This window comes from Hymenobacter taeanensis (genome assembly GCF_013137895.1).
GTDB classification, from domain to species: domain Bacteria; phylum Bacteroidota; class Bacteroidia; order Cytophagales; family Hymenobacteraceae; genus Hymenobacter; species Hymenobacter taeanensis.
The window spans coordinates 361,917-419,587 of record NZ_CP053538.1 but is presented as its reverse complement, the minus strand read 5'-3'; the positions used below and the strand labels follow the sequence as shown (position 1 = coordinate 419,587).

48 protein-coding genes and 1 tRNA gene (2 of these 49 cut by a window edge) are annotated in these 57,671 nt (G+C 55.8%); 18 read left to right on the top strand and 31 right to left on the bottom strand.

The genetic code is table 11. The features are described from left to right. Together HMJ29_RS01790 and HMJ29_RS01785 are read right to left on the bottom strand one after the other, a co-directional pair. Nucleotides 1–1,205, bottom strand: the 5' portion of a protein-coding gene (locus HMJ29_RS01790) for a bifunctional GNAT family N-acetyltransferase/carbon-nitrogen hydrolase family protein (RefSeq protein WP_244679348.1). 418 nt of this gene lie to the left of the window's left edge; only the first 1,205 of its 1,623 coding nucleotides appear in the window; its start codon is at nucleotides 1,203–1,205; the stop codon falls past the left edge of the window. A gap of 283 nt (nucleotides 1,206–1,488) precedes the next feature. Further along, nucleotides 1,489–2,601, bottom strand: a complete 1,113-nt coding sequence (locus HMJ29_RS01785) for a T9SS type A sorting domain-containing protein (RefSeq protein ID WP_171589875.1) — start codon at nucleotides 2,599–2,601, stop codon at nucleotides 1,489–1,491. Nucleotides 2,602–2,767: 166 nt separating this feature from the next. On the opposite strand from HMJ29_RS01785, the gene HMJ29_RS01780 reads away from it, so the two are divergent. Next, complete coding sequence (locus tag HMJ29_RS01780) at nucleotides 2,768–3,250, top strand: hypothetical protein (protein WP_171589874.1); 483 nt, start codon at nucleotides 2,768–2,770, stop codon at nucleotides 3,248–3,250. 111 nt (nucleotides 3,251–3,361) lie between these two features. Here the strand turns inward: HMJ29_RS01780 and HMJ29_RS01775 are convergent, their stop codons facing one another. The 10 genes from HMJ29_RS01775 to HMJ29_RS01730 form a co-directional block, all read right to left on the bottom strand. Further along, entirely contained in the window at nucleotides 3,362–4,018 is a 657-nt protein-coding gene (locus HMJ29_RS01775; RefSeq protein ID WP_171589873.1) for a CoA transferase subunit B, read from the bottom strand. Between the two features lie 24 nt (nucleotides 4,019–4,042). Next, nucleotides 4,043–5,353 carry a serine hydrolase domain-containing protein gene (locus tag HMJ29_RS01770; protein ID WP_171589872.1) on the bottom strand — a complete coding sequence of 437 codons (1,311 nt, stop codon included), beginning with the start codon at nucleotides 5,351–5,353 and terminating at the stop codon, nucleotides 4,043–4,045. 168 nt (nucleotides 5,354–5,521) lie between these two features. Further along, nucleotides 5,522–6,226 carry a CoA transferase subunit A gene (locus HMJ29_RS01765; RefSeq protein WP_171589871.1) on the bottom strand — a complete coding sequence of 235 codons (705 nt, stop codon included), beginning with the start codon at nucleotides 6,224–6,226 and terminating at the stop codon, nucleotides 5,522–5,524. Between the two features lie 29 nt (nucleotides 6,227–6,255). Continuing rightward, a complete protein-coding gene (locus HMJ29_RS01760) occupies nucleotides 6,256–7,494 on the bottom strand; it encodes a carboxypeptidase-like regulatory domain-containing protein (RefSeq protein WP_171589870.1) in 1,239 nt (412 codons plus the stop codon). Nucleotides 7,495–7,562: 68 nt separating this feature from the next. Beyond that, a complete protein-coding gene (locus HMJ29_RS01755; protein WP_171589869.1) occupies nucleotides 7,563–8,516 on the bottom strand; it encodes a bifunctional riboflavin kinase/FAD synthetase in 954 nt (317 codons plus the stop codon). A 146-nt stretch (nucleotides 8,517–8,662) separates the two neighbouring features. After that, the gene (gene truB, locus HMJ29_RS01750) at nucleotides 8,663–9,487 is read right to left on the bottom strand and encodes a tRNA pseudouridine(55) synthase TruB (RefSeq protein ID WP_410779993.1); all 825 of its coding nucleotides are present in this window, start codon (nucleotides 9,485–9,487) and stop codon (nucleotides 8,663–8,665) included. Nucleotides 9,488–9,492: 5 nt separating this feature from the next. Beyond that, nucleotides 9,493–10,281 (bottom strand): undecaprenyl-diphosphate phosphatase, encoded by a 789-nt coding sequence (locus HMJ29_RS01745; protein WP_171589868.1) that lies wholly within the window; start codon nucleotides 10,279–10,281, stop codon nucleotides 9,493–9,495. 202 nt (nucleotides 10,282–10,483) lie between these two features. Beyond that, nucleotides 10,484–10,792 (bottom strand): DUF3098 domain-containing protein, encoded by a 309-nt coding sequence (locus HMJ29_RS01740; protein WP_171589867.1) that lies wholly within the window; start codon nucleotides 10,790–10,792, stop codon nucleotides 10,484–10,486. Nucleotides 10,793–10,854: 62 nt separating this feature from the next. Next, complete coding sequence (locus HMJ29_RS01735; protein WP_171589866.1) at nucleotides 10,855–11,748, bottom strand: cell division protein FtsX; 894 nt, start codon at nucleotides 11,746–11,748, stop codon at nucleotides 10,855–10,857. Nucleotides 11,749–11,838: 90 nt separating this feature from the next. After that, on the bottom strand, nucleotides 11,839–16,413 hold the full coding sequence (locus tag HMJ29_RS01730) for a translocation/assembly module TamB domain-containing protein (protein WP_171589865.1): 4,575 nt from the start codon (nucleotides 16,411–16,413) through the stop codon (nucleotides 11,839–11,841). Between the two features lie 268 nt (nucleotides 16,414–16,681). On the opposite strand from HMJ29_RS01730, the gene tsaD reads away from it, so the two are divergent. The 4 genes from tsaD (at nucleotide 16,682) to HMJ29_RS01710 (ending at nucleotide 20,012) form a co-directional block, all read left to right on the top strand. Beyond that, nucleotides 16,682–17,692, top strand: coding sequence for a tRNA (adenosine(37)-N6)-threonylcarbamoyltransferase complex transferase subunit TsaD (gene tsaD / locus HMJ29_RS01725; RefSeq protein WP_171589864.1), 1,011 nt, complete (start codon nucleotides 16,682–16,684; stop codon nucleotides 17,690–17,692). A 231-nt stretch (nucleotides 17,693–17,923) separates the two neighbouring features. After that, a complete protein-coding gene (smpB, locus tag HMJ29_RS01720) occupies nucleotides 17,924–18,397 on the top strand; it encodes an SsrA-binding protein SmpB (RefSeq protein ID WP_135531848.1) in 474 nt (157 codons plus the stop codon). A gap of 164 nt (nucleotides 18,398–18,561) precedes the next feature. Then, a complete protein-coding gene (locus HMJ29_RS01715; RefSeq protein ID WP_244678705.1) occupies nucleotides 18,562–19,368 on the top strand; it encodes a C40 family peptidase in 807 nt (268 codons plus the stop codon). Between the two features lie 152 nt (nucleotides 19,369–19,520). Beyond that, complete coding sequence (locus tag HMJ29_RS01710) at nucleotides 19,521–20,012, top strand: HNH endonuclease (protein WP_171589863.1); 492 nt, start codon at nucleotides 19,521–19,523, stop codon at nucleotides 20,010–20,012. A gap of 117 nt (nucleotides 20,013–20,129) precedes the next feature. On the opposite strand, the gene HMJ29_RS01705 is transcribed toward HMJ29_RS01710, so the two are convergent. Further along, nucleotides 20,130–20,996: an alpha/beta fold hydrolase gene (locus tag HMJ29_RS01705; RefSeq protein ID WP_171589862.1), complete on the bottom strand. Its 867-nt coding sequence runs from the start codon at nucleotides 20,994–20,996 to the stop codon at nucleotides 20,130–20,132. Nucleotides 20,997–21,122: 126 nt separating this feature from the next. Between HMJ29_RS01705 and HMJ29_RS01700 the strand changes: the two genes are divergently transcribed. Both HMJ29_RS01700 and HMJ29_RS01695 read left to right on the top strand, forming a co-directional pair. Next, nucleotides 21,123–22,391, top strand: coding sequence for a DUF3298 and DUF4163 domain-containing protein (locus HMJ29_RS01700; protein ID WP_171589861.1), 1,269 nt, complete (start codon nucleotides 21,123–21,125; stop codon nucleotides 22,389–22,391). Nucleotides 22,392–22,667: 276 nt separating this feature from the next. After that, nucleotides 22,668–23,732 carry a fatty acid desaturase family protein gene (locus HMJ29_RS01695; protein ID WP_171589860.1) on the top strand — a complete coding sequence of 355 codons (1,065 nt, stop codon included), beginning with the start codon at nucleotides 22,668–22,670 and terminating at the stop codon, nucleotides 23,730–23,732. A 71-nt stretch (nucleotides 23,733–23,803) separates the two neighbouring features. Here HMJ29_RS01695 and HMJ29_RS01690 read toward each other — a convergent pair whose 3' ends face one another. Then, on the bottom strand, nucleotides 23,804–24,325 hold the full coding sequence (locus tag HMJ29_RS01690) for a hypothetical protein (RefSeq protein ID WP_171589859.1): 522 nt from the start codon (nucleotides 24,323–24,325) through the stop codon (nucleotides 23,804–23,806). Between the two features lie 225 nt (nucleotides 24,326–24,550). Further along, nucleotides 24,551–25,459: a hypothetical protein gene (locus tag HMJ29_RS01685; RefSeq protein ID WP_171589858.1), complete on the bottom strand. Its 909-nt coding sequence runs from the start codon at nucleotides 25,457–25,459 to the stop codon at nucleotides 24,551–24,553. 265 nt (nucleotides 25,460–25,724) lie between these two features. On the opposite strand from HMJ29_RS01685, the gene rpsA reads away from it, so the two are divergent. The 3 genes from rpsA (at nucleotide 25,725) to cphA (ending at nucleotide 31,199) form a co-directional block, all read left to right on the top strand. Then, nucleotides 25,725–27,818 (top strand): 30S ribosomal protein S1, encoded by a 2,094-nt coding sequence (gene rpsA, locus HMJ29_RS01680; RefSeq protein ID WP_244678704.1) that lies wholly within the window; start codon nucleotides 25,725–25,727, stop codon nucleotides 27,816–27,818. 345 nt (nucleotides 27,819–28,163) lie between these two features. Beyond that, nucleotides 28,164–28,234: transfer RNA gene (locus HMJ29_RS01675), tRNA-Cys, on the top strand. A 328-nt stretch (nucleotides 28,235–28,562) separates the two neighbouring features. Continuing rightward, a complete protein-coding gene (gene cphA / locus HMJ29_RS01670; protein ID WP_171589857.1) occupies nucleotides 28,563–31,199 on the top strand; it encodes a cyanophycin synthetase in 2,637 nt (878 codons plus the stop codon). Nucleotides 31,200–31,275: 76 nt separating this feature from the next. Here the strand turns inward: cphA and HMJ29_RS01665 are convergent, their stop codons facing one another. Further along, nucleotides 31,276–32,223, bottom strand: a complete 948-nt coding sequence (locus HMJ29_RS01665; protein ID WP_171589856.1) for a DUF8428 domain-containing protein — start codon at nucleotides 32,221–32,223, stop codon at nucleotides 31,276–31,278. 115 nt (nucleotides 32,224–32,338) lie between these two features. On the opposite strand from HMJ29_RS01665, the gene HMJ29_RS01660 reads away from it, so the two are divergent. Together HMJ29_RS01660 and kdsA are read left to right on the top strand one after the other, a co-directional pair. Further along, complete coding sequence (locus HMJ29_RS01660; protein WP_171589855.1) at nucleotides 32,339–32,941, top strand: class I SAM-dependent methyltransferase; 603 nt, start codon at nucleotides 32,339–32,341, stop codon at nucleotides 32,939–32,941. A gap of 72 nt (nucleotides 32,942–33,013) precedes the next feature. Beyond that, nucleotides 33,014–33,838 (top strand): 3-deoxy-8-phosphooctulonate synthase, encoded by an 825-nt coding sequence (gene kdsA / locus HMJ29_RS01655; protein ID WP_171589854.1) that lies wholly within the window; start codon nucleotides 33,014–33,016, stop codon nucleotides 33,836–33,838. 439 nt (nucleotides 33,839–34,277) lie between these two features. On the opposite strand, the gene HMJ29_RS01650 is transcribed toward kdsA, so the two are convergent. After that, on the bottom strand, nucleotides 34,278–35,108 hold the full coding sequence (locus HMJ29_RS01650; RefSeq protein ID WP_171589853.1) for an O-methyltransferase: 831 nt from the start codon (nucleotides 35,106–35,108) through the stop codon (nucleotides 34,278–34,280). 195 nt (nucleotides 35,109–35,303) lie between these two features. Further along, nucleotides 35,304–35,690: a Co2+/Mg2+ efflux facilitator ApaG/CorD gene (gene apaG / locus HMJ29_RS01645; protein ID WP_135432284.1), complete on the bottom strand. Its 387-nt coding sequence runs from the start codon at nucleotides 35,688–35,690 to the stop codon at nucleotides 35,304–35,306. A 112-nt stretch (nucleotides 35,691–35,802) separates the two neighbouring features. Here apaG and ung point away from each other — a divergent pair, with 112 nt between their 5' ends. Further along, on the top strand, nucleotides 35,803–36,468 hold the full coding sequence (ung, locus tag HMJ29_RS01640; RefSeq protein ID WP_171589852.1) for a uracil-DNA glycosylase: 666 nt from the start codon (nucleotides 35,803–35,805) through the stop codon (nucleotides 36,466–36,468). Between the two features lie 165 nt (nucleotides 36,469–36,633). Here the strand turns inward: ung and lepB are convergent, their stop codons facing one another. The 7 genes from lepB to HMJ29_RS01605 form a co-directional block, all read right to left on the bottom strand. Continuing rightward, nucleotides 36,634–37,854 (bottom strand): signal peptidase I, encoded by a 1,221-nt coding sequence (gene lepB / locus HMJ29_RS01635; protein WP_171589851.1) that lies wholly within the window; start codon nucleotides 37,852–37,854, stop codon nucleotides 36,634–36,636. Between the two features lie 192 nt (nucleotides 37,855–38,046). Next, a complete protein-coding gene (dapB, locus tag HMJ29_RS01630) occupies nucleotides 38,047–38,766 on the bottom strand; it encodes a 4-hydroxy-tetrahydrodipicolinate reductase (protein ID WP_171589850.1) in 720 nt (239 codons plus the stop codon). Nucleotides 38,767–38,780: 14 nt separating this feature from the next. Then, nucleotides 38,781–39,440 carry a DUF5683 domain-containing protein gene (locus tag HMJ29_RS01625; protein ID WP_171589849.1) on the bottom strand — a complete coding sequence of 220 codons (660 nt, stop codon included), beginning with the start codon at nucleotides 39,438–39,440 and terminating at the stop codon, nucleotides 38,781–38,783. Between the two features lie 12 nt (nucleotides 39,441–39,452). Next, nucleotides 39,453–40,067: a DUF5683 domain-containing protein gene (locus HMJ29_RS01620; RefSeq protein WP_171589848.1), complete on the bottom strand. Its 615-nt coding sequence runs from the start codon at nucleotides 40,065–40,067 to the stop codon at nucleotides 39,453–39,455. Nucleotides 40,068–40,079: 12 nt separating this feature from the next. Then, on the bottom strand, nucleotides 40,080–41,024 hold the full coding sequence (locus HMJ29_RS01615; protein WP_171589847.1) for a ParB/RepB/Spo0J family partition protein: 945 nt from the start codon (nucleotides 41,022–41,024) through the stop codon (nucleotides 40,080–40,082). A 201-nt stretch (nucleotides 41,025–41,225) separates the two neighbouring features. Next, nucleotides 41,226–42,041, bottom strand: coding sequence for a ParA family protein (locus tag HMJ29_RS01610; protein WP_135432298.1), 816 nt, complete (start codon nucleotides 42,039–42,041; stop codon nucleotides 41,226–41,228). A 104-nt stretch (nucleotides 42,042–42,145) separates the two neighbouring features. Further along, nucleotides 42,146–42,826, bottom strand: coding sequence for a metal-dependent hydrolase (locus HMJ29_RS01605; RefSeq protein WP_171589846.1), 681 nt, complete (start codon nucleotides 42,824–42,826; stop codon nucleotides 42,146–42,148). Between the two features lie 86 nt (nucleotides 42,827–42,912). Between HMJ29_RS01605 and HMJ29_RS01600 the strand changes: the two genes are divergently transcribed. Beyond that, entirely contained in the window at nucleotides 42,913–44,586 is a 1,674-nt protein-coding gene (locus HMJ29_RS01600; protein ID WP_171589845.1) for an ABC transporter substrate-binding protein, read from the top strand. 71 nt (nucleotides 44,587–44,657) lie between these two features. Here the strand turns inward: HMJ29_RS01600 and HMJ29_RS01595 are convergent, their stop codons facing one another. From HMJ29_RS01595 to pyrG, 3 genes are all read right to left on the bottom strand, one after another. Beyond that, complete coding sequence (locus tag HMJ29_RS01595; RefSeq protein WP_171589844.1) at nucleotides 44,658–45,185, bottom strand: DUF6438 domain-containing protein; 528 nt, start codon at nucleotides 45,183–45,185, stop codon at nucleotides 44,658–44,660. A 408-nt stretch (nucleotides 45,186–45,593) separates the two neighbouring features. After that, nucleotides 45,594–47,486, bottom strand: coding sequence for a membrane protein insertase YidC (yidC, locus tag HMJ29_RS01590; protein ID WP_171589843.1), 1,893 nt, complete (start codon nucleotides 47,484–47,486; stop codon nucleotides 45,594–45,596). A 309-nt stretch (nucleotides 47,487–47,795) separates the two neighbouring features. Beyond that, entirely contained in the window at nucleotides 47,796–49,439 is a 1,644-nt protein-coding gene (gene pyrG, locus HMJ29_RS01585; protein ID WP_171589842.1) for a CTP synthase, read from the bottom strand. Nucleotides 49,440–49,723: 284 nt separating this feature from the next. On the opposite strand from pyrG, the gene HMJ29_RS01580 reads away from it, so the two are divergent. Beyond that, a complete protein-coding gene (locus tag HMJ29_RS01580) occupies nucleotides 49,724–50,548 on the top strand; it encodes a hypothetical protein (RefSeq protein WP_171589841.1) in 825 nt (274 codons plus the stop codon). Nucleotides 50,549–50,616: 68 nt separating this feature from the next. On the opposite strand, the gene HMJ29_RS01575 is transcribed toward HMJ29_RS01580, so the two are convergent. Next, nucleotides 50,617–52,053 (bottom strand): Gfo/Idh/MocA family protein, encoded by a 1,437-nt coding sequence (locus tag HMJ29_RS01575; RefSeq protein ID WP_171593221.1) that lies wholly within the window; start codon nucleotides 52,051–52,053, stop codon nucleotides 50,617–50,619. A 218-nt stretch (nucleotides 52,054–52,271) separates the two neighbouring features. On the opposite strand from HMJ29_RS01575, the gene HMJ29_RS01570 reads away from it, so the two are divergent. Beyond that, a complete protein-coding gene (locus HMJ29_RS01570) occupies nucleotides 52,272–53,627 on the top strand; it encodes a D-alanyl-D-alanine carboxypeptidase/D-alanyl-D-alanine-endopeptidase (protein WP_171589840.1) in 1,356 nt (451 codons plus the stop codon). Between the two features lie 41 nt (nucleotides 53,628–53,668). Here the strand turns inward: HMJ29_RS01570 and serA are convergent, their stop codons facing one another. Next, nucleotides 53,669–55,570, bottom strand: a complete 1,902-nt coding sequence (gene serA, locus HMJ29_RS01565; protein WP_171589839.1) for a phosphoglycerate dehydrogenase — start codon at nucleotides 55,568–55,570, stop codon at nucleotides 53,669–53,671. Nucleotides 55,571–55,698: 128 nt separating this feature from the next. Between serA and HMJ29_RS01560 the strand changes: the two genes are divergently transcribed. Further along, complete coding sequence (locus HMJ29_RS01560; RefSeq protein WP_171589838.1) at nucleotides 55,699–56,355, top strand: hypothetical protein; 657 nt, start codon at nucleotides 55,699–55,701, stop codon at nucleotides 56,353–56,355. Nucleotides 56,356–56,655: 300 nt separating this feature from the next. After that, a complete protein-coding gene (locus HMJ29_RS01555) occupies nucleotides 56,656–57,366 on the top strand; it encodes a hypothetical protein (RefSeq protein ID WP_171589837.1) in 711 nt (236 codons plus the stop codon). A 12-nt stretch (nucleotides 57,367–57,378) separates the two neighbouring features. Here the strand turns inward: HMJ29_RS01555 and gloA2 are convergent, their stop codons facing one another. Beyond that, a protein-coding gene (gene gloA2 / locus HMJ29_RS01550) for an SMU1112c/YaeR family gloxylase I-like metalloprotein (protein ID WP_171589836.1) crosses the window boundary here: on the bottom strand, nucleotides 57,379–57,671 show its 3' portion. Its footprint extends 97 nt past the window's final position; the window shows 293 of its 390 coding nt (coding positions 98–390); its start codon lies beyond the right edge, outside the window; it ends in the stop codon at nucleotides 57,379–57,381.

Genomic DNA, 57,671 nt, shown 5'->3' with positions numbered 1-57,671 from the left:
CAGAAAGGCACAAACAGGATTTTCATGCCTTCATCTGACAGCATGCGCGAGAGCTCAGGGAACTCCACGTCGTAGCAAATGAGGATACCGATTTTACCGAAGTCCGTGTCAAAGCACCGCAGCTTGTCGCCGCCGCGCATGCCCCAGTAGCTGGCCTCGTCGGGGGTTACGTGCAGCTTGTACTGCTCGTCCACGGTACCGTCGCGCCGGCACAGGTACGATACGTTGTAGAGCTTGCCATCATCGTAGAGGGGCATAGAGCCGGCAATAACGTTGATGTTGTAGCTCACGGCCAGCTCCATCATTTTGGTTTTGATGGGCTCCGTGAAGGCCGACATCGAGCGGATAGCCACCGAAGGCGACTCCTCGTTGGTGAGGGCCATCATGGGCGCGTTGAAAAACTCCGGGAACATCACGCAGTCGGCCTTATAGCCCGATACAGTGTCCACGAAGAACTCCATTTGCTGAAAAAAGTCGTCGAGGTTTTGGGTGGCACGCATTTGCCACTGCACAATGCCAATGCGCACGTTCGACTTTTGGTTACCAATCAGCTTGTCGGTTTCCTCGTCGTAGTACACATTAATCCACTCCAGCAACGTGGCGTAAGCCTTCGACTCGGAGTCGTAGGGAAGGTAGCCCCGGATGAGCTTCCGCACGTAGAAATCGTTGGAAAGCTGGAAAGTGAGGATGGGGTCGGTCAGTTCCTTGGCTCGCACCATCTCCACGTATTTAGCCGGCGTCATTTCGTTGGCGTAGGCGGCGTAGCCCGGTATCCGGCCCCCGGCCACCATGGCGCGCAGGTTCAGGTTTTCGCAGAGCTCCTTGCGGGCGTCGTATAAACGACGGCCCAGGCGTAGGCTCCGGTACTCGGGGTCCACAAACACATCAACGCCGTAGAGTGTGTCGCCGTTGGAGTCGTGTGTGTCGAACTTCCCGTTGCCGGTAATTTTAGCGTAGGTGTGCTTGTCGCCATACTTGCTGTACTCTACAATAATAGCCAGGGCGGCAGCTACCACCTGGCCATTATCTTCGATGCAGATCTGGCCTTCAGGAAATTTTTTCAGCAGGGCATTGTACTCATCCTGGGCCCAGGCGCCCTCCATGTTAGAGTACACCTTGTCCATGATTTCCTTTACCGCCTTAAAGTCGTTGCGCCGCAGGGTGCGCAGTACCAGCTTATGGGCCGGAATGGCGGTAGGAGTCATCAGTTCAGGAGCCACTGGCATACCCGGTAAAGTTTGTTTTTTGGCGTGGCTGCCGCCAGCCTTGCCATTTGCAGAAGTGGCCATATAAACGGAGAGAAATGTCGTGGAAGTAGCGCAAAGATACCCTTGTGGTAAAAGAGCACGACGGTTGTATTACGGCGCTACAACAAGTTTAGTGGCAAAAAGGATCATTGATTCCTGGTTTGGCTCCTCAGCTGGCCACCGAGGATAACTGAACAGCAAGTGCTTTCGTCTGCTGCTAAAGGCCAAGCTACTTCGCTCATTACTGCCGCACGATGCGCCGCACGGCAACGCCCTCGGTGGTTTCTACGCGCAGCAGTAGCACGCCCCGATAGCCGTCAAACAACCCAGCTGGCAACGCAAGCGGCTGAGCAGAAGCGGTTGCTACGTGCCGGAAGAGCACCCGACCCGTTAGGTCGGTGGCTGTGATGGTGGCTAGGCCAGTGCTGCCGGGCAGCGTGAGGTGCAGCACCTCACCAGCAGCGGCCGGAACGGGGTAAACAGCAACCGCCGATTCGGGCAGGCGCTTGGTGGTTGCCAATGTGCCACTAGGGCGCCGATACACGTCGCGGTACTCCACAAGTACTACCGCTTCCTGGCCTGCTACCTCCTGCGTAATCACCTGCAGGAGCGGAATGCCCTGGTTGTTGCCCAACCATTTGTATTCCCGGGTAAGGGGCACTGGCACTACCGTGCCGGGCTGGCCCTGCACCGAAATACTATCGCGGGCCTGTAGGGTGCTCACCACCCGTAGCGTGGCATATGTGCCAAAGGGGGTGATGAGCGTGCCCCAGCCATCGGCGTTGTTCACGCGCTTCTGCTGCTGGCGCAAATAGGCGGTTTGGGGCACATTCGCAATTAACTCAGAGCTGCTGGAGTCGCGCTGCGCGTAGGCCAGGGGGAAGCGGTACACCACATCCTGTAGCTGCTGGCTCTGATACGTGACTGGCAGGGCCGTACCGGACAGCACCGCGCCGTAGCCCACCTGCCGGTAATCGGCCGCCGACTCGTTAAAGAATAAATAAATATCAGTGAGTGGCAGCCCCGCACCTGCCAGCACGCCCAGCGGCGGCTGCGTAGCAATAGTAGCCCGGTTAACGCCCCCGAGGGATCCAAAGGCGAAAGGTAACAGGCCCGGGGTGGTGCTCACGGCGGTGTACCGCTCTACGCGCTGGCTGGTGGGGCGCAAGGCGGTGTAGTTCCAGGTTTGGTTGGGCCCTTTTTGCGTAAGAAGCGGCCCGGTGAAGGTGGTCGTCTGGCTTACCCGAAGCGTATCGCCCACGTTGGGCATATCGTTGCGGGTAATGATAATCTGGGCGTGTGAGGCCGCTGCGGACAGGAGCAGAAAGGGCAGGAACCGGTAGAAATGAGCCATAGCAGGAGAATAGGCCAGAAGTAACTCGGGGAAGATACAGGATTAATTGCTCGGCTCTGGTAGGCACTATGGGTTTAGGGGCTACCGGGCCGCTGGGCTATTACTGCCCAGCAGCCCCGAAAGGGCTTCTTCATCTTTGGCTAGCAGATGCCTCGTATCTTGCAGTATGTCTGCTCCCATGCCCGAACGTCGTTTGCTCACGCTGGCTGCAATATTGCAAGCTTCGGAGGCGTACCCGCCTACGGCATGGCTGTGCGCGCCCCGGCCCGTGGCGCACTGGCAACCCGATAGCCCCGCCGCCGTGCTGCTGGTGGCGCAGCCGGGCCAGACCGTACCGGCGCCTCCTGGCCTGGCGCGCATGTTGTTCATGGATGAAGTGCAGCTGCTCATGAAGCGGCTGCTGGAGCAAGTGCCCGGCGCCCCCATTTGGCTGCGCATTCAAATCCTGAGTCGCTACAAGGAGCACGCGGAGTTCCCGGCCCTCACCGCCTACCCCGATACCCTGGCCGACTACCTAGCCGAAGCCGTGCACGACGGCGGCCTCAGCGCCATTGAGGCCCTGGAGCACCTGCGCCGCTACTTCGCCCACTTCACCCTGGAAGCCGCTCAGCGCATCATGACGCAGGCCTACATCCGCACCCAGAAATAGGCCTAGACCACTCATTCATAGAAAGCGAGACACACTAAAAACAAAGCACATCATCCTTCGCTGTGTGCTTAGGATGACGTGCTTTAAAAAAGATGGGTGGCCTAGGCCTGTTTACACGCCCTGCATTTCGGGTACTTCGTTGGGGATGACCAGCTTGCCGGCGGTGGCGGCTTTGATTTGCTCTACCGTAACGCCGGGGGCCCGCTCGCGGAGCACGAAACCGTCGGGCGTTACGTCCAGCACGGCCAGCTCCGTTACAATTTTCTTCACGCAGCGTAGGCCAGTAATGGGCAGCGTGCAGGAGGGTAGCAACTTGCTGGAACCATCTTTGGCTACGTGCTGCATAGCCACAATGATGTTTTTGGCCGAGGCTACCAGGTCCATGGCGCCGCCCATGCCTTTCACCATTTTGCCGGGGATTTTCCAGTTGGCAATGTCGCCGGTTTCCGAAACTTCCATGGCCCCCAGAATGGTCAGGTCTACGTGCTCCCCCCGGATCATGCCGAAGGAATCGGCGGAGCTGAAGATGCTGGAGCCGGGCAGGGTGGTTACCGTTTGCTTGCCGGCGTTGATGAGGTCAGGGTCTACTTCGGCTTCGGTGGGGAAGGGGCCCATGCCCAGCAGGCCGTTCTCCGACTGCAGCTCTACATTGATGCCCTCTGGGATATAGTTGGCCACCAGGGTCGGGATGCCAATACCCAGGTTAACGTAGGAGTTATTTTCTACTTCTTGCGCAATGCGCTTGGCGATGCCGTGTTTGTCGAGCATGATGGGTGGGGGAAAGGAGGGAGCTTATTTAATCTGGGCCGCTTTCGATTCAATAACCGTTTCGCGAACCAGATGCTTGAATTTGTCGGCTAGGTCGCCGTAACTGTTGGGGTATTTCTGGGTGTAGAGTAAAGCCACAATCTTCTCCTTGGGGTCAACCCAGTAGGTAGTCCCGAAGATGCCGCCCCACTCAAAGGAGCCTTCCGATAACCCCGACTGCGCCGCGCCCCTGGTCGTAACAATGCTGAAGCCCAGCCCAAACTTGTTCAGGCCCTGATTCACCTCGCCAATCTGGTTGGAGGTCATCAGGCGCACGGTTGCAGGCTTAAGCAGACGTTTACCGTTGTACTGCCCCTCGTTGAGCATCATCAGCAGAAAGGCAGCATAGTCGTCGAGGGTTGATGACAGCCCCGCGCCACCCGAGAAGTAGGTGCCGGCCAGCTTAGGGTACTCGAGGTTGATATTGCCCATTGCGGCGAAGGGGTTCAGGGCCTTCAGCGTATTCTTGCTGGCATCCTCAGTGTAGAGCACGGCCAGGCGGGGCTGCTTCTCCTTGGGCAGGAAGAAATAGGTGTCGCGCATAGCCAGGGGCTCAAACAGGCGGGCACGCAGGAACTGGTCGAGCGGCTGGCCCGAGAGCACCTCAATCAGGTAGCCCAGCACATCAATACTCAGGCCGTAGCTGAACTTCTCACCCGGCTGATGCATGAGGGGCAACTGGCCTAGCGCATCCATAGAAGTGCGCAGCTTGCCGCCCGGTGTACCAATGCCGCTCGGGATATGCGCTTTGGCATAAATAGCCCGTGCTTCCTGGGAGCCAATGCCTGGGTAGCCAATGCCCGACGTATGGGTCAGGAGTTGCCGGATGGTGATTTCGCTCTTGGCGGGAACGGTGGTGTAGCTGGAGTCGGCGGGGTTGAAGGTAGCCAGCACCTTGGGGGTGCGGAAAGCCGGCAGGTACTTCGAGATGGGGTCGTCGAGCTGAAATTTACCTTCATCATACAGCATCATGACGCCCGCGCTGACGATGGCCTTGGTTTGGGAGGCGATGCGCAGAATGGCATCCTCCCGCAATGGCGTTTTCGCGGCTACGTCATCCAGCCCGAAGGCCTTGCGGTAAATCACCTTGCCGTCGCGCATGATGAGGGCACTGGCCCCCGGAACGCGGTTGGCGGTGGTGTATTCGCGCAGCAGAGCATCAATGGCTGGTAGCTCCGTTTGCCTGCTAGCCAGTGCCTTGCTCTTCGCGGCTTTGGGCCTGGCCGGAGCGGTGGTCTGAGCGTAGGCGCCGCTAAACGTGAGGGCCAGCAGCAGACCGAGGGCGGTTCTTTTCATGAGGCAACTGTAGAGGTAAAGCCGATTCTGAGCTGTAGAGACGCAATATCTTGCGTCTCGTCGTTAAACGACTGGCCTAGAACGATGTGAGGCAAACAACATCAGCAACGGAGAGACGCAAAATATTGCGTCTTTACTGCCGGTACATCAACCTGAAGCAGACTCGTTTTAGTTGGCGGCGGCTCGCACCGTGCGCTGCTCAATGCGCTTCTCGTACTTCTCGCCCTTGAAAATTCGCTGCACAAAGATGCCGGGCGTATGAATCTGGTTGGGGTCCAGCTCGCCGGCGGGTACCAGCTCTTCCACTTCCGCCACCGTGATTTTGCCGGCCGTAGCCATCATGGGGTTGAAGTTGCGCGCGGTGCCTTTAAACACCAGGTTGCCGGCCGTGTCGCCCTTCCAGGCTTTCACGAAGGCAAAGTCGGCGTGCAGGGCGGTTTCCAGCAAGTACATTTTGCCGTTAAACTCCCGGCTTTCCTTGCCTTCGCCTACCTCGGTGCCGTAGCCGGCGGGCGTGAAGAAGGCCGGGATGCCCGCTCCGCCAGCGCGGATGCGCTCGGCCAGGGTGCCCTGCGGAATCAGCTCTACTTCCAGCTCGCCGCTGAGCAGCTGGCGCTCAAACTCGGCGTTTTCGCCCACATAGCTGGAAATCATCTTGCGCACCTGCTTGGTCTGGAGCAGCAGCCCGATGCCGAAATCATCGACGCCGGCATTGTTGGAGATGCAGGTGAGGTTTTTCACGCCGCGGCGCAGCAGCTCCTGAATGGAGTTTTCGGGGATGCCGCACAGGCCGAAGCCCCCGAGCATGAGGGTCATGCCATCGGTGATGCCGTGGAGGGCCTCGGAGGCGTCGGCTACAACTTTATTGATCATGGTGGAAAGGGTGGGTGGGAAAGTTAAGATCAGGGAGCCGGCGCGGCCGGCGCGTAATCGAGGGGTAAAAATTCACCCATTTTCTCGAATCCCCAGTAGCCGTCCGTAAAAACGCCTAAAGGCTCTGTTAGTTGGCCATTTTTCTGAATCTCAATTTCCGGCTGGAGCAGAATCAGCGTCGATATCTGGCCTTTCGGGGGCAGCGCTGCGGCCGCTGCCGCACTAATGGGCCTGGCCGTATGATACGCCGGGTCGGGCGCCTCCTTAAGATATGTAACCTGGAGGTAGTCGCGGAAGCGAAGCCACACCCGGCCCGAGTCTGGCTGCACCCCGCGCAGACTGTCGAGTGGCCTGGGGGCCGTGTAGAGCATAGAGAAAGCCCGCGGTACTTTCACCCAGCGGGATAGGGAATCCTGGTCGGCTGAAGAGAAAACAGTATTGCGGCGGGCTAGCCGCAGGGCATTAGCCAGGCTATCGGCGCGAGGGAATTTCGGGTTGGGCACCACGCGCATTTTCTGCACCAGAAAGCCCTCGGGCGTAACCTGGCCAGTGTAGATGCTGTGCAGAAAGTGCGTGAGAGAGCCACGGTAGGCCTGTTCACGGTTAGCTGCCCAGCGGCGCTGCTGCCGCTCATTACGGGCCTTCATCTCTTCAAACACGGGGTAGCCATAAAACACCACGTACTGCTCCCGAAAATTCTGGGTGAACTTGAGGCCGTAGTACTTCACGCGGTAGCCCAGGGCATCGTTATCTACCTGCACAAAAGCCGGGCTAGTAGCCGTTAGCTCGTTTTTGTCGCTGTCGTAATCCACGTATACATCCTTGGGGTTGCGGATGCGGCACTGCCGCGAGAAAGCCGACTGGCCCAAAAACGTTTGCACGAAGCGCTGGTAGTCAGCCTCGCGGTTGGGGTTAGGGCGCACCACCACCTCGCCGAGCTGCTGCGCCGAAGGGGTAAGCAACAGCGTGAGCGTTTGCGGCCCTGGTTTTACGGCAATGGAGCGCTTGTAAAGCTTGTAGCCCAGGTAGGAAATTACCAGGTCATACTGGCCTACGGGCACGTTGGGCAGCGAGAATTCTCCCTTAGCGTTGGTGGAGGCGCCGTACGTAGTATTAGCCAGGAACAGGCTAGCCAGCTCCAGCGGCGCCTGCGTCACGGAGTCGCGCACGGTGCCGGTTAGCGTACCGGTGCTTTGGCTAAGGCAAGCAGTTGCGCTAAACCAGCCAAGCAGCAATAGAATAATGCGCAGGTAAAAAAAGGCAGCCATAGTAGGAAAAACCTTTAGGGCTGCAGGATACGGCAAAACCAGGAAAAGGCTTTGCAGTTACGGGTTGCCTATCCGCCAATCAGGTGGCGGCGAGCTTCTGCGGCATCCAGGTACAACTGCGCCTTTAGGGCGTCTAGGCCCTCGAACTTTTGCTCGTCGCGGAGGCGGGCCACAAACTGCACCGTGAGGGGCTGGTCGTATAGGTCGCCATCGAAATCTAGCAAGTGGGCTTCTACGGTTTGGGCCAGGTTACCACCCACGGTAGGGCGCACGCCTATGTTGAGCATGGCCGCGTGGTGCGTGCCGGCCACCGTAGTGGCCATTACGGCGTACACCCCGCGGGCCGGAATCAGCTTCATGGGCTCTTCGCAGTGGATATTAGCCGTAGGCCACCCAATAGTGCGGCCCAGCTGCCGGCCCTTCACCACCGTACCCGTGAGAGGGTAGTCATACCCTAAATAACGGTTGGCCGTGGCCACGTCGCCAGCCTCCAGAGCCCGCCGAATGCGGGTGCTGCTTACGCCCACGGCGTCCACGTCTTCGCGCGGAATCTCTTCCACGGTCATGCCGTAGCGGTCGGCGTGCTGGCTTAGGTAGTCGAAGCCGCCTTCCCGGTTTTTGCCAAACCGGTGGTCGTAGCCGATTACCAGTTTGCTGGTGCCTACCGTGCGCAGCAGTATATTCTGAATGTATTCCTCCGAAGTCCAGGCCGCAAACTCCTGGGTGAACGGGATGATCAACAGGTAGTCGACGCCGTACTCGGCCAGCTTCTGGCTGCGTTCCTCCTGGGTGTTGAGCAAGTGCAGCTCCATGGGGGCCGGATGCGTACTGGGCGGGGCCAACACCAGGCGGGGGTGGGGCCAGTAGGTAATAACCACGGCCGGTCCGCCACTCTGATCTGCTACTTCCCGCAGGCGCCGCAGAATCTGCTGGTGGCCTACATGAACGCCATCAAACGTGCCGCTGGTAACTACGGCATTGCCCAGGTGCGGAAACTGCGCGGGGTCCCGAATGATGTCCATTGTGGGAGAGAAGCTAAGTGAGGAAGGGAGCAGATGAGGCTGCGAAGGTAAAGCACCGGGCCGGACCTTGCGTAGGCCACTCCCCGTGCGCATACGGAAAAGCCCCGGCCGTGTGCCAACGCACGTGCAGCCAGGGCCAATAAAACTTAGGAAACAGGCGGCGTGTCGGGCGTAGAAGCCGCCGCATCTTGCTGCGACTGATAGTACTCTAGGCCAGTCCGGCGCTCGGGCTGCCGCTCCCGGCGCTGGCGCGGAGGCCGCTCAGCTTCCCCTTCGGGGCGGGGGGGGCGCAGGGCCTGCACGGCTTCCATGCTCAGGGCGTCCTCCAGGCGGTACTCGCCAATGCGGGTGCGCACCAGCTTGGTGAGGTGGGCGCCCACCCCCAAGGCCGCACCGTAGTCGCGGGCGAGGCTGCGGATGTAGGTGCCCTTGGAGCACACCACCCGAAAATCAACCTCCGGCAGGGCAATGCGCGTCAGCTCAAACTCCTTGATGGTAACCTGCTTGCTCTTGATTTCGGCCTCGTCGCCACGACGAGCTACCTCGTAAGCCCGTTCCCCATTCACCTTCACTGCCGAAAACAGCGGGGGTGTTTGGTTAATCAGGCCCACGAAAGGAGCTAAGGCGGCGCGCAGCTCTTCCTCCGTCAGGTGGTCGTAGGTTACTTCCTGGTCTACGGGCGTCTCCAGGTCGAAGCTGGGCGTGGTCTGGCCGAGGCGGAAAGTGCCGGTGTACTCTTTTTCCTGAGCCTGAATCAGGTCAATCTGCTTGGTTTTCTTGCCGGTGCACAAAATTAGCAGGCCCGTAGCCAACGGGTCGAGGGTGCCCGCATGCCCAATTTTCTTGATGCGCAGGGTGTTCTTCACTTTGCGCACCACATCAAAGGAGGTCCAGGTCAGAGGCTTATCCAGGAGCAGGACTTCACCGGCTTCAAAGTCGAAGGGGGCAGGGGTAGGTTGTTCTTCCATCATCACGCTTACAGTACTTCCAGGCTAATACCCAACGATACCATTACCAAAATCACTACGCCCACCGCAATGCGGTAGAAACCAAACGCCCGAAAGCCGAAGCGCGCTACAAAATCCACGAAGGACTTCACGGCCAGCAGTGCCACAATAAAGGCCACCACGTTGCCGAACAACAGCAGCTTAATATCCTCGGAGCCCGGAGCACTCACTTTGTAAGTTTTATACAGCTGATAGGCCGTAATCACCGTCATGGTGGGTACTGCCAGCAGGAAGGAGAAGTCGGCCGCTGAGCGGCGGTCAAAGCCTTGGGCTAGGCCACCTATGATAGTAGCGGCTGAGCGTGATACGCCTGGTACCAAGGCCAGGCACTGAAACAGACCAATCTTAAGTGCCTGAGCGAAGTTGGGCGTGGTAACCTCCTTGCGCGGCCCCGAGAACAACTTATCGACGAAAAGCAGCACTACGCCGCCTACTACCAGCGAAGAGGCTACTACGGTTACGCTTTTCAACAAATCCTCAATTACATCTTTCAGCAGAAAGCCCAGAATCCCGAACGGAACAAAGGCCACGGCGAGCTTAAGATAAAAGTCGAAGCTCTGCAGAAACCGGCGCCAGTACAGCACTACCACGGCCAGAATGGCCCCAAACTGAATGGAGGTGATGTACGTGTCAGTGAAGGGTAGCTGCCCGATGCCAAGCAGGTTGGCGAAGATGATCATGTGTCCCGTGCTGGAAACGGGCAAAAATTCGGTTAGACCTTCAACAATAGCGAGCAACAGCGCGTGCCAGTACGACATAGAGGGAAAGTTGGGTAGTGAAGTGGAAGAGAGACGAGTACCCTGGATGTGGCCTAGAAATAGGTCGGCATCACTACATCAGAACGTCATGCTGAGCTTGCCGAAGCATCTCTCCCGCTGGCTAATTTCTCTTGATTAGCCAGCGGGAGAGATGCTTCGGCAAGCTCAGCATGACGTCCGGGAGTATTCGAATACTATTTTCCTAGCGCTTATAAGTAGGCGAGGCAGGTGCCACAGTAGGTGGGACCGTTTGGGAAGGCACCGTATTCACGGTGGCGGCATCCTGGGCTACGGGAGCGGTGCCGTCCGCGCGGGTCATGATGGCCCAAAACTCAATGCCGAAGCCAATAGCCAGCAGAATAGGGCCGAGGGTAATGCCCAGGAAACCTTCACCGTAATCAGCCGAGTCGAGCATCATGGTGATAAAGCCAGCGGCCAGCACTGCCAGGCCAATGAACATTAGCCGGTAGTTACGCGGCCCGAAGGCGAAGCGGGGAGTATTCTGTTCCATAACTGCAAAGGTAGAAGGGTTGGCAGAAGGTGGCGCGCAAATTCAACCAACTAGGTAGTTCATTAATACAAGTCGTCAAGTGACATGCCCGAATACTTGCGCACGGCACGCCAGGAGCTCAAAAAGCCGATGCCCATGCCCAGCACCACCAGTAGTGCCAGTAAGGCCCCAATCAGGCGCTCATCACGCAGCAGCCGCAGCTCTTCTAGTTGCAGGTAAGCATATTGCAGCAACGCCACCAGCAACAGCCCCGCCAGAATACCGCTCATAAGCCCCTGCCAAACGGCCCGCCGCAAAAACGGCCACTGAATAAATGACTGAGTAGCGCCCACCAGCTGCATAGACCGGATCAGGAAGCGTTGCGAGAACATGGCCAGCTTAATGGTATTGTTGATGAGCACTACCACCACAAACGTGAGCACGGCGGCAAAACCTAGTAGCACCAGGCTCACATTGCGCAGGTTCTCATTCACGGAGGTAATCAGGCTCTCCACGTACTCTACCTCAAACACGCCCGGCTCCTGGCCTAGCTCTTGCTTTATGCGGGCCAGGTTCTGGGCATCGCCGTATTCAGAGTTTATTTTGAGCAGGTAAGCGTCGCGCAAGGGGTTGTCGCCGAGGAAGCGCTGGAAATCTTCGCCGGTCTGGTCGATGAGCTGCTTGGCGCCTTCTTCCTTAGATAAGAAGCGCACCTGCGCCTGCCCGTTTTTGTAGGCAATGTAGGGCTTGTGGGCAAAGTCCTGTTGCAGGCGAAGCAACTGGGTTTCCGGCAGGTTCCGCTCCAGGTACACCTGCATCTCCAGGTTCTCCTTCACCAGATTCGACATCTTGTGCGCGTGAATCAGTAGCAGCCCGAATAGCCCAATCACCAGCAGCGCCAGCGTAATGCTGAACACGACCATAGTGTACGGATAGCTACCCAGCTTCTTCTTACGAGTCGTGCGCGGTTGAGACATTAGTGAAGGGTGAAGGTGTGAAGCGCGAAGTTGCGAGGTGCAAAGTTGTGAAAGAAGCAGTTCACAAGCCCACTCTGCACAACATCGCCATTACATACTAGTACGAGGATCTTCTTCAATCTGAAGTTCCCGGGCCTTGCGGGCATTCTGGTCGCGGCGGCGCAGGCGCTTGCGGGCAAATAGCTCCCGCAAGGAGTCAAACTGCTCAGTGTGCAGCAGTGAGAGGCCCGCCCGAGCCTGGTTAGCCAGCTGCGCCTGGGCTACCAGGTCGCGGGGCGTGGTTTCGTAGCGCAGCTTTGCCCGGAACTTACCATCGGGCCGCAGGTAGTATTCCAGGCTCAGGTCACCGATGAGGGAAGACTGTGCCGTGGGCAGGGGCTGTCCACCGGTGCCGCCCGTGGGCAGCGTGTTGTTGCCGAACCCCCCTTCCCGCGTTACGCGCAGGCGGCCGTTGAGGAATGAGTAGCTCAGGCGCACCTGTAGGGCCTGCAGCTGTTCTGAGGTCAGGCCATTCAGGTTAAAGCTGATTTCCAGGTTAGGGTCAATCTGGGATGTTAAGAGGCCTAGCTGGGTTGAAATGATCTGGCCCAGGCTGTTCCCAATAGCATTGTTTTCGCCCTGTAACCGGGTAACGGCCAGGGAGCCCACTGGCGTAAGCTGGCGGAATACCACCAAACTAAATACCTGCCGGTTCAGCTCCTGCTCATCGTTACGCAGAGCGGAAAGGAAGGGCGCCAGGTCACCTTCCAGCGAAGAGGGAATGTCATTGAACTCCAGGTTTAGCCGGATAATGGGCTGCAGCAAGGGGCCCGTTAAGTTCATAACGGCCGTAACGGGTACCACTGAGGTACTGGTTGCCAGTACCGGCGCCAGGGAAGTGCGCTGGGTATACGTAGCCGTTACGTTCATTTCGCCGGCCAGCGGGTCGCCGTTCCAGGCAATGGTACCACCGGGGCGCACCACAAACTCCTTGTTTACCAGGCCCTGCAGCGTGAAGTTGTAAGCCCCGCGCACAATCTCCACCTGCCCGTACATGTTGAAGTCGCCGCGGGTATCAATGTTCAGGCGGAGCTGGCCCGAGCCCGTACCCCGAATGATGTCGCCGGTGCTTTCATCAAGCAGCATTTCCAGGTAGGCATCGGGGGTAATATCCAGGTTCATGTTCAGCCGGATGCCCGAAACATCCGTTTGCGCAGTGGTAACGGCCACCTCTTTCGTACGGGCCGTATCGGGCAGGTTGCGGTTCACAAACTTGATATAGCTGGCCTGCTCCGCCTTGGCGGCATTATCGAAGGGCAAGGAAATACGCGTGCCGGCTTCGCTGCGGGCCGTTACGTTGATGAACAGATTATCGGCGGGGCCACGCACGAGGGCGGTGCCCGTCGCGTAGGCCTGTCCGAAGTACAACTCGTTGTCTTTGCGGGTTGTGTTAAGCACTTGCAGCTTCCGGAAGGAAGCGTTCAACTCCAGGCGCATATCCTGGAACCCCTTCTCGTAGATGTTGCCATTTACCACGCCCGTGTTGCCCTGGGGGTCGCGCACGGTAATGTTCTGCAGGGCAATGCGGTCTTCCAGGAATCGAATACGATCAGAGAAGGTGTAGGTAGTGCCCAGGTAAATAAAGGTCAGCTGGCCATCCGTTACGTCGATATTGCCAGTAAGCACGGGGGCGCTCAGGCGGCCCGTAAGGCGCAAAGTGCCCAGGGCCGTGCCACCCAGGTCGCGGAATAGCGTGTTTAAAAAAGGCTGGGCCAGTTTAACCGGCGCATTGGCCAGGGTTCCGGTGAGGTTAAGCTGCTGCTCTGCCTCGCCAGGGGCGAAGGTGCCCGTGACTTGTACTACGCGCTGCTGGTCGCGGGCTACATCAAGGTTCACCGCCAGGCGGCTGGTTTGGTTGTTCCAGTCGCCGCGGCCCTTCACGTCACCAATCAGCACCTCATCCATCTTCAACGAGTCGACGGAAATGGTAGAGTTGATAACGAGCTGATCGTACACGCCACTAATGGTGCCCAGCGCATTTACCCGGCCGGCAAATTTTTCCTGACCCGTGAGCCCGTTGAGCGTTGAGAGCTCAAAGTCCTTCACGGTGAGGGCCAGCGGCTTGTTGGCATTCTGGGAGATGAACCCCTGGGCGCTAATGCTCTGGGTGCCGTTGCTCAGCGTTAGGTTCTGAAAGTCAAACTCCTTGCCGCCTCCTGAGATAAGCAGGGAGTTATCCGGCGCAATTGTCCATTCCTTGCCCAATACATTCACCCCCGAGCGCCGGAATACCACCCGTACGGCATCGTCGAGGAACACCAGGGCGCCATTGATTTGGGCGCGGTTAGTGGTGCCCGTCTGGGCCAGGGAGGTAGCGAAGTTGATTTTTTCCTGGTCCCACACACCCTCCACGTAAAACTTCTCAGTAGCGCCTAGGCCAGGTACGCGCTGGCGTTCTGAGGTTACGTTGGCCTGCGCCAGAATTTCGGGTTGGTACGGGAGCTTGGAGGTATTGAATTCAAAGTCGTTGTTAACGAGCTGCACACTGTCGTAGCGCACTGCATTCACGTGGCCTCCCACCTGGAAAATCGAGGTTTGGCCGTTGCGGAAGGAGCCATCAATCACTGTGGAGTCTGATACCGTAAGCTGCGGCATAAACAGGTGCAGCACCGGGTTGGGCTTCTTCAGGTACAGGTTCAGGGAAATCTGGTAGTCGGGGAGGGCCTGCTGGCGCTTGCGGCGGTAATAGTTGGCAATTACGGCGTCGTTGCTCTCAAAATTCAGCCGGTACTCCGTGAGTAGCGTTGATACGTCGCGCAGTACGGTAGTGGGCGTGAAGTTGCCCACCAGGTTTAAGTTGAGAACCTCAGAGCGCACATTGAGCCGGCGCTGCCCATTGCCATACTGGCTCACCAGATCCAGGGTGTCAACGGCAACAGCACGGCCGTTGTAGGTCAGGCGGGAGTTGCGCAGGCGGGCGTAGCCCAGCAGCTCATCCAGGCGCAGGCCCTGAAACTTTACATCGGCGGTGGTGGCCACCACTATATTTTGCTGCGTAAGGCCTAGCGCTTTAAGGCTGGCCCGTCGCACCCGGGCGCGCAGGTCAAACGCCTGTTTGCTCTTGTTCAGCTCAATGGTGCCATCAGCATCGAACTGCAGATTAGGGTCGTTGGCGGCAATTTTACCCGTAAACGACTCACGGCTGAAGCGGCCGTTGGTGGTTATGTTGCGGTAGCGGTACCCGTTCAGCCAGATGCTCTGCACCGTGGCATTGGCCGTTACGCGGGCCGTGGCCGGCACAAAGCCCACGCCTTCTACCTTGCCGTTCATGGTTACATCGCGCACCAGTTGCTCATTGCCTAGCAGCTTGCCCAGCTGAAAGCCGGTGGTGCGCACTTGGCCCTCGTAGCTGGAGTAGCGCGGGTCGTCCTTGAACTTCAGGTTAACGTCGGATACCACTGAGCCCAGGGCCGTCTGGAAAGAGCCGTTGGCCACAAAGTCATTATAAAAGCCCAGAAACTGCCCTTTCAGCTTTACGGTGCCCAGGCGCTGCACGTAGGGCCAGCCCGAGGCCGGAATGTAGCGCCGAATATCGCGCCCGTCCACCACCGAGGGCTGCAGGCGCATTTCAATAAAGCTCTCCTTGAAATTGGGGAGCCCCTCCACGTTAATATCGCCCCTTATGCGGCTGTTTTTGCCGTAGCGAATATCGAGGCCTTTGGTGGTGAAGTTTCGCACGTAGCCCTTGGCCTGCCCCGAAAGCAGCACCGTTTCGTTGAGGTCGCGCACAAAAGGCTGGGGCGCAAACTTGGCAATGTCGTCGGAGTACACCCGTGAGGGCTGCAGCCGGGCAATGACTTTTACTGAGTCATTGAAGTCGGTGAAGTTGAGAAAGTGGTCGTACTCGAAGCGGAGGTAGTTACTGAGCTGGCTGTTTTGCACGCGCAGCATCAGCTTATCAAACTCCCAGAACTTGTCGCCATAGGTCATGTTCGAGGTAAGCTCCCGCAGCCGGGTGCCAGAGGGAGTATCTACCGTGCGCAGGCCCTGAATGTTGGCGTGAATGGTATCACCCTTAATCCACAGCTGGTCAGCATCGGCGTAGATGCTGTCGAGGCGCATATGGGCATAGTCCATGGTTCGGCCGTACTCCGGGATGCGGGGCACGTCCTGGCGGTCTAGCACAAACCGGCCGTTGCGTAGGCCTATAGATTCAATTTTGAAGTCAAAGGGCTTGCTGACTTTAGTAGTGTCAGTGGGGCCAATTAGCCGCTTTACAGCCGTAATGAACGCCGTGAGGTTGGTAGTGTCGGGGTTAGATTTGTAGGTGACTAGGTTAAAGCGCGGCTCTTCCAGCGTGAGCTTACCTACGTGCAGGTGGGAGGGGTCGAACACCGAAAACAGCCGGATATCGGCATCGGCGCGCCCAATGTTAAACAGCTCGTTGCCGCGGCGGTCCAGCACCTGCACGCCCTCCAGCAGCACCCGCGAGAAGGGGCGCACATCTACCCGCCCCACCAGTACCTTCTGGCCTAGCTTGTCCGTGAGCATGGCCGCGGCCCGGTGGGCCAGGTTGGTTTGCACGCTGGGCACACGTAAGGCCACCAACATACCCACCACGGCCAGCACCACTAGCAGTAGCAGCGCAAACAGAACCTTAAGGATGACGGTTATAAAACGGGGCACGGGTAGCAAATAGGGGAGAGGCAGGAGGCCAGCCGGAGCAAAGATACAGGGTTACCCCCGACCGTTGCCTGCCCTCCGCACCGCAAGAAACGGGCAGCACTGCTTTGGGGTTGAGCTTTGACAACGCCGAAGCAGTAAGGTTTAGCATTTTGCCCGACCTTTGCCGAACAAGCTAGCAGTTTTCCGGTGTTTAAATGTTAGAAAACTACTTGCTCAGTTTAAATGCAGGGCCAGTTGTAGGCCACTTCTTTACTTTACTCGCACCTCTATGCAGCATCCCGTTATCCTGGCCATTGAATCTTCCTGTGACGATACCTCGGCGGCCGTGATGGTGAATGGCGAAATCCGCTCCAACGTAGTGGCCACCCAGCAGGTGCACGAGCAGTACGGCGGCGTAGTGCCTGAGCTGGCCTCGCGCGCCCACCAGCAGCACCTGATTCCGGTGGTAAATGCTGCGCTGCAAAAAGCGGGTATCGAGAAACGCGACCTTGACGCCGTGGCCTTCACCCAGGGCCCCGGCCTGCTTGGTTCCCTGTTAGTAGGTGGTATGTTTGCCAAAACGCTGGCGCTGGCGCTCGGCAAGCCCCTGATTGCGGTAAACCACATGCGGGCACACATTCTGGCCCACTTCATTGAGGAGCCCAGGCCAGTATTTCCCTTCCTCTGTCTCACCGTGAGCGGTGGGCACACCCAACTGGTAATTGTGCGCAGCGCCCTGGACATGGAGATTATCGGGCAGACTATTGATGATGCTGCTGGCGAGGCTTTCGATAAAACCGCTAAGCTGCTAGGCCTGCCGTACCCCGGCGGCCCGCACCTTGATAAGCTGGCCCGCGCGGGTAACCCCACGCGCTTCCCCTTCCCGGTAGGTGCCATGCCCGGCTACGACTTTAGCTTCAGCGGCCTGAAAACCTCCGTGCTTTATTTCCTGAAGAAGGAAACTGCCCAAAAACCCAACTTCATCCAGGAGAACCTGCCGGACCTGTGCGCCAGCATTCAGTACACCATCATCCAGACGCTGCTGCGCCAGCTACGCCGCGCCGCCGCCGACAACGGCCTGACGCAAATTGCGCTGGCTGGGGGCGTAGCCGCCAATAGTGGCCTACGCCAGGCCCTTCAGGATGAGGCCGTGACCCAGGGTTGGCAGGTATTCATTCCCGCTTTCCAATTCTGCACCGACAATGCCGGCATGGTGGCCATGACGGCTCACTTCCAGTACGAAGCCGGTGACTTCGCCGATCAGCTCGTCAGCTCCGACCCACGCCTGAAACTGGCCTAACAGGACCTCACCCCCGGCCCCTCTCCTTGGGGAGAGGGGTGCCAGACGCTAGAAATGAATAGGCAATGGCTCTCTGCATCGCTCATTGTTAACTGATAATCGCCACTATAACGCACCCCTCTCCTCGAGGAGAGGGGGTGGGGGTGAGGTAACCATAACCGAATTATTCGCAACCTTGCCGCCCGCATTTGCGAACCTTGCTTACGCCGCCTTTCCTGCGGCTACTTTCTCATGGCCAAACAAAAAGACGATACCCCTAAGCGCGTTAATATTCTGAACCGCCGCGCCAGCCACGAATACGCCTTCATTGTGAAGTACGATGCCGGCATTATGCTCCAGGGCACCGAAATTAAAAGCATTCGCGAAGGCAGCGTGCAGATCCAGGACGGTTTCTGTTCCTTCCATACCGATGGCAGCCTGTGGGTACATAATGTCACCATAGCCAAGTATACCGAGGGCACCTACAACAACCACGAGCCCATGCGCGCCCGCAAGCTCCTGCTCAACAAGCGCGAGTTAAAGCAGTTGGCTAACAAAAACCAGGAGCAAGGCCTCACCATTATTCCGCTCCGCATGTTTGTAAACGAGCGCGGGTTTGCCAAGCTGGAAATTGCCCTGGCCAAAGGCAAGAAGCTTTTCGACAAGCGCGAAGATATCAAAGCCAAAGACCAGCGCCGCGAGATGGATCGGGCCAAGGAGTATTAGACAAAGGGCGAACCTGTGCGATAGTGAATTTATGAAACAGGCTTGGTAGGCTCAGATTAAAGCAGGAATTTCGCCCGATAGCCGTTTTTGCCAGTAAAACTCTGCTACGCTGTTACGTAGAGCAGTAATGAGCGGTGCAACTTCACCATTTCACAACTTCACCTTTGAATCACGGAATCTGCGCCCTGAGCGTCGTGCCGGTACGCGCTGAGCCTTCTGATAAGGCCGAAATTGTTACCCAGCTTATTTTCGGGGAGTGCTATTCTATTTTGCTGGTGCAAGGCAACTGGTGCCAGGTGCGCAGCGCCGCCGACCAGTACGTGGGCTGGATTGACATTAAACAGCACACGCCCGTTACGCCCGAGTATTTACAGGCCTGGCTCGCCCAAGATCACCCCCGCACTCTGGACGTGGTACAGATGGTAAGTGATACCAAAACGCGCATTCCGGTAAGCCTAGGTGCCCGCCTGCCGTTTTTTGATGGCATGACCCTGCGCCTGGGTGAGCAGCAAATGTTTTACAACGGCGCCGCTACCAACCCGCAAAACGGCCACGGCCCCCATGGCCCCGCCGACCAGCGCCTGCGCCTGCTGCAGAAAATGGCCCTCACGTTTCTGAAGGCACCGTACCTATGGGGCGGCAAAACCATGTTCGGCATTGACTGCTCAGGCCTTATGCAGCAGCTGTACGGCCTTATTGGGGTACAGCTCCCGCGCGATGCGCATCAGCAAATCAACGTAGGCCAGGTAGTGCATTTCGTGGCGCAAACCCGCCCCGGCGACTTAGCCTTCTTCGATAACGCCGAAGGGCGCATCATTCACGTGGGAGTGCTGCTGGAAGATCAACAGATTCTGCACGCCAGCGGTGAAGTGCGCATCGACCCCCTCGACCACAACGGTATCTATAACCGCGACCGGAAGAAGTACTCGCATAAGCTGCGCCTTATCAAACGAATTCTTTCCGATGATTGATGCAAGTGGGGTGTAGCTCACTAATTGTTGGTGGTGGAGTTATTCAACTAAATAACCCGCAACAACAAGCAACCAACCGCCTCTGGCACTTGTTAATGCGCTAAGAATCATCTAGCTTTCTGGCAGGCCAGATTCTTTTTTCTTTAGCGCATATGGATCAAAAAGTGCTCGTGTTAAACGGCGACTACACCGCCATAACGCTGTGTAGTGTACAGAAAGCCTTCGTGCTTCTGTTTTTGGAAAAAGCGGAGTTGATTGCAAAGTCAGATGGCGTAATGCGTACGGTAAGCAAGGCTTTCCCGAAGCCCAGCATCATCCGGCTGCAGCGGTACGTGCGCGTGCCTTATAAAGGCATTGCCCTCAGCCGCCACAACATCATGAAGCGGGACCATTTCGAGTGCCAATACTGTGGCTCGACCAAGAACCTGACCCTGGACCACGTGCTGCCCAGGAGTAGAGGCGGCGACTCCAGTTGGGGCAACTTGCTCACGGCCTGCTCCAGGTGCAACCACGCCAAAGGCCACAGAACCCCGCAGGAAGCCGGACTTACCATTCGGCAGCAGCCCAAAAAACCCACTCTCACGGGCTTCCTTAAACTCAGCGCCGGCACCCTCGACCAAAACTGGCACGCCTATCTTCACTAAAACCGACCGCCTCCGGGCTGGTCGGTTTTTTTATGAACCTAAAAAAGCGCCCCTGGCCTATGCCAGGGGCGCTTTTTTACTATAGGTATTCTGTGCTGTAGAGTGGCCTGTGTAGGCCTAGTACCTGTCGGCAGTGTGTTCTACTTCGCCACCGCTCGCAAACACGAGCAGGTCGCGGTTAAGACGATCTTTCTCCGTAATAAACAAGCCATGCGGCGCTCCGCTGTACTCCACAAACTGAGCGTGCGGTACAAATTGCGTCATTCGTTCCCCACTTACTTTAGCGGGCACGGTATCATCGCTGCCGCCATGGATGACCAGCGTGGGCACCTGAATGGCAGCCAGGTCTTGGCGGAAGTCGGTGGCGGCAAAGGCGTACACTCCTTGCTCGGTGGCGCGGGGCGAGGCCAGTTGGCACATCGACTGCATCCAGTCTAGCGTGGCCTGGCTTACGGGGTGGCTGATAACGCCCACCCCGAAGAACTGCTTGCCGAATGTCTGTAAGAAATCGAAGCGGTCTTTGTTGATGCCTTCCACCATTTTATCGAACACCTCTTTGTCGGCGCCGTCGGGGTTGTTGTCGGTTTTCAGCAAGAAGGGCGTTACGGCCGAGACAAAGGCTACTTTGCTAACGCGGGCGCCACCGTGGCGGCTCATGTAGCGGGCTACTTCGCCGCCCCCCATTGAGAAACCCACCAGCGTTACGTTCTGCAGATCCAGCGTGTCAAGCACTGCTTTCAGGTCGTCGGCTAACGTGTCGTACTCGTTGCCCTCCCAGGTTTTAGATGAGTTACCGAACCCCCGACGGGTGTAGGCCACTACGCGGTGGCCATGCTTGGGTAGTTCAGCCAGTTGATATTCCCACATTTCGTAGCTGGCGGGCCAACCATGAATTAGCACAATGGGGTTGCCCTCGCCCTGATCAATGTAATGGAGTTTTACGTCGTTGCCGTTGGCATCGGTACCTGCTTTGATGTAGCTCATAAGAGTAGTTTTGAAAGTGTAGAAGAACAGTAAATAAGACGGTAGGTACATACGTTAGGCCTTTTCTATTGATGAGCCAAAGCCAATAAGTTGTACAGCTGTGTTTAATCGTCTTCCTTTGACCGGATGAGCTATCAATCCCGCATTCTGACGTTAGCTGCTGCCAAAAGCCTGGCAGCAATCGGTGGCCTGGGCCTGTTACTAACGGCTTGCCAGTCTGATTCTGGCAGTTCCACTGCCTCCACCACCGCCGCTACCATTACTGAAAAGCAACCTACTGCTACCCCCACTGACTCGGAGGGAGCGTGGTACCGGCAGTACCGAGCGCTGCTACCTGGCTCATCTGATAGTATCTCGCTGCACCTGCAGAGCTTCGGCAAAAATCACGGCGACTTCACCGAGGCCCGCCTCTGGGGATTTTACGCCGCCGCCGATGGCCAGCCACACGAGGTAAGCGGCACCCTAAGCTCTAGCGCTCCAGATAGCATCACGTTGCGCACCATTGGAATGCCCACGGGAGAAGATAGCCAGGAAGGCCCAGTCTGGCGACTGCAGCGCACAGGCACCATGCTCGTGGGTACCCAAAATGGGCGGCCAGTGCAACTGCGCCTTGTGCAGCCCGCTAGGGGCATTCGGTTTGTCACCCGCACCTTCGCCGATTCTGTGCCCGCCCGCCCCAACCATCCGGAGGATTCTATTTTTGGCCGCACCCGGCTGCACGCTCTGTTGCCTCAGGGAGGAACTGCCCGGCAAACCCTTCAACAAAACCTGCTGCGTGGCTTGCGCGGTGATACCCTAGAAACCAAGCCCGCCCCAACGCTAGAAGCAGTATGGCAGCAAAAGCGCAATGAGCTAAAAGACTACCAACAAGAGGTAGGGCCATTGGTAGAAGCAGCCCTAGCCGATACCAGCAGCAGCTACCGCCCCGCTGCCACCCTGAACTACGAAACCGAAGCCGACACGTACGTGCTCTGGAACCAAGGCAACCTACTCAGCATCGGGTACTTCACCTTCGATTATAGCGGCGGCGCGCATGGCAACTACGGCACCACCGTCCGCAGCTATGACACCCGCACCGGCCGTGCCCTGCACTATACCGATATATTCCGGCCCGGCTCAGAGATGGCTCTGGAGCGGTTGCTAGGCCAGTACGCCAAACCAGTGCTAGGTCTGAAGCCGGGCCAACCGCTCTCCAATTCTCTATTTAAGAATACACTGCCCGCTACGCACAACGTGTACCTAACCAGTGGCGGAGCTGTGTTTGTGTATGCGCCCTACGAGGTGGCTTCGTACGCTCAAGGTGAAATCAGGGTATTTATGCCCTTCTCGGCACTACAACCACTCTTGCAACCCGGCTTACCGGTAGCCAATGGGGTTGAGGTAGTGCGTAAGTAGCAACATAAAGTGGGCGGGTACACTATACCACTTAGGGTGATATTTAAAATGGAGTACGCTTAGTTGCGCAATCGCACTCAGTAGTACCAAGGTATGTTTGCTGTTCACACATCCTAATACTGATTGGGTTACGTAAGTAAATGTACCTGATGCTATCAGGCACTTAGGATAGGTACAACAACCTGGCCTACGTACAAAATATCGCCCTTTCAGGGCTCAACAAGTTCAACGGTAAGAGAAGCGGTATCTTTACAGTTGACTTCTTTTCACCACCCCATGCAAGCACCCAAATTCTCGGCTTCGCGCTCCTTTCATCAGGAGCTCAAACGCCGGACCAACGCCTACTTCGCCGAGGCAGGTAAATCAACTACCGGCGGTAAAACTCTGTTATTTAAAGCTATTCTGCTGACTGCTTCCTTCGTGGCAGTATACCTGCACTTAGTGTTCTGGACGCCAACCGTGTGGCTAGGTATCCTGGAAAGCGCTCTGCTAGGCGGTATCGGGGCGGCCATTGGCTTCAACGTTATGCACGACGGTGCCCACGGCTCGTTCAGCAAGTCCAAGTGGATCAATCAATTTGCCGCCTTCACGCTCAACGTAATGGGTGGCAACTCCTTCATGTGGAACATGAAGCACAACCTCATCCACCACATGTACACCAACGTGGAAGGTGTGGACGACGACTTGGATGCGCAGCCCTGGCTGCGCCTGAGCCCCGAGCAGCCCCGCCGCAAGCTCCACCGCTTTCAGCACCTGTACTTCTGGTTCTTCTACGCCCTGCTCTTCATCGCCTGGATTTTCTACATGGATTACCAGAAATACTTCCGGGGCAAAATTGGCGATATGGCCATCAAGAAAATGTCGGCCTCTGACCAAGGGGTGTTCTGGGGCTTTAAGGTCTTGCACCTAGGCCTGTTCGTGGCCCTGCCTATTTATATGGTAGGCTTCGTGAGCTGGCTGGTAGGCTTCTTGGTGTTTATGGCCGTGGCCGGCTTTACGCTGAGCATTGTGTTCCAGCTGGCGCACACCGTGGAGCATACCAACTTTGTAGTGCCTCACGCTACCACCAACAAGATTGAGGACGAGTGGGCTATCCACCAGATCAAAACCACCGCCAACTTCGCTACCGATAGCAAGATCATCAGCTGGCTGGTGGGCGGCCTGAACTTCCAGGTTGAGCACCACCTGTTCCCCAACATCTCGCACGTGCATTACCCCGCCCTGAACAAGATCATCCGTCAGGTGTGCGAGGAGTTCAACATCACCTACAACGAATACCCCAAGATGCGCTACGCCGTGGCTTCCCACGTAGCCCACCTGCGGGAGCTAGGCCGCAAATAGTAACTGCTAGGCCACTAGCAATGAAAAAGCCCCGCACTGCTAACAGTGCGGGGCTTTTCTATATAGGCTGACTAGTTAGTAATAACCCGGAATCCCGGAATGTCTCGTACGTTTTGCTCCCAGTTGATCATTTCCTCCAGGAACTCCTGTACATGATGCAGGATGATGTCGGCGGTTAGCTCCTCCGGTTCAAAGCTGTCGAGGTACTTAGGCTCTCCGCAGTCTTTGAGTTCCAGAATCTCGGGATACTGAATGGTCACGTACACCCTGGAGTCGGATAGCTGGGAGTAGAGCAGGGCGCCGCCTTTCTTTACATAGTGGCGGAAGTCGGTCTCATGTTGTTGCTCGTCGTGCAACACTGTTTTGATACCGCTGGGAGAGGAGTTAAATGACAGAAATATCACCTCCCGATTCTCCAGATAATTATCAGTATCCACGTACCAATTCAGGTTCACTTCCCGCTGCACCTCGTTCAACTGCTCCAAAAGCATGTTCCGAGTATCGTTCTTCCAGGTAGCTCTCCTGGTTTCAATCTTGCTGAGGATTTCCTTGTAGGCAACGCTGGTCTTTCTGATAATCTCTAATCGGGTCATGAAGCAGGTGTTTGAATGGCAATGGGTGAGGTGAGGATAATCGGCAATACGGAGAATAGGTCAGATAGATTAAATGATAAGTTTATAATAAAGTATAAACATGATAATGTTTGCGGCGCTGTATCTACTCATTCAGTTATATATGGTCTCGCATTAGTTAACATAAAAGGGCCGGTACTCAGAGAACAATGAGTGCCGGCCCTTTTATGTTAACTAATGCGAGATTTATCCCACAGACATGGAGCAGGAAACACAGGCACCTGAATTACATTTCTTGTATCCTATGCCAGACTCAGCGGTGCAACCACTGCCCCCTGAGGAACAACTACAGCTAAAACCGCTCTCTTCATCAGCAAGCAGAAAATATTGGCTCGGAGAAGAGGGTATGGTAGATTTTGCGCTGAGTGAGCCACCCAAAGTACTTAGGCGCTTCGATTCGCTAATTACGTATGTATTAGGAACAGCATAATCCGCTAAAGCGCCAAAGATATTTACTACTACATGTTTATAGTTATTCGGATGGTTAGCAATTTGCTTGGTTGGATCAGCTACACCATGAACTTTTATGTTGAGTTCACGCATAGCTCGCTGTATGTACTTAAACTGAAACAAGTCATTAGGAGATTGAATATTCTTGGAACGCAACTCTTTTAGTTGTGCTTTATCTCTAATGAAAGAAATTCCAGCTTGAGTATCAATAAATCCACCTGGTTCAACGGTTAAAGACGCTTTACCAGTACAAGCACTTCCATTTGAACATTGGCTACAAGCAAAAGAACCTTGCACATAAAAAACATCACAACCACTCGTGCATGCACCTGTGCAGGTGTAAGTAGAACCTCCTCCGTCATCGAGGAGATTAGCACTTGGGTCTGTATCATAGTCTTGTGAAGTAACAAAGCGTATTCCAGCTGGATAAATTAATCGAACAGTTTTGCCATTGTTCTCGACACTTGTTTTAGTGCCATCTGGTACAGCAATTCCATTTAGAGTTGCTCCATGCAATATGGTAGGGACCGGATACGCTTGTTGTAAAGTAGATTGTGGTTTTGGGTTTTGTTCAGGGTGATTACAGGAATTGAAGCCGATTGTACCCAGCAATCCTATGGATAGGGCTAGAAAGAGTCTTTTCATGATGCTTAATTTGAGTTAGCTTGTATATACTAATGTAAATATTGTTGTGACGGAGCACTAGGAAACAATTGCCTTATTTGTGACATGGCAATTGTTTAAGATATTGTTGTGATGAGGGTGCGGTGTGATATTTCTCCTCAAACTTCCGTATCTTTGCGCCCCCGCCAGGGTGGCGGGCCGGTGCTTTGGCGCTGTGTATCAAGTAAAAACGCGTTCCGGAGTTGGCCCTGAGCCGGACGTGTAGAGCAGGGCTATAAGCAAACTAATGGCAGAGTTAGTAGACAACTTCGACTGGGACAACGTTGGAGCCAACAGCTTCGGTGGTAACTACACCGCTGAGCAGCGCGCCGAGATGGAACAGATGTACGGTGAGACCCTCACGACGGTACAGGAAGAAGAAGTAGTAAAAGGCACCGTGGTAGGCATCACCGACCGCGATGTAATCCTGAACATCGGCTTCAAATCCGATGGTCTGGTGTCTATCACTGAATTCCGCGACCTGACCGACCTCAAAATCGGTGACCAGGTAGAGGTTTTCATCGAAGACCAAGAAGATGCTAACGGTCAGCTGATCCTGTCGCGCAAGAAGGCGAAGATCAAGCAGGCTTGGAAGGCTATCTATGACGCCCTGGAAAACGACACCGTGCTGGAAGGCGTGGTGAAGCGTCGTACCAAAGGTGGTCTGATCATGGATCTGGACGGCGTTGAGGCCTTCCTGCCCGGCTCGCAGATTGATGTGAAGCCTATCCGTGACTTCGACATCTATGTTGGTCGTCGCATGGAAGTGAAAGTGGTGAAAATTAACGCCGCTTTCGACAACGTGGTAGTTTCGCACAAAGTCCTGATCGAGAAAGACCTCGAGAAGCAGCGCGAAGCCATCCTCAACAACCTGGAGAAAGGCCAGATCCTCGAGGGCGTTATCAAGAACATGACCAACTTCGGTGTGTTCATCGACCTCGGTGGCGTAGACGGTCTGCTGCACATCACCGACATCTCGTGGGGCCGCATCGCTCACCCGAGCGAAGTACTGCAGCTCGACCAGAAGCTGAACATCGTAGTTCTGGACTTCGACGAAGCCAAGAAGCGTATCAGCCTCGGCCTGAAGCAGCTGACTCCTCACCCATGGGATTCGCTGCCTGCCGACATGGGCGTAGGCTCGAAAGTGAAAGGCCGCATCGTGAACGTTGCCGACTATGGCGCGTTCATGGAAATCATCCCCGGCGTAGAAGGCCTGATCCACGTTTCAGAAATGAGCTGGAGCCAGCACCTGCGTAACCCGCAGGACTTCATCAAGCAGGGCGACGTAGTAGAGGCTCAGATCCTGACCCTCGACCGCGAAGACCGCAAGATGAGCCTAGGCATCAAGCAACTGAGCGAAGATCCATGGACCCGCGGCGACTTCGCTACGAAGTACGCAGTAGGTACCAACCACAACGGTCTGGTGCGCAACCTGACCAACTTCGGCCTGTTCGTTGAGCTGGAAGAAGGTGTGGACGGCCTCGTACACGTTTCGGACCTGTCGTGGACCAAGAAGATCAAGCATCCTTCGGAAGTAGTGAAGGTAGGTGATCGTCTGGACGTGGTGGTTCTGGAGCTGGATGTTGCTAACCGTCGTCTGGCCCTGGGCCACAAGCAGCTGGAAGAAAACCCCTGGGATACGTTCCAGACGGTATTCACTCCTGGCTCGGTGCACAAGGCTACCATCACCGAGAAAAACGACCGTGGTGCAGTGCTCGAGTTGCCTTATGGCATCGAGGGCTTCGCGTACCCCAAGTCGCTGGTGAAGGAAGATGGCAGCAATGCTGAGAACGGCGAATCGCTGGACTTCCGCGTAGTTGAATTCTCGAAGGATGACCGTCGCATCGTGCTGTCGCACACTGCCGTGTTCAACCAGGCGCAGGAAGAAGATTCCCGCAACTCGAAGTTCGCTAAGAAGAAGCCCGCCGGCGGTGCTGCTGCTCCTGCACAGGGCGAAGGCAAAATCAGCGACCTGAAGAAGCCACAAGCTGCTGAAAAGTCTACTCTCGGTGACCTGGATGCTCTGTCCGCCCTGCGCGACAAGATGATGGGTAGCGAGCGTCAGGCTGGCGAGCAGAAGCTTTCTTCGAAGGCTGCTCCTGCTGAGGCTCCGGCCACGGAAGAAGCTCCCGCTGAAGGTGGTATTCTGGCTGCCGTAACCGGTGCTGCTTCGGCTGCCCTAGACAAGGCCAAGGAAGTAGTAGGTGACGCAGTAGAGGCTGCTTCGCACTCCGAAATCCTGGACAAAGCTAAGGAAGTTGCCGGCGACGTAGTTGATAGCGTGAAGCACGCTCTCGGCAACGACGAAGCTGCTGACAAGAAAGAAGACGAGAAAGCCTAAGCTTCTCTCGCTCTTTAGCAAGGAAGGCCCCGGAGAAATCCGGGGCCTTTTTTGTTTTCTAGCCTATAGGGTGCCTTACTGCATAGGCTCGTAGTTCAGTGCTATCTGGGTACTAAATATTCCGTATACAGAAAGCCCAAAGAGATTGATAGCCGCCTAGGCCACCGGAACCTGAATACCCAATGTTTCTCAGGGCCGCTAGGCCAGTACCCAACGTGTAGAGCTACCAGAGCGCACAAAATTTCCTGCACATGCCCAACTACTTACCGTTAGGCAAAGCGAAAAACTGGCCTATGCTTTGGCAAAAGTCAGATTAAGGCGTATGTTTGCATCCTCAAAACCACTGGTGACGTGACCGAGTGGCTAGGTAGAGGTCTGCAAAACCTCCTACAGCGGTTCGAATCCGCTCGTCACCTCTCTTACAATTCCTGTTTTCTGAGTACGCTTTGTGTGCCCCGGTCGATTAGCCCCGACCGGGGTTTTTGCGTTTTGGGCCCTGCCCACCCACAACGCCTGGCCTGGCCCTCCTTAATTTGGTATAGATAGCTCTTACCGACAGGAGACGCCTAAAACGGAAAATTATCTGGAAGGGATATGCTTTTGCAAATCCTTGGGGTCTGAGAATGACCCGGGTATCATTTAATAGCCAAAGCAGAGGGAAAAAGGCTTTCTTGCGGTATTATCCCTACATTCCATTTCTGCGTAAGAGCGCGCACGCAACTACCTCTTTCCCGTTCATCATCCATGAAGATTATTGACCTCCGCACGATGCGCGGACCCAGCTACTGGTCCGTTAAGCATTTCAAGCTCATCGTAATGAAAGTCGACATGCAGGACTTGGCCGACGCGTGGTCGAATACAGTTCCCGCATTAGCGGAGCAACTACCAAGCTTGCTGCCGGAGTTGGCGCAGCCCCAACCTATGGATGCGGGCAAATCGGCGCAGAAGAACCCGCCGCTCACTCAGGAGCAGCTGACCGATGGAGAGCCCCTAGGCCACGTAATTATGCAAACAGCCCTGGCATTACAGCGCACGGCTGGTATGCCCGTGCACTGGGGCAAGTCGTATCCGGCGCACCAGGAGGGCGTGGAGTTTGTGGTGTTTGCCTACCAGGAGGAGCGGGCCGGCCGAATGGCCGCTGAGGCCGCCGTACAGGTAATCGACGATTTGTGCCACCAGCGCTCAGTGACTATTAAGCCTATTGTTGATGAGCTGCACGAGATTCGGGAAGAGGAGTTCTTTGGGCCCAGCACCTGGAGCATTGTATCGGAGGCAGCCTCGCGTAACATTCCCTACATCCAGCTTAAGAACAGCAACATCATTCAGCTAGGCTACGGGGTTAACCAGAAGCGCATTTGGGCTACCACCACCAGCTACACCTCACACGCCGGGGTGGAGGTAGCTGGTAACAAGAACCGAACAAAGGCAATGCTCCGAGACTCGGGGGTGCCAGTGCCGAGTGGTACTACGGTGTACTCTGAGGATGGCCTGCGCGATGCCATTGAGGAGTTGGGTTTTCCCATTGTGACCAAGCCACTGGATGGAAACCATGGCAAAGGGGCTACTATCTGCATTCGGGACTGGGAAGGAGCGGTAGAAGGGTTGAAAGCGGCTCAGGTATACTCCCGGGCAGTGATAGTAGAACGCTTTATTGAGGGCCACGACTACCGGATGCTGGTAGTGGATGGGAAGCTCATTGCAGCGGCCAAGCGCACGCCAGCGGCCGTGAAAGGCAACGGTACCAGCACCATTCAGGAGCTGATCAACGAAGTAAACAAGGACCCGCGCCGGGGCGTAGGCCACGAGAAGGTGCTAACCAGCATCAAGGCCGACCAACACACCCTGGATATCCTGAAAACGCATGATCTCACGCTCGATTCAGTACTGCCAGAGGGCCAGGAAGTGTACCTCAAGAGTACGGCCAACATCAGCACCGGCGGCACTGCCACCGATGTAACTGACCTAGTACACCCCTATAACGTGCTGCTAGCTGAGCGAGTAGCCGGTATCATTGGCCTCGATATCTGTGGCATTGACTTGCTGACCAATGATATTGCCGTGCCGCTAAATGAAACCCGGGGCGCGGTAATTGAGGTAAACGCAGCCCCCGGTTTCCGGATGCACATTTCGCCGACGGAGGGCCTACCCCGTAACGTGGCGGCACCCGTGGTGGATATGCTTTTCCCGCGCGGCAGCACGGCTCGCATTCCCATTATGGCCGTAACGGGCACTAACGGCAAGACCACCACTACCCAATTGATTGCGCATGTGGTAGCAGCGGCAGGCCATAAAGTAGGCTATACCACCACCAACGGTATCTACATTCAGGGGGTGCAGCTGCAAAGCGGCGACTGCACGGGTGGGCAAAGCGCCGAGTTTGTGCTCAAAGACCCCACGGTAAACTTTGCGGTGCTAGAAACCGCCCGGGGTGGCATGCTCCGCTCGGGGTTGGGCTTTCATACCTGCGATGTGGCTGTGGTTACAAACGTGGCCGCCGACCACCTAGGCCTCCGCGACATTTACACCGTGGAAGAAATGGCCACTGTAAAAGGCGTACTGCCGCGGACGGTGCGTAAAGACGGGTATGCGGTGCTCAACGCCGACGACGACCTCGTGTATGCTATGCGCGAGAAGGTAGAGTGCAATGTGGCCCTGTTTAGCATGAACGAGCACAACCCACGCATTCGGGAGCACATTGAGCATGGCGGCCTGGCTGCGGTATATGAAGAAGGTTACATCACCATCTACAAGAACAGCTATAAGCTCCGCATCGACCACGCTACTGCTTTCCCCATTACGTTCGGGGGGCGGGCTACTTTCAACATCGAGAACTCCTTGGCGGCAGCGTTGGCTTGTTATTGCTATGGGTTCGATAAAGAGCAAATTAAGCTGGCTCTGCGCACCTTCGTGCCATCGGCGGCAAAGATGCCCGGCCGCATGAACACCTACCAGTTCCCCGACTTTGAGGTCATAGTCGACTACGCCCACAATACGCACGGAGTAGGGAAGTTCGCGGAGTTCCTGAATGCTACGGAAGCCACACGTAAGGTTGGCGTGGTTTCTGGCCTTGGCGACCGGCGCGACGAAGACACACTCGGCTTTGCTAGAATTGCCGGTAAGATGTTCGATGAAGTGGTGCTACGCCAAGACCGCGACCTGCGCGGAAAAACCGCCGAGCAGCTCAAGGAAATCATGATGCGGGGCCTGCGCCTTGACGCCCCCGAGCTGCCCATCACGTACATTGAAAACGAGATGGAAGCCATTGATCATGTGCTGAACACGGCCCAGCCCGGCTCCGTGATTGTGCTGTTCACTGAGAACATTCAAGCCACTATTGAGAAGCTGGAAGCGTATGAAGCCAAGCTGAAGGCAGCAGTATAAATTACCCACATACCAGCACATAAAGAAGGCCACCCAACTGGGTGGCCTTCTTTATGTGCTGGTATGTGGCCTAGGCCTACTTAAGAGTGAAAGTAGTCTTGCCGATCATCACACCACCTTCATACAGTTCTACCGTGTGAAGACCCGTTTTATAGGGTGCTCCCTTGGCATAAACAAACTGCACAGGCTGGCGGGTGTTATCGTATACAATATCCTGCTTGGCCGTGTAGAAGGCCTCAGAACCATCAATGGTGAAGGTGCCGCCGCCGGTGCTCAGGTTGTAAAGAGCCGCACCATCGGGCTCAATCAGGCGCATCATGATCTGCTTGGTTTCCTTCGGCGAAACATCATTACGAGCCAGGTTGAAGGTTACTTTCACCTTCTCCACGCGCTTAGCTTTAAACTCGTTGTCGTCGTCGTCTTTCTCTTTGTTGCGGCTGTTAACTACCCCAACCCGGATGTTTTCGGCCTGCAGGCGCGAGGCAATAGATACTTTCTCGGAAAGCTCTTGATTGGAGCGCACCACGGTAGAAATAGTGTCGGTGAGCTTATTCTGTCGCTCTTTCAGGGTGGTGGTTTCCGTGTAAAGGGCTTCGTTATCAGCCTTCAACTGGGCAATTTCTTCGTCTTTTTTACGAAGCTGATTCTCAAAATTGGCGGCGCGCTGCTTAAAACGGCGCTGTTCAGCAATGCTGAAGCTACCGGCTTTGAAAGAGCGCAGCTTCAGCAAATCAGCATTAATCTGAGCTAGTTTAGCTTCCAGAGAATCATTAGCAAGGCCCATGCCTTGCACTTCCTGGCTCTGACGCTCAAAATCAGCCTTGAGTGCTTCGTACTGCTTGATCTGTTCTTCCAGTTTGGTGTCTTTCACCTGGACTTCTGACTGCAGCTGTTCATTCTGCTGCGTCTTTTGCCGATTCATGTAGAACAGAAAGCCATTGATGCCGACCAAGAGCAGGACAAGGGCGATTAGCAGGAGCCATTTGTTGTTGTTCTTTGGTTCGGGGCTGTTGTCTTGTTCCATGGCAGGAAAGGGGGTTAAGTGAAGTCCGGATGGTCCGGACGAAGGCATTACCTTTGGGGCAAAAATAACGGAGTTCTGTACCCAGGCAAGTCCCAAGATACAATCCTGTCAGCATATGCAACCAGGTATTACCCTTGATGCTGCGTATTGGCAGCAGCGTTACGCTACCAGCCAAACGGCCTGGGATACTGGTGCGGTAACGCCACCTCTGCAAGATTATTTTGCGCAGCTAGGGGCGCCAGATGCCCGTCGGGTCCTGATTCCGGGCGCGGGCCGGGCCTACGAAGCTGAGTATCTGCATCATGCAGGCTATCCAAATATTTTTGTGGCGGAAGTAGCGGCAGCACCCCTGCAGGACTTGTTGCAACGGGTGCCAGACTTTCCTCCCAGTCATTTACTGCAACAGGATTTTTTTCAGTTGCCAGCCACGCCACCGTATGATATGATTGTGGAGCAAACATTCTTCTGTGCCCTCGATCCTAGCCTTCGGCCAGCGTATGCCCGGCAGTGTGCTCACTTGCTCCGGCCGGGAGGTACGCTGGTTGGGCTACTATTTGATACTACCTTTAGCCAGCCTGGGCCCCCGTTTGGCGGCTCCCGGGAAGAGTACCGGGCGTACTTTGAGCCGTACTTCAAGTTCGTCCATTTCGAGACAGCCACTAATTCCATTGGGCCACGCCAAGGGCGCGAGCTGTTTATATGTTTAAGGAAGAAGTAGGGGCCTAGGCCACTTCTAACCGTCTCTGTTCTACCATCTGCTAGGCCACCACTTAGCCTCATAAGCCATTTCATGCTGCAAACTCTCGCTAATACCCTGCCTCATTTCCGCAATACTAATTCCGGCCAGTTTTTTCTGATGGCGGGCCCCTGCGTGATTGAAGGCGAAGACATGGCCTTACGCATTGCCGAGCAGGTCCGTCAAATAACTGATAGGCTTCAAATACCGTACATCTTCAAAGGCTCTTACCGCAAGGCCAACCGCTCCCGGCTAGACTCCTACACCGGCATTGGCGACGAGAAAGCCCTGCGTATTCTGGAGAAGGTGGGCCGCGAAATTGGGGTGCCTACGGTAACCGATATCCATGAGTCGGAGGAGGCCGCCATGGCTGCTGAGTTCGTGGATGTACTACAAATTCCGGCATTTCTATGCCGCCAGACCGATTTGCTGATTGCGGCCGCTAAAACGGGAAAAGTAGTAAACGTAAAAAAAGGCCAGTTCCTGTCGGGTGAGTCGATGCAGTTTGCCGTGGATAAAGTGCGTCAATCGGGCAACGAGAACGTTATCCTGACTGACCGCGGCAACTCTTTTGGGTACTCTGATCTGGTAGTAGACTTCCGGAACCTGCCGGTAATGCGCGAGTTTGGCGTGCCCGTGGTGATGGACGTGACCCACTCTCTGCAGCAGCCTAACCAAAGCAGCGGCGTAACCGGAGGCAAACCAGCCCTCATTGAAACCATTGCCAAGGCGGCAATTGCAGTAGGGGCCGATGGCCTGTTTATTGAAACCCACCCAACGCCCGCCAGCGCTAAATCAGATGGTGCTAACATGCTGTCCCTTGATCGGCTGGAGGCGTTGCTGGTGAAGCTTACGCGGGTGCGGGAAGCAGTTCGCTAGGCCATTAAGCGTAGGCATAAATGGGCGCGCAGCGCAGGCACATTTTGCCAAAACATACACTATATTTGTTTCGTTGAAAGCGAAAGTAGCAGAGAGCTTGCGCCCTCTGCTACCGTTACCGCTACAGCCCGAATAGGAGGTATAACCCTCCAATTCCGCCTAAAGCGGCCACAACCCTCACTATGAAAGTTGTGGTCACATGAATGGAGCATTCAACCTGAAGTCCATCCATGTTTGTACGACCCTTGTCCATAACGACTGGATTTGAGGGTGGCCTAAACACCCTTCTTATCCTGAAGCCCGTGCCCCAAGCACGGGCTTCGCTGTTTTAAGCAGCCGCATTGGCGGGGTGACAACCGTACGTTTGCCAAATATACTAGCATTCAACGGCTCTTATGCTATTGAGGTTAGTATTTTTGAAGCTAGCTTGCATTGGTCTTTAAGCAGAGAAGCGCTGGGTGCGTTCCAGCAACTTATCCAGCAGGTTGTCAAACCGTAGCAGGAAATGCTGTTTTGGTTGCTTGCGCCGAAAGAAGACCAGCCCGATAAAGAATAGATCGATAGTCAGCGTAACCTCCGGATGCTGTTTAATGGCCTCCCAGGCCCTGGTCATTTCCTCCGACCAATGAATGTCATCCAGCACAAATACGCTGTCCTCAGTTCGGTGCGCATTCATCAACTCAAAATAGCGTAGGGTGGGCTCGAAACGGTGGTTGCCGTCAAAAAAGACAAAATCTACGGGCGCGTTAAGGGCTGCCAGAGCAGGAGCCAGAGTGTCGTCGAGGTTGCCTTCCTGAAGGTTAATATTGCGTAGGCCTAGGGCCGTGAATGTTTCTCTTGCCACCGTGGCCGTTTGGGGGCATCCTTCGAAAGTGAGTACACTGGCCCTTGAGTCGGCGGCAGCGAGGTAGGAGGTAGTGAGCCCCAAGGATGTGCCGAGCTCAACAATGGTGCGGGGCTGAAATGCATTCACTAACCGGAACAGGAGCTGAGCTAGCGGGCGTGATTTAGCCGCTGTGCGGGCAATATCACGGATGCGGCGTGTGCGGCCCGCGCCCGTATGCGAGCCAGCGCCAAAGTCGTGTACTTGAATGCTCTTTGCGCTTTGTAGCAGCTCCTGGCGCCGGGCTTCAATGGGTTTGTATGCCGCAAAATTTCCATCGTGGCCAATCACGTGCGCGTACAGGCTAAAAACAAAGGGAGAGTGTAGCCCATGCGTGTTGCCCGACTGCAACAAAAACCGGAGGTAGCTGAGAATTTGAAAAAGCAAAGTGCGCAAGTAAAAATAGAAGCGGCCAACACTGGCCTAGCCGCTCACTATGAGAGAGCAGGCAAAGCTACGGGGCTTTTCAAGACGAATAGGCCGGCAGTACTTAGGGAAAGGCACAGAAAAGCCTTTCCTCAGCTAAGGCAGCATGCTGCTTCATGAAGAAAGGCCTTTCTGCTTGCCTACGGCAAGAAAAAGTTAGTTCAGACGATAAGGTACTACGAGCGTAAACTCCGGTATTTCAACGGCAAACTCACTGCCGTCCATCAGGCGCTCCATTTGGTAAGAGCCCCGCATTTTACCGAGGCCCGACTTGAGGTTGCACCCCGAAACATACTGGTGCGACTCGCCGGGCTCAAGCACCGGTTGCTGGCCTACTACGCCTTCGCCCTCTACTTCGCGCACGGCTCCATTGGCATCGTATATGTACCAATGCCGGCGCAGTAGCTTAACGGTAAATTCGCTGTCGTTGCGGATATCAATTTTATAGGCGAAAACGTAATGCTCTTGACCTGGGCTCGAATAATCGGGCAGGTAATTGGTGGTTACGCTAACGGTGACACCCTGTGTTGTGGTCGTATTCATGGCTCCTGAGGTCCGGGGTGGGAGAAAGCTAACAGCCGTATGGGGAATTTGGTTTATCTACGCAGCCAAGGCACCAAAAGGCTTAGCCAATCGCAAAATAATATACTCCTGTATGTCCGTAAAGATAGAAGAAAGCTGGCGCAACGTACTCCATGCCGAGTTCGAAAAACCGTATTTTCAGCACCTAATTGCCTTTGTAAAAGGCGAGTATGCAACTGCCACTGTTTACCCACCTGGTCCGCTGATTTTTCATGCGTTTGATGCCTGCCCTTTCGATAAAGTGAAGGTGGTAATTCTAGGCCAGGACCCGTACCACGGCAAAGGGCAAGCCCACGGCCTGAGCTTCTCAGTGGCCGAAGGTGTCCGGACACCCCCTTCGCTCCAGAACATTTTCAAGGAGTTGCAGAGTGACCTGCCAGATACGCCCCCAGCGCCCAACGGCAACCTCGACCGCTGGGCCGAGCAGGGGGTGCTGCTACTAAATGCTACGCTTACTGTACGCGGCGCAGAACCAGGCAGCCACCAGAAAAAAGGCTGGGAGCAATTCACGGATGCGGTAATCCAGAAGATATCGGAGGAGAAAGAACACGTGGTCTTTATTCTCTGGGGAGCATACGCTCAAAAGAAGGGCGAAATCATTGATGCCCGCAAACACCTCGTGCTTAAGGCCGCGCATCCCTCCCCATATGCTGCCGACCGGGGGTTCTTCGGCTCCAAGCCATTCAGCCAAACAAATGCCTACTTAGTAAAGAATGGCCTGGCTCCCATCAAGTGGTAAACCAGTGCTTAGGTAGACGGTCTCGAGCGTCTGCATATTTACCTGTTTGCGTAGCCCCCTACTAAAGCAGTGTGCTATAAAGACTATCAAATAAAAAGCCCTGCAACGTAGAGTTAGCAGAGCTTTTTATTTGACTTCATGTCTCGTGGCCGAAATCCGCTACACCTAGTTTACCAAGTTGAACAAGCGGTTCCAACGAATCTTGTGAAGGAAAGACCCATATGGATCAACTGATAACCAGATGAGCACCGCCTTACCCACAATGTGGTCTTCAGGCACGAAGCCCCAGAAGCGGGAGTCCAGGGAGTTGTGGCGGTTGTCGCCCATCATGAAGTAGTAATCCTGCTTGAAGGTGTAGCTTGTGAGTGGCTGACCGTTCTGGGTAATAACACCGTTGGCATTAAGCTCTACACCTTCATTGTGCTCATAACGCAGAATAATTTTCTGGTATAGCGGGGTGTTTTGGGGGGTAAGTTGCACCGTTTGGCCTTCCCTGGGCACTTGAATGGGGCCGTAGTTATCCTTATTCCAGGTGGGGAATGGCGGATTAGCCAGGGGCTGGCTGTAAGGCGCATCGGGGTTGTTGGGAAACACCTGCTGACCGGGCTCAGGTTGGCCAGGAGGCGTTTTGAGGTCGATAACTCCTTTTACGTAGGGCTGCTGCTTAAAGAAAGCTACGGCTGCCGGCGTCATGTTTACTTGGTAGCCGGGGCCATACGTGGGATGAACGCCTCCAAAAGGTATTCCGGCCTCGGTATCGTCGTAGTTCACTACGCCATACTTCTTAAAATCGCCCACAATGTCATCAGTATACTGCGGCACCTGCAGGAAATAGCTACTCTGCATTTCAGGGTAGTTCTTGGCGGGCTTACCGTTCACCGACACCTGGCCGTTGACGATGGTCAGTACGTCACCCGGAATACCAATACAGCGTTTAATATAGTTGGTACGCAGGTCGGCGGGATGCTCAGCTTCCGTGGGTACGTTAAACACTACCACATCATTATTTTTCACGGAGGAAAAACCTGGCAGGCGGTGACTGGTCAACTGAATAGCATCGGAGTAGCTCTTGATGCTAGTGCCCCAGATGGTTTGGTGCGTGAGCGGGACCTGCAACGGGGTTTGCGGGGTGCGCGGACCGTAATGCAACTTGCTCACAAACAGATAATCGCCTACCAGCAGCGAATGCTCCATGGAGGGCGTTGGGATGGTGTAGGCCTCAAACGTAGCCCAGCGGATGAGCGTAGCCGCTACTACCGCAAACAGAATAGCGTCGCCCCATTCCCGGAAGGCGCCTTTCTGCTTCTTCGGCTTGCCGTTAGTAGGAACGGGCGCCGGAGCGGGTTTATTTTTCTCGAGGTATTTCTCCCAGGATTGTACAGCCATAATATTCAGGGCCAGAAAAAACGACAACCAGCATATACTGGCTACTTCCAGCTATCAACGCCGGAAGATGCGAAATAATGCGATGAAGATAAGCAAGTGGTGAATTTGTGCTGTAGAGACGCTGGTATTCTATTGGCCTGGGCAGCGCCATGCAGTCGTCAGAACATCAACCCCCTTACAGTGTGATTTCGCCTACAGGCCAAGCAAATCCTTCATGCCAAATACTCCCTGGTGGCCGGGCAGCCACTCAGCGGCCAGCAAGGCGCCCTGCACAAACCCGTCGCGGGAGTGGGCTTCGTGCTTCAGCTCAATGCTGTCGGCGGGGGAGGTGTAAGTAACAATGTGCGTACCCACTACCGCGCCTTCCCGCTCCGAGATAATGGCTAGCTCTTCTGAGGTTTGGGTGGGCTCATTGCGCCAGGTAGTTTTGTTGGGGAAGTGACGCAGAATACCTTCGGCGGCCGTTAGCGCGGTACCGCTGGGCTGGTCTACCTTCTGGGTATGATGAATCTCCCGCACTTGCACGTCATAGCCCCCAAACTGGTGCATTTTGGCTGCGATATATTCATTGAAGTGGAAGAACAGATTTACACCTATGCTGTAGTTGGACGCATAAAACAGAGGAGTACCCGTCTGCTGGCTTAGCGCCTGCGCCTCGGGGAAGTGATGCAGCCAGCCGGTAGAGCCGCACACCACCGGGATGCCCTGGCGCAAACAAGCCTGCACATTTTGGAAGGCCGCATCGGGGTGGGTGAATTCAATGGCTACATCAGCCGTGGCAGCCGTGAAACCAGTGATGTGTACGTTGGGGTGCGTGGGATCTACAATACCAACAACCTGGTGGCCCCGGGCAATGGCCTGTGCCTCGATGGCCCGGCCCATTTTGCCGTAGCCGATCAGAAGAAGCTTCATTCGAAAAAGGAAAGTTATTTTAAAGTAAAGGTCAGCGCCAGGCCAGTGGCTGGCTGCTTAAAACTCGACGACGGCATAACGGCCGGATCTAAGCGCATGCTTATATCCTCACTGATGTCGAAGTCGCGGAGGTGAGCGGCAACCAGCGCATCCAGAATAGTGATGCCGTATATTACCGCCGTGTAAGCAATAAACGTGTCGCGGTTGCGCCGGTAGAAAACAATGCCCCGCTGCACGTTCGTAATACTGGTTTCCTGACTTACGTTCGAACCCTTAAGATCAGCTAAGGGTATAGGGGCACCCGCATTCTGGGCTTTGATGAATTGGTTTTTGCCGTCGACGTACTCCCTGTAGCGGGTCTGGTAAAACACGAGCCCGTAACCAACGCCTCCTAGGCCACCATATACCAGCGGCAGCTTCCAGTACTGGTGATTGTAAATCTGACCGGAGCCGGGTAATACCAAAGCCAGCAGCGCTGCCTTCTGCGGCCGTGTTACGCGCCAGCCAAAGAGCTTCTCTGTGCGGCGCAATGAGTCGTTCACGTCGGGCGTAGCTACGCGGGCCGAGTCGGGACCTTCCGTAACGGTTTGTGCCTGCCCCGTTAGGGTGCTGAGAGCCATCACGAGCGTAACCAGCCAAATGAGCAGCCCGCGGGGCTGGAATTTGAGGGGCATGTGCGGCATGGGTTATGAGGAACGGTTGGAAGAGCGAACAGTAAGGGCAACCCGTAGGCCAGGTGCCCAGCCAGAAGAGGCTAAGGGCAACGCCGTTGGTTGCCAGCGGAGCGCTAAGTTCTCATTGATGTCAAAATCGTGCAGGTGCGCAATCGTGACAGCAGCCAGAATTTGCAGCCCGTATATCAGCGCGTTCAGTCCTAATAAAAGGTCCCGAGATGTCCGGTAGGAGTTGAAACGGTATAGCTGGGCCGCATCACTGGGTTCTTGACTGGAGTGAGGCCCTGTATCAATGGCCAGCGTGTTGCCACGAGACAGCTGTACTCTGGTTTTGTAGCCGGCTTTGTACTCACTGTACAACCGCCAATACTGCACCTCGGCGTATACGGAGCCTGCTAATGCCCCATAAACCAGAGGGCCTTTCCAGGCTTGGCCATTATATACCTGCCCAGCGCCAGGCAACAAAGCCGAGAACGTGCCCGCTTTCTGCGGCCGAGTTGCAGACAACCAGGCCAGCTTCTCAGTGGCCGCCGAACTTGAAGCCAGCCCCTGTGCGCAGGATGCATGGGCCAGCGGTAGCGCCGCCAACAGCAGGAGGGGAGCTACCGCATCTGAAAGCCCAGGCATGGCAGAAAGCGGTTAAGCAGGCTGCAGAATATGCAGAATGCGCTGCATGTCCTCTACTGAGTCGAAAGCAATCTTGATTTCACCACGACCCTGCGGACCGGGTTTTACCAATACGCGGCTACCGAAACGCTCGGTGAGGTGACGCTCGGTACGGCGCAGCTCGGCGGCCGGTACCACCGGCTCAGCGGGCTGCGAGGCTTTCTTCTCGCCTTCAGTTGGGGCCGCGCTACCCGCACGCACCAGCTGCTCTACCCGGCGTACGGAAAGGTCTTCGGCCACGATGCGGCGGAACAGGCCTAGCTGCTGCTCCATGTCTTCTACGTTCACCAGCGCGCGGGCATGGCCCATGCTGATAACATTGTCGCGCAAACCAATTTGAATATCGGGCGGCAGCTTAAGCAGGCGCAGGTAGTTAGTAACCGTTGAACGATTCTTGCCTACCCGGTCGCCAAGTTCTTCCTGCTTGAGGTTGCACTCGCTCACCAGCCGCTGGTAGCTCAGAGCAATTTCAATGGCGTTGAGGTTTTCCCGCTGAATGTTCTCAATTAGGGCCATCTCCAGCATCTGCTGGTCGTCGGCCTTGCGGATGTACGCCGGAATAGCATCGAGGCCAGCGAGTTTGGAAGCCTGCAAACGCCGCTCCCCCGAAATCAGCTGGTAGACGTTGGTGCCCATCTGGCGCACCGTCACGGGCTGAATGATGCCCTGCACCTTGATGCTTTCGGCTAGGTCCTGGAGGGCCTGCTGATCGAAGTGCGTCCGGGGCTGGTAGGGGTTAGCCTCAATCTGGTTTACGGCAATCAGGCCCACCGAATTAACGGGGTGAGGCACCAGGCCCAACCGCTCGCTTTTCTTTTCGTAGCTGCCTTCAATCAGGGCGTTCAAGCCACGGCCTAGGCCACCAATTTTGCGTTTGGCCGCTGCCGGCATTGCTTTATCTTCGTTCTTCTCTGACATACCTGCAATCAACTCTCGCCTTGTAGTGGTAGACGAGAGCGGGATTCAAAAATACACAAACGGTCGGGATGACCGGGATATTTTTGTTCCACGTTATAAAAAACGTGGAACATTAAGTAAAAAGGAAGACGGCCAGCAACTTAAGTTGCTGGCCGTCTTCCTGATCGTGCGTTTGGGTAGAACAATCCCTGCTAGGCCACCCTACGCGGCTGTATCTTCAGCGGGCTGCTCCTGCTCGGGATCTGCCGAGACGATGTTTTTCTCCACAATCTCGCGGGCCAGGTTCAGGTAGCTGATGCTGCCTTTGCTCTCGGCATCGTGCAACAGCACCGGAATACCAAAGCTCGGCGACTCCGACAGCTTCACGTTGCGCGGAATGATAGTGTCAAATACTAACTGCTGGAAGTGTAGCTTAACCTCTTCTACCACTTGGTTGGAAAGGCGCAAGCGCACATCGTACATCGTGAGCAGGATGCCCTCAATCTCCAGCTCCTCGTTGAGGCGGCTCTGGATGATTTTGATAGTATTCAGCAATTTGCCCAAGCCTTCCAGTGCGAAGTACTCGCACTGCACTGGCACAATTACGGAGTGAGCCGCCGTGAGAGCGTTTACCGTAATAAGGCCCAGCGACGGAGAGCAGTCGATGATGATGAAATCGTACTGGTCCACGAGGGGGCGCAGGGCATCTTTCATCTTCTCCTCCCGGTTAGGCAGGTTAATCATTTCCACCTCGGCTCCTACCAGGTCAATGTGGGAGGGCATCAGGTCGAGGTGGGGGAGCACCTGCGTGTTCAGGATGATATCCTGGGCGTTGATGCCATCCACCATGCACTCGTAGATGCTGTTCTGGATGTCTTTCGGGTCGAAGCCCACGCCGGAAGTGGCGTTGGCCTGCGGGTCGGCGTCAACTAGCAGGGTCCGATACTCCAGCGCCGCCAATGAGGCCGCGAGGTTAATCGAGGAGGTGGTTTTGCCCACCCCGCCCTTCTGATTGGCTACCGCAATGATTTTTCCCATGAGAGTAGAAGCTGTTAGCTACTGGTTTTTAGCTGTTAGCTTTTCGTAGCGAGTACAAAAGGTAGTAAGCGAAGAGCCTAAAAGGCTAGCCGCCGTTAGCTTTTTTACAAAGTAATGGTTTCCCCAACGCTCAGCAGCACCAGCTCTTTGCCGGCCTGCGTTGCTTTGGCTTTAGCCTCGTCGTGGTTGATAACCAGCGGCGGGAAGGTATCGAAGTGCATGCCAATGACTTTGCTGGCGCCCGCCCATTCGGCGGCAACCAGCGCATCGTCAATGCCCATGGTGTAATGGTCGCCGATGGGTAGGATGGCAAAGTCTAGCTTGTACCGCTCACCAATGAGTTTCATGTCGTAGGTGAGGGCAGTGTCGCCGGCGAAGTAGAAGGTTTTGCCTTCTGCCTCCACCACGAAACCAGCCGCCAGGCCACCGTACGAGCCATCGGGCATAGAGCTGGAATGAGCCGCTGCCACCATTTTCACGGTGCCGAAGGGCAGCTTGATGGTGCCGCCCAGGTTCATGCCGTAGTTAGCTTTCAAGCCCTTAGCGCCGAACCAGCCTACGGTTTCCACCATGCCCACCAACTCAGCGCCGGTGCGGTTGCCAATCTCTTCAACATCCGCTACGTGGTCGCCGTGACCGTGGCTGAGCAGGATGTAGTCAGCCTCGATTTTGTCCACATCCACGTCTTTAGCGAGCGGGTTGGGGCGGATAAACGGGTCGAAAAGAACTTTGCTGCCACCGGCTTCAAGTAGGAAGCAGGAATGGCCGTAGTAGGTTAAATTCATAGGGAAGGAAGGCCGCGCGGCGGCGCTTGAACCGGAAACCCGGCTTGTGGGATACCTTTGCAAATATACACTGTTTCGTCGTTCCCATGTTTCCGTTTTCACGGCGTGCTGCCGGTTTCGCTTTTGTTCTGCTGCCTCTGCTAACGGCCTGCTCTGAGACTGGCCCAACGACGGATGCCCGGCGCGTGTTTCGCTACAACCAGCCCGAGGCGCTAACCTCCCTCGACCCCGCCTTCACGAACAAGCAGGCTAACATATGGGCTGCCACCCAGCTCTACAATGGGTTAGTGGAGCTGGATGACAGCCTCAAGCCCGGCCCCGCCATTGCCCGCCGCTACAGCATCTCACCGGATGGTAAAACCTACACGTTCACTCTGCGCTCCGGTGTGCGCTTCCATGACTCGGAGGTATTCCCCCGTGGTAAAGGGCGCGCAGTAGTAGCTCAGGATTTTGTATACAGCTTTAAGCGCTTGCTGGATGGCCCTACGGCCAGCCCCGGCGGCTGGATTTTTCGGGGTAAGGTGTTGGAAGATGCTGAAGGAGAGCCCTCGGATACCTGTTTTGTAGCCGCTAATGACAGCACGCTGCGGGTGTACCTGAAAGAGCCGTTTATTCCTTTTCTAGGCATCCTGACGATGCCCTACGCCTACGTGGTGCCGCACGAGGCCGTGCAGAAGTACGGCAAGGACTTCCGCGAGCACCCAGTGGGTACGGGGCCGTTTCTCTTTAAAGAGTGGGATGAGGGCAACGCCATTATTTACCACCGCAACCCCAACTACTGGCGCAAAGATGCCCAGGGCAAGCAGCTGCCCTACCTCGATGCCGTGCAGATCAGCTTTATCCAGGACCGGAAATCGGAGTTTCTGACCTTCATGCAGGGGAAGCTGGATTTCCTGAGCGGCATTAGGGCTGGCTCCCGCGACCTAATCATGTACCCCGATGGCACGGTGCGGGAAGACTTCAAAGGCAAGTTCCGGTTGCAGAAAGTGCCCTACCTGAACACCGAGTACCTAGGCCTGCAGCAAGACCCCGCCCGCCTGCGCGGCGATAACGCCGAAGCGGGCAAAGCTCTGCAGGATAAGCGCGTGCGGCAGGCCCTGAATTATGCCCTCAACAAGCCGGAGCTACTGGCCTACTTCCTCAACAACGTGGGCGTGCCGGGCCTCTCGGGGTTTGTGCCAGCCTCGTTGCCGTCGTATAGCCAGAAGCTGGTGCCGGGCTATTCGTACCAGCCAGCCAAGGCCCGGCAACTGCTAAAGCAGGCGGGCTATGATATACGCCACCCCTTGCACCTGCGCCTGGCCACAGTAGCGGAGCGCAAGGAAGTATGCGAGTACCTGCAGAAGAACTGGGCCGACGTGGGCGTGCAGGTAGATATTGATGTGAACCAGGCTGCCGCTCACCAAGAGATGGTGGATAACGGCAGCTCCGCCTTTTTCACCAAAAGCTGGCTCGGCGACTACCCCGACGCGGAGAACTACCTCGCTTTGTTTTACAGCAAGAACTTCTCGCCGGCCGGCCCCAACAAAACGCACTTCAAGAACCTGGCCTACGACCGCCTCTACGAGCAAGCTAAGCTAGAGCAGGACACCGAGAAGCGCTATAATCTCTACCGCCAGATGGACCGCATCATCGTGGAAGAGTCGCCCGTAATTGCGCTGTACTACGATGAGGTAGTACGCCTCACGCAAAACAACGTGGAGGGCCTCACGCCAAACCCCATGAACCAACTGGTATTGGAGCGGGTGAAGAAGCAATAGTAAGCCAGCACCTAAAAAAGGGGCACTGACTTACTCAGTGCCCCTTTTGGGGTTTACAGTGGCCTAGGCCACTATTTAGTTATCTCAAAGGCTTTGACTACTTCCTTATCGATGGAGTCAAACAGCTTTTGTAGCGAAGGAGGGAAGTTTTCCTCGGCCTGTATAGTCTTGGTGGTGCCGTTGGCCTGCCGGATGGTGAGGAAGGTGGTTGGCATATCAGTGAAGCTGGTCGGGTACTCATCTCTCATTTGAAAGAAGCCGATCTTCTCAGCGTCTTGCAGGAATTTGGCAACAACTGCAGGAGGCAGCTGCACTTCACGCTTGCCTTCGGCCGGAGCATAAGCAAAGCCTTCGTACTGCATCCGGCCATCGGCGTAAAAGCTGGCGTTATAATGGGGGCAAGTGCCAAAGCAGGGCGTTCTGCGGAAAACAACCACTGGCTGGGCCGCTACCGGCGCTTTTGTTGCGGGAGCAGGCGTAGGTTTGGCGTTAGACTTCTTTTGGGCTGCCGTTGTTTTAGGCTTGGACGCTTGTTGCGCTTGAGCCGCACAGCCACTCAGCAAAGCAGTCAGCAGGATAGAAGCAAGGAAGAGGCGCATAGTGATAGAAGTGAAGAGGGCGATAGTGGGGCAAAGCCAAAAACCAAGCCGGAAAGTTGAGCTGTTTCCTCCTGTTTGCCCGAAGGAAACAGCTATTCCGGATTAAGCTAAAACGCTTGCTGAGCAACACCAACAATACTAATTAAGAGAAGCAAAGATTCTGGTTACGTTAGCACGAAGCGCTAGGCCAGTTCTGCTGACTGACGTTATATGATCTTTCAGTTAGCTCAAGATTATATGCTTTTATGATGACTGCAGAGTGGGGCGCGAGGCTCAGGCGCTGTAGTGGCCTAGGGCACTAGCATGGCTCAGCTACAACGTGCGGAAAAGCAGCCAGTGTGTGTTGGGCTAAACAACAAGCCCCATCTGCAGCTGCAGATGGGGCTTGTTGTTTAGAAGGCGTTTACCTTACGAGCGTCGCGTTTTACGTGGGCGCTTCGGCGATACATCCGATGCACCAGTGTCGGAGTCAGCGTCTGTATCGTCAGCGTCGTTGTTAGTGGTGGGGCGGGCGCCTTGGCGAGCCTGGCCTTCCTTTTCCTGGGCGGCTTTCATAGCTTCCTGGAGGCGAGCCGAAAAGCCGCTGGGCTTCTTGTCTTTGTTCTTCACCTTGTTGGCCTCTAGCTTGGCGCGCAGCTTAGTGTCATCCACAAAGCGGCGGGTAATGGCCTGCTGAGCCAGCGTAACGAGGTTAGAAATGAGGTAGTACCAGGTCAGGCCAGCCGAGAAGCTGTTCAGCACGAAGAAGAAGATCAACGGCATCAGGTAGCTGTAAAACTTCATTGGGCCCTGCATGGCGGCGGGGTTGTTCTGGTTGCTCTGGTAGGTCATGGCCAGGGTCGAGAGCGTCATCAGCAGCGTGAACAAGCTGATGTGGTTGCCCAGGAACGGCAGCGTGAAGGGCAGCTTAATCAGGTCGTCGTAAGTGCTCAGGTCATGGGCCCACAGGAAGGGCTGCTGGCGCAGCTCAATGGCGTTGGGGAAGAACTGGAACATGGCGAACAGAATCGGGAGGGTAAGCAGCGTAGGTACGCAGCCACTGAGCGGCGAGACACCCATGCTGCTGTAGAGCTTCATGGTCTCCTGCTGCTGCTTCATCTGGTCGTCGGCGTACTTCTCCTTAATGGCGTCAATCTCCGGCTTCAGCACCTTCATCTTGGCCTGCGACTCATACGTTTTGTAGGTCAGGGGCCAGGTCACGAGCTTGATCAGCACTACCAGCAGGGCAATGATGATACCGTAGGAGCTGATGAACTGCTCCAGGAAGTGGAAGGTGGGGAGCACCACAAAGCGGTTTACCCAGCGAAAAATGCCCCAGCCCAGGTACACGTTGCGGTCAAAATCAGGAGCCACTTCCTTCAGGGTGTTGAAGGAGTTGGGGCCGAAGTAGAAGCGGAAGTTGGCTTTGCCCTGCTGCACATCGGCAGCCGGAATAGTGAGCGTGCTGCTCAGGGTCTTGATGAACGTGGAGTCTTCAAGATCCACCGTAGAGTTGAGCTGGCCCGACTGAAACTGGTTGTCGGCCACAATGCCGGCCACGAAGAAGTCGTGCTTGTGGGCCACCCACTTCAGCGGCTCCGTTACCTTAATTTCTTCGGGCTTCTCCGACGCCTCGGCCAGGGCCGTATGGTCGCCGGAAACGAGGTAGCGGTTGATGGTGGTGTGGTTGCGGTTCTGCTTCATGTCCTGCTCCGTCTGACGCACATGGTCAAGGAAGGTGAACGTGAGCGGCTCCTGGGCCACCACGCTGCTGAGGTTGTTGAAGCGCAGGCTATAGCTCAGCTCGAAGCTGTTAGCCGGCAGCGTATACAGCTGCTCAATCTGCCCACCAGCAACATCAGCCACAAACCGGATAGCGGTGTTGCCCTGGGGCTCGGGGCGGAAATACAGATCCGACAGCTTTACCTGGCGGCCATCCGTGGTGCGGAAGCGAGTGTCCAGTTGGGCGCTCTGGGCGTCTAACAGGTCAAGAGGCTTACCAAAGAAGGTTTTGTACTTATTCAAACGAACAGCCTCCACGCGGCCACCCTTCGAGGAGAAGGTAATGGTGAGGTTATCGTTTTTCAGCTCCGTGGTTTGGGCGCTGCCCATGCCGGCGGCCCCGAAAGCACCTAACTGTTGGGCAGCAGCTACAGAGTCTAGGGGAGCAGCAGCGGCCGTTGCGGCAGCAGCGGGGGCCGCTGCGGTGGTGTTGGCCGGTTTCTTCGCTTCCTCGCTCGGCTTGGGGTGAGGAACAACGTAGAGGTAGATGATGAGCAAGGCCGATATGAGAAACAGGCCAATTGCTGAATTTCTGTCCATTAGTAGTGGTACGTACAGAGAAAAAGATCGAAGCCACCACCAGCGGCAGCCCCGCGTCCCCGTCAAAAATCCGGCGACATGCCCGCAAAGGTCGGACTTGTCAGGCGAATATTTATTGAGTCGGCGTTTTTGTCAGGCGGAAAGATGAAAATGTGTAGGGTGATGAGACAGTAGGTATGCCTAAAACGCCGTCATGCTGAGCTTGTCGAAGCATCTCTACCGCTTCTTTAGACTAATAATTAGCCAGCGGTAGAGATGCTTCAACAAGTTCAGCATGACGTTCAGAGAGGTATGTTACTCCTTAGTTCGCTACACCTTCCGGTGCTGGATAGCGGCGCGCACGAAGCGCACAAACAGTGGGTGTGGGTTTTGCACGGTGCTCTTTAGCTCCGGGTGGAACTGCCCGGCCACAAACCACGGGTGGTTAGGCACTTCTACCACTTCCACCAAGCCAGTCTCGGGGTTAATGCCCGAGGGAATCATGCCGGCATCCTCGAATTGCTTGAGGTAGTCGTTGTTGAACTCGTAGCGGTGGCGGTGCCGCTCACTGATGTGGTTGCGGCCGTACGCCTTGGCTGCTTTAGAGCCACGGCGCAGCTCGCAGTCGTAAGCGCCCAGGCGCATGGTGCCACCCTTCTGGGTAACGTCCTTTTGGTCTTCCATCATGGCAATGACGGGCGCGGGGGTTTGGGGGTGCATCTCCGTGGAAGAGGCTTCCGACAGGCCTAGCACGTTGCGAGCGTATTCTACCACGGCTACCTGCATACCTAGGCAAATCCCGAAGAAGGGAATGCCGTTTTCACGCACGTGCTTCACGGCCAAAATCTTCCCTTCAAAACCTCGCTCGCCAAAGCCCGGCGCTACCAGCACGCCATCTACACCGTGCAGCAGCTGGGCCACATTGTCGGCGTTGATGTGGTCTGACTGGATGCTGCGCACGGTTACTTTGCACTCGTTCTGTGCGCCGGCGTGCACGAAGGCTTCGTTGATGGATTTGTAGGCGTCGGGGAGCTCCACGTATTTACCCACCAGGGCAATGGTTACTTCCTCGGTGGGGTTTTTCAGGCGGCCCAGGAAGTCTTTCCAGGTTTCCAGATCGGGCTGAGCCGTGCCGCCCTGCAGCTTCAGCTTCTTGATTACGCGCTCATCGAGGTGCTCTTTCAGCATGAGCAGCGGCACTGAGTAAATGCTATCGGCGTCGAGGCTCTCAATAACGGAGTTGATGTTGACGTTGCAGAACAGCGCGATTTTACGGCGCATTTCGGCCGGAATCGGGTATTCAGAGCGGCACACCAGAATATCGGGCTGGAGGCCGGCGCTACGCAAGTCGCGCACCGAGTGCTGGGTGGGCTTGGTTTTCAGCTCACCAGCCGCTTTCAGGTAAGGGAGCAGCGTGAGGTGAATAACCAAGGAGCTGTTCTCGGGCAGTTCCCAGCGCAGCTGGCGCACCGATTCTACGAAGGGCAGGCTCTCAATGTCGCCAATAGAACCTCCAATTTCGGTAATTACCACATCAAAATCACCTGTTTCACCGAGCAGCAGCATGCGGCGCTTAATTTCATCGGTGATGTGGGGTACTACCTGCACGGTTTTGCCCAGGTAGGCACCCTCGCGCTCCTTCGTGATAACGTGGTCGTAGATACGGCCGGTAGTCACGTTGTTGGCCTGCGAGGTAGGCACGTTCAGGAACCGCTCGTAGTGGCCTAGGTCGAGGTCGGTTTCGGCGCCGTCGTCGGTTACATAACATTCGCCGTGCTCATAGGGGTTGAGCGTGCCGGGGTCGATGTTGATATAGGGGTCGAACTTCTGGATGGTGACGCGGAAGCCGCGGGCTTGCAGCAGCTTGGCCAGGGAGGCAGAAATAATGCCTTTGCCCAGCGAGGAGGTCACTCCACCGGTGACGAAAATGTACTTGGCCGTTGCAGCCGTGGGGGTAGGGGTTCGGTCTGGCATAACGGGAAACAAAGTTAGCGGATATATCCGGGTGAGGCCGGGAAACTTTGTGCCACGCGCGAACTAACTAGAACAAGTTGAGAGCTACGGGGGTGCAGGTATTGCTAGTATAGGTGTCTCAATAAGTGCAAACTATTACTGTTAAAGTTATTATATTCAACTAGCTATATCGTCTGTATCCAGACAGATAGGAGGCTTGCATCCCACCTGCCCTACTGGAATCAAGCTCCCTACACTACCGGGCAGAAACCGAAGTATTTATACACAATAAAACCTTAGATATCATGAAGCCAAGCAGTGTACATGACTCACTATTTCCACTAACAGAACCTGAATTTAAAGAGGATACTAACGAGCTAGTATTTTCTTATTTAACTCTCAGAAATTTAATTGGCTTTAGCGGGATTTTCCTGCCAGTTATACTGATATTCATGACTGTATATAATGATGGCATAATTATTAAACCCTCAATAAGTGATTATTATTACAGCAGTAGCGGTGACTTTCTAGTAGTTATGTTAACTGTATTGGGGGTATTCTTATTTGCGTATAACGGATACAATTGGAAAGAAAAAACTTTAACTACGCTGGCAGGAATTTGTGCAATTGGGGTTGCATTCAGTCCTACTACCCCTCCAGCCCCAGATGAGTTTTCAACTGCTTACAGTATACATAGCGCAACGAAATTCCCGGGCGGAAGTACCACCCCGGATGCTATAGCTGCCCTGTTAGGCGAAAACCGACATTTTATATTTGCTGCTACGTTTTTCGCCTGCCTGGCGGTTATGTCTCTCGTTTATTTCCCCAAGACAAAAAGTTACCTGAAAAATTCTGTCGTGACAACTACAATGAAAGTGAAGAGAAATATAGTATACAGAGTATGTGGGTGGATAATTGTTGGCTGTATTGTGATTCTGGGGATTTACTTTCTTGCCATAAAAAGAGGAGTCATTTCAGATACACCTACTGTGCCTGTAGTCTTTATTTTCGAATCAATAGGGATTGAAGCATTTGGCATTGCTTGGATTACGAAAGGGCAAACCCTGTGGCCTGATGGGGAACATTACCTTACAAAAGCTTATAAGCAATTAGTCAAAAGCTTCGATTAAGGGCTTGCGCAGACATACTACAGCCTGGGGGCTCTCCTGAATTCAGGAGAGCCCCCAGGCTGTAGTAGTTAAACTGGCTTGGGCTCAGGGCCGCGGAAGACGTCGGTGCCTTTTACCTCCGGTAGCTTCACGGGGCGGCCTTCGCGGGCCGACTGATAAATGGCCTCCATGATGCGGTGGTCCTGCAGGCCTTCCTCACCGGGGGTGTGAGGCGCTTTGTTTTCCAGCACGCACTCCGAGAAATGGTCCATTTCGGCGGCAAACTGGTTTTTCTCGCTCAGCACCATCTGGTTTTTCATCTTGGCGGGGCCCTCGGCGTGGGAGGTCTGGAGCTGCTGACCGGTGTAGGCGTAGGCATTGTCTACGTGAATCCAGCCACGCTCCGTGTTCACGCGGTAGAAGCGGGAGTCGTGGGTGTTGTAGTGCGATACGCAGTTGACGAAAACGCCTTCGGGGAAGCGCATTTGCCATGAAACGACTTCTTCAATCTCTTTGAACAGCGGATTGCCGGGCGTACTGTAAGTGTAGGCAAATACTTCCGTCGGCTCGGTGCCTAGCACAAAGCGGCTGGTATTTAGGCAATACAGGCCGATATCGGGCAGAGAGCCGCCACCAGCCAGATCTTTCTTGTGGCGCCAGTGGTCGGGGTTGGCAGAGCTCTGGCTGTTTTGGGCCTCAATGTACTTAGGCTTGCCAAACTTGTTGCCCCGCACCATTTCCTTCACCTGCCGGTTGTAAGGCTCATACTGGATGCGGTAGGCCACCATCAGCTTCACGTTGGCCTTTTTGCAGGCGTCAATCATCAGTTCACACTCCCGGACCGAGGTGGCCATGGGCTTCTCACAGAGAATGTGCTTGCCCGCCTGTGCACCCCTGATGGTGTACTCAGCGTGCATGGAGTTGGGCAGCACAATGTAGATAACCTGCACCTCGGGGTTGTCCTTGAGCTTGTCGTAGTTCTCGTAGCTGTAGCAGCTCTCGGGCTTAATGCCGTACTGCTGGGCCACTTTCTTCAGCTTCTCGGGCGAGGCGCTAACCAAGGCCACGGGCTTCGATTTCTTGCATTCCCCAAAAGCCGGCAGAATTTCTTCCAGGGTGAGGTGGCCTAGGCCTACTAAGGCGTACCCTACGCGCTTATCGGGCGGCAGGGGGGTAGGGACGGGGCCCGACTGCGGGTCCACGTCGGACTTCCACTGCTCCAGCTCAATGGGCTTATCTAATGCGGTAGGCACCTTAGCGGGCGGCGACACCGCCTCAGAGGATGGTACTTTCTGACCAGCCGGGGAGGTATAGGTGGTAGCGCTTACTTCAGAAGCTGGGGTACCCGTGGTGGGCGTAGTAGCAGCTTGGGCATTGGCGGGCCCTTCTGACTGGCAGCTGGCCAAAGTACCGGCCGCCACGCCCACGGCCAGGCCCCGGCCGGCTAGGGTTAAGAATTCTTTACGGGAAACCTCCCGGCTGGCTTCCCGCAGCACGGTGCTGAGTAATTCATTGGTAATTGACATAGAGCGTAAAGTCAGATGATGATACGGGAAAGCATACTGGCTGGAGGGCAGGAAGTTGCCATTGCCCAGAATCATGAACCGGCCTTTACACGGGCATGCAAGCACTACTAACTGGGGCAGCCTGTGCCCAGAGGTGGCCTAGCAGCAGAAAAGAAGAGTTGAAAAGCGCCGCACTTTTGCCCAAGTTGCGAGAGTTTTTGCCTGTTTTCTTCCCCTCCATGTTGGTTTTTCGTGTTCTGTTAAGCGCTATGCTAGGCCTATTAAGCTTGCTGGCGGCACCGGCTTTTGCCCAGAAAAAAGTAGCTGTAGCCGCCGCAAGCACCGCTAGGCCAGTCTGGCTAGATCAGCAGATCCGGGAATCGGCGGTGTTGCGCCAGCACAACGTGGGCGTGTGCCTGACTGATGTGGCTACGGGAGAGGTGGTGTATGAGATGAACTCTGACCGGTACTTTACGCCGGCCAGCACCATGAAGCTGTTTAGCCTGTACGCGGGCCTGCACATGCTGCCCGACTCATTGCCCAGCCTGCACTACGTATTGCGCCAAGACTCTCTGCTGTTTTGGGGCACCGGCGACCCAACCCTCCTGCATGGTGATGTGCCCTCAAGCCGGGCGCTAACCTTTCTGCAAAACCGCCCCGAAAAGCTGTTTTACGCTGCGGTGCCCTGCGCCCCGGCATACGGGCCCGGCTGGACCTGGGACGACTACAATTACTATTTCCAGCCTGAGCGGGGGGCATTCCCGGTGTACGGGCACACGGTGCGCTTCTACGCCAAAGCCGGGCAGCCGCTGCCCCGCGTGTATCCCCGCTTTTTTCGGCCGTTAATGGCGGTGGCACCCATCGGGTACCCAAATATGGCCGATGATCATGTGCGGCGCGAAACGCTTGAAAACCGCTTTTGCGTTTTCCCCAGCTCCAAAAACTGGGTTGATGAGACTCCCTTCCGCACGAGCACGTCGTTGCTGCTCCAACTTCTGCAAGACACCTTGCGGCGCCCCATTCTGCCGGCCGCACTGCGCCTTCGCCCCCAAGACTCCGTGCGTACCCTGCGGGGCTTGGCAGTAGACTCATTGTACCGCCGCATGCTGCGCGTGAGTGATAATTTCCTAGCGGAGCAGCTGCTGCTTATGTGCGCCTCCAGCCTGAGTAATGATTCTCTTAGCTCACAGCGGGTTATCAGGGCCATGCAGGCGAACTACTTGCGTACCCTCCCCGATAAGCCCCAGTGGGTAGATGGCTCGGGGCTCTCACGCTTGAACCTCGTGACGCCGCGCACCTTGGTAGCCTTGCTGCTGAAGCTACACCAGGAGGTGCCCGAGCCTCGCCTCTTCGACTGGCTAGCCGCCGGTGGCCGGCAGGGCACCTTGCGCCGCGTATACCGCGACCCGCAAGGCCCCTGGCTCTGGGGCAAAACCGGTACGCTTACCAACAACCACAACCTGGTGGGGTACCTGCGCACAAAATCAGGCCGGCTGCTGGCCTTCAGCTTCATGAACAACAACCACATAGCCGAGACCAGCACCATCCGGAAGGAAATGGAGCGAGTACTGACGCAGGTACGGGAGCGGATGTAGCAGTTTCGGGGAGGCCCAGGGCATTACGGATGGTATTGCGGCTAGTACAGCACCCGGAACTTGATGGTGTGCTCCACTTTGCGCAACTCACCAATAACCTCCTGCTCGTACTGCTTGTCGATGTCGGTAATCACGTAGCCGATGTGCTCGTTGGTTTTGAGGTACTGGCCTAGGATGTTGACGTGGTGCTGGGCCAGCACGTTGTTGATGCGGGCCAGCACGCCGGGCACATTGTGGTGAATGTGAATGAGGCGGTGGGCCTGCTGCTCAGGCAGCTGAATGTTGGGGAAGTTGACGCTCTGCTGGGTGTTGCCGGTGTTCACGTACTGCATAATACGCTCGGGCACAAACTCGGCAATGTTGCGCTGGGCCTCGGCGGTGCTGCCGCCAATGTGGGGCGTGAGCAGTACGTTGGGCAGGCCGCGCAGCTCACTCTCAAAGCTTTCGTGGTTGGTTTTGGGCTCGTGGGGGAACACATCGACGGCGGCACCGCCGAGGTGGCCGGAGCGGAGCACGGCCGCCAGGGCCGGCACGTCTACCACGTGGCCGCGGCTGTTGTTAAGCAGGAGGGCGCCGGGCTTCATCATGGCCAGCTCCGCGGCCCCAATGAGGTTGGTATTGGCGGGGCGGCCATCCACGTGCAGGGTCACGATATCGGACTGGCGGAGCAGCTCCTCCAGGGTGCGGCACTTCACGGCGTTGCCGAGCTGGAGCTTTTCGGCCACATCGTAGTACATCACTTGCATACCAACGGCCTCTGCCACCACGGAGAGCTGGGAGCCAATGTTGCCGTAGCCCACAATGCCGAGCTTCTTGCCCCTAATTTCAAAGGCGCCTTTCGCCGACTTATCCCACTCGCCCTCGTGCATTTTGGGGCTCTTCTCGGGGATGCGGCGGGCCAGCATGATAATTTCACCTAGGGCTAGCTCTACTACCGAACGGGTGTTGGAGAAGGGGGCGTTGAACACGGCCACGCCCTTCTTCATGCATCCGGTCAGGTCAATCTGGTTGGTGCCGATGCAGAAGGCGCCCACAGCAATGAGGCGGTTGGCGGCTTCCAGCACCCGCGCCGTTACTTGCGTTTTGCTCCGGATGCCCAAAATGCTCACGCCTTCAATCTGCTGCACCAGCTCGTCTTCGTCTAGGCCACCGGGTACGGAATCTACCTGGTAACCTTCCTGGCGGAACATCTCCGCGGCGCGCGGATCAGGGTTTTCGAGGAGCAGAACTTTAATGCGGTTTTTCGGATAAGAGAGCGTCATCGGAAGCTTATTCTGGTAGAGAAATTCGTCGAAAGAGGGTAGTACTTCATCGGCACGGGCTACTACGGCCTCGCGGTGCACGTTCTCGGTGAAGGCGTAGAAGCGGTTGGCCAGGCCAGCCTCCCGAATCTGGTAGTCGGTGTAGCCGTCGCCGAGGGCGTACACGTCGCCCTCCAACTCAAGCTCGCGGAGCTGCAGAATTTTGCCGCCGTCGCGGCTGAGCACGTTGTTGGTGTCGAAGCCGGTGATACGGCCGTCGGCATCAAAGGTGAAGGTGTTGGCCAGCACATGGTCGGCATCGATGCCAAACTCAGCCACCACCGGCTCAATAAACTCCCGAAACCCGCTGCTGACGATGTACACCCGCCCCGGAAAGCGCTCGAAGAAGCTGCGGTTGCGGATAATGCTCTCCGAAACTTTGCCTTTCAGCCGCTCCACTAGCAACGCAATATGTTCGCGCCGGGCGGGCAGCAGCTCCAGGCGCTGCTTCAACGACTCGGAGAAGTTCAGCTCGCCGCTCATGCCGCGGTCGGTGAGGGCCCGGATGGCGCCCACCACTTCCTCCCGGTTGGGCTGGCCCTGCAGGGCAATGTCGGCGAGTTCATCAAGCCCTTCTACCTGGGTGAAGGTGCTGTCGAAATCAATAATGAGATAGGGGAGCGGTTGAGCAGGTTCTGGCATAACGGGGGCAAGGTAGAATGGAACGGCCAATAGGGCGCAAGCGCACAATGGCGCGTTCTACGATTTCAAACCCATAAAGAATGTAAAGGCCACTACCTATTGAGCAGATTTTACCAATATTTTGAGGCATGCCAGTATTTCTGATGTTGCTTTTTAGCCTGTTGTTGCCTGCCCCACCACCTCCAACGGCGGCGGTAGCTTTCCAGCGAATTGCGGCCGCCACGTACCAGCAGGCCCATCGGGCAGCGCGGCCCACCGTGGCACCAGCTACCTTCCCGGTAAAGGCTCTCAACGGACAATTGGTTATTCCTACCGCCGTGGGGCCCCAAACTTTCCGTAACATTATCATCGATGAAAAAGCCGTAGCTAACGGCCATTCAGAAGAGGAAACCGAGACCTACACGTACCACGGCTTCCTGCCTAACTACCAGCGGCATGTGGTGGAGGTGGCCTTCTACGAAACAGCCGAATGGTGGCTGATTAGCCCCGAAGGCCGGCGCCTGACCCTGTACGGTGCGCCCTTGTACGCGCCCGACCAGCAGAGTATTGCTACCATATGCCCCGGGCTGGAGTACAGCGGCGGTCAGCCCAACGCCGTGCAGCTCTTGCAGGTGCAACAGGGTGTGCTGCGCCCAGTATGGGAAGTGCGCCCCGAGAATTGGGAGCCGGCTGAGCTGTTTTGGGTGAACAGCACCACGCTCTACTTAAAGCGAACGGAGTACCCCAAGGGCCAGGAAGGCCCCACTACGTATTGGAAGCCAAGCATAGCGGCCAAGGCTCACTAGTAAGTTGCTTAGAGTGTACAAATTGCTGAGGTGCAAGCGGCACCTGTAGCGAAGCCGACCGTGACTCGCAGGTTTGGCAGCGCATTGGGCTGATGGCCGAGGCACTGTTTTTGTACAACCTACTTGGTTAGCGACTTGATAAGGAATAGGGTATAATGCCCGAAATAAAATCATTAGAAATACGCGGCCGGGGTTATGAGCTGCAACCATTCTCGGTTATGCCACTCCTCTTGCAGGCAAAAGGGCTGGTGCCTTTGTTATGCCTCACGCACATCTCTGACTGCCTTTTCTATTCCTTCTGTGAAATATATTCTACTGATTACGAGCTTCATTCTTGTTGCACAATCTGCTTACGCGCAGAAAACCGAGTACTCAGCTCACTTAACCTCGGGCGGACTGGCCTACCGGGGCGTTTCGGCGGTGGCTACTACCAGTATTGATCTTTCGGGGGTGGCGGCAGGATATGGGCCTCGGACCGGCAATGTCTATGGGAAGCGCCTGGGGCTTTCTTACGGCGCAGGAGCCCAGGTGCAACGAATAACGCGTAAAAACAGCCTGTTGGGCGTGCAGGCGGGCTATGAAGTGCTCCGGAGCCGCGTAAATATTACCCATGTAGACCTTCATAAAATAGACGAATATTCTGCGCAGGGACGTGCCAACTTAGCCACTCATTTCGTGAACATACACCCGTACTACGGCCACCGCTTCCGGGTGAAAGGGGTGGAGCTTGATGTAACGGCCGGACCAGAGGTAGGGCTGATGCGCAAGTCAAGAGAGCATAGCCAAGCCATTTACGACAACGGCTCCAGGGTTACCACAGACGTAGAACAAGGAGTGCGGCCCAAGGCCGATGTGCGGGCTCGGGTGAACGTAACGGCCTACTACCAGCGCGTAGGCCTATCCGTAGGCTATGCCCACGGGGTAACCAACTACCGCAAAGGCTATTTGGGAGGAACCAATGACCTGTTTACCCAAGTGTTTCGGGCTGGCTTGGCGTACCGCTTTATGTAGGAAGGAAGTGGCCTAGAGCTCGTAAAACTCAACCGGCAAGCCGTCGGGGTCCTGAATGAAGGTGAAGCGCCGGCCGGTAGCTTCGTCTATCCGAATGAGCTCGTAGGCCACTTGGTGCCTATCCAATTCGCGTACGGTGGCATCGAGGTCAGTGACGGCGAAGGCTAAGTGGCGTAGGCCAGTAGCCTCGGGGCGGGAGAGGCGCGCAGGGGTTTCGGGGAAGGAAAACAGCTCGATGAGGTACTGCCCATTGAGGGCCAGATCCAGCTTGTAGGAGTTGCGGGCGGCGCGGTAGATTTCCTGTT

Coding starts and splice junctions, on each gene's coding strand:
- HMJ29_RS01785 (WP_171589875.1), bottom strand. CDS start 2,601: ATGGCTCATTTCTACCGGTTCCTGCCCTTTCTGCTCCTGTCCGCAGCG.
- HMJ29_RS01780 (WP_171589874.1), top strand. CDS start 2,768: ATGTCTGCTCCCATGCCCGAACGTCGTTTGCTCACGCTGGCTGCAATA.
- HMJ29_RS01775 (WP_171589873.1), bottom strand. CDS start 4,018: ATGCTCGACAAACACGGCATCGCCAAGCGCATTGCGCAAGAAGTAGAA.
- HMJ29_RS01770 (WP_171589872.1), bottom strand. CDS start 5,353: ATGAAAAGAACCGCCCTCGGTCTGCTGCTGGCCCTCACGTTTAGCGGC.
- HMJ29_RS01765 (WP_171589871.1), bottom strand. CDS start 6,226: ATGATCAATAAAGTTGTAGCCGACGCCTCCGAGGCCCTCCACGGCATC.
- HMJ29_RS01760 (WP_171589870.1), bottom strand. CDS start 7,494: ATGGCTGCCTTTTTTTACCTGCGCATTATTCTATTGCTGCTTGGCTGG.
- HMJ29_RS01755 (WP_171589869.1), bottom strand. CDS start 8,516: ATGGACATCATTCGGGACCCCGCGCAGTTTCCGCACCTGGGCAATGCC.
- truB (WP_410779993.1), bottom strand. CDS start 9,487: ATGATGGAAGAACAACCTACCCCTGCCCCCTTCGACTTTGAAGCCGGT.
- HMJ29_RS01745 (WP_171589868.1), bottom strand. CDS start 10,281: ATGTCGTACTGGCACGCGCTGTTGCTCGCTATTGTTGAAGGTCTAACC.
- HMJ29_RS01740 (WP_171589867.1), bottom strand. CDS start 10,792: ATGGAACAGAATACTCCCCGCTTCGCCTTCGGGCCGCGTAACTACCGG.
- HMJ29_RS01735 (WP_171589866.1), bottom strand. CDS start 11,748: ATGTCTCAACCGCGCACGACTCGTAAGAAGAAGCTGGGTAGCTATCCG.
- tsaD (WP_171589864.1), top strand. CDS start 16,682: ATGCAGCATCCCGTTATCCTGGCCATTGAATCTTCCTGTGACGATACC.
- smpB (WP_135531848.1), top strand. CDS start 17,924: ATGGCCAAACAAAAAGACGATACCCCTAAGCGCGTTAATATTCTGAAC.
- HMJ29_RS01710 (WP_171589863.1), top strand. CDS start 19,521: ATGGATCAAAAAGTGCTCGTGTTAAACGGCGACTACACCGCCATAACG.
- HMJ29_RS01705 (WP_171589862.1), bottom strand. CDS start 20,996: ATGAGCTACATCAAAGCAGGTACCGATGCCAACGGCAACGACGTAAAA.
- HMJ29_RS01700 (WP_171589861.1), top strand. CDS start 21,123: ATGAGCTATCAATCCCGCATTCTGACGTTAGCTGCTGCCAAAAGCCTG.
- HMJ29_RS01695 (WP_171589860.1), top strand. CDS start 22,668: ATGCAAGCACCCAAATTCTCGGCTTCGCGCTCCTTTCATCAGGAGCTC.
- HMJ29_RS01690 (WP_171589859.1), bottom strand. CDS start 24,325: ATGACCCGATTAGAGATTATCAGAAAGACCAGCGTTGCCTACAAGGAA.
- HMJ29_RS01685 (WP_171589858.1), bottom strand. CDS start 25,459: ATGAAAAGACTCTTTCTAGCCCTATCCATAGGATTGCTGGGTACAATC.
- rpsA (WP_244678704.1), top strand. CDS start 25,725: ATGGCAGAGTTAGTAGACAACTTCGACTGGGACAACGTTGGAGCCAAC.
- cphA (WP_171589857.1), top strand. CDS start 28,563: ATGAAGATTATTGACCTCCGCACGATGCGCGGACCCAGCTACTGGTCC.
- HMJ29_RS01665 (WP_171589856.1), bottom strand. CDS start 32,223: ATGGAACAAGACAACAGCCCCGAACCAAAGAACAACAACAAATGGCTC.
- HMJ29_RS01660 (WP_171589855.1), top strand. CDS start 32,339: ATGCAACCAGGTATTACCCTTGATGCTGCGTATTGGCAGCAGCGTTAC.
- kdsA (WP_171589854.1), top strand. CDS start 33,014: ATGCTGCAAACTCTCGCTAATACCCTGCCTCATTTCCGCAATACTAAT.
- apaG (WP_135432284.1), bottom strand. CDS start 35,690: ATGAATACGACCACAACACAGGGTGTCACCGTTAGCGTAACCACCAAT.
- ung (WP_171589852.1), top strand. CDS start 35,803: ATGTCCGTAAAGATAGAAGAAAGCTGGCGCAACGTACTCCATGCCGAG.
- lepB (WP_171589851.1), bottom strand. CDS start 37,854: ATGGCTGTACAATCCTGGGAGAAATACCTCGAGAAAAATAAACCCGCT.
- dapB (WP_171589850.1), bottom strand. CDS start 38,766: ATGAAGCTTCTTCTGATCGGCTACGGCAAAATGGGCCGGGCCATCGAG.
- HMJ29_RS01625 (WP_171589849.1), bottom strand. CDS start 39,440: ATGCCCCTCAAATTCCAGCCCCGCGGGCTGCTCATTTGGCTGGTTACG.
- HMJ29_RS01620 (WP_171589848.1), bottom strand. CDS start 40,067: ATGCCTGGGCTTTCAGATGCGGTAGCTCCCCTCCTGCTGTTGGCGGCG.
- HMJ29_RS01615 (WP_171589847.1), bottom strand. CDS start 41,024: ATGTCAGAGAAGAACGAAGATAAAGCAATGCCGGCAGCGGCCAAACGC.
- HMJ29_RS01610 (WP_135432298.1), bottom strand. CDS start 42,041: ATGGGAAAAATCATTGCGGTAGCCAATCAGAAGGGCGGGGTGGGCAAA.
- HMJ29_RS01605 (WP_171589846.1), bottom strand. CDS start 42,826: ATGAATTTAACCTACTACGGCCATTCCTGCTTCCTACTTGAAGCCGGT.
- HMJ29_RS01600 (WP_171589845.1), top strand. CDS start 42,913: ATGTTTCCGTTTTCACGGCGTGCTGCCGGTTTCGCTTTTGTTCTGCTG.
- HMJ29_RS01595 (WP_171589844.1), bottom strand. CDS start 45,185: ATGCGCCTCTTCCTTGCTTCTATCCTGCTGACTGCTTTGCTGAGTGGC.
- yidC (WP_171589843.1), bottom strand. CDS start 47,486: ATGGACAGAAATTCAGCAATTGGCCTGTTTCTCATATCGGCCTTGCTC.
- pyrG (WP_171589842.1), bottom strand. CDS start 49,439: ATGCCAGACCGAACCCCTACCCCCACGGCTGCAACGGCCAAGTACATT.
- HMJ29_RS01580 (WP_171589841.1), top strand. CDS start 49,724: ATGAAGCCAAGCAGTGTACATGACTCACTATTTCCACTAACAGAACCT.
- HMJ29_RS01575 (WP_171593221.1), bottom strand. CDS start 52,053: ATGTCAATTACCAATGAATTACTCAGCACCGTGCTGCGGGAAGCCAGC.
- HMJ29_RS01570 (WP_171589840.1), top strand. CDS start 52,272: ATGTTGGTTTTTCGTGTTCTGTTAAGCGCTATGCTAGGCCTATTAAGC.
- serA (WP_171589839.1), bottom strand. CDS start 55,570: ATGCCAGAACCTGCTCAACCGCTCCCCTATCTCATTATTGATTTCGAC.
- HMJ29_RS01560 (WP_171589838.1), top strand. CDS start 55,699: ATGCCAGTATTTCTGATGTTGCTTTTTAGCCTGTTGTTGCCTGCCCCA.